Annotated in this window: 47 protein-coding genes, 2 tRNA genes and 1 pseudogene; 36 read left to right on the forward strand and 14 right to left on the reverse strand. The window is 66.1% G+C overall.

From position 1 onward, the window contains the following. Positions 1 to 679: 679 nt before the first annotated feature. From CF70_RS38315 to CF70_RS26265, 4 genes and pseudogenes are all read left to right on the forward strand, one after another. A pseudogene (locus tag CF70_RS38315) lies at positions 680 to 1,138 on the forward strand (GGDEF domain-containing protein); the annotation flags it as partial. A 183-nt stretch (positions 1,139 to 1,321) separates the two neighbouring features. Then, a complete protein-coding gene (locus CF70_RS38320) occupies positions 1,322 to 1,906 on the forward strand; it encodes a GGDEF domain-containing protein (protein ID WP_255350702.1) in 585 nt (194 codons plus the stop codon). A gap of 151 nt (positions 1,907 to 2,057) precedes the next feature. After that, complete coding sequence (cysK, locus tag CF70_RS26260; protein WP_035871788.1) at positions 2,058 to 2,975, forward strand: cysteine synthase A; 918 nt, start codon at positions 2,058 to 2,060, stop codon at positions 2,973 to 2,975. Between the two features lie 177 nt (positions 2,976 to 3,152). Continuing rightward, positions 3,153 to 3,353 (forward strand): hypothetical protein, encoded by a 201-nt coding sequence (locus tag CF70_RS26265; RefSeq protein WP_035871790.1) that lies wholly within the window; start codon positions 3,153 to 3,155, stop codon positions 3,351 to 3,353. Between the two features lie 72 nt (positions 3,354 to 3,425). Here CF70_RS26265 and CF70_RS26270 read toward each other — a convergent pair whose 3' ends face one another. Together CF70_RS26270 and CF70_RS26275 are read right to left on the reverse strand one after the other, a co-directional pair. Continuing rightward, the gene (locus CF70_RS26270; RefSeq protein WP_035871793.1) at positions 3,426 to 5,159 is read right to left on the reverse strand and encodes a hypothetical protein; all 1,734 of its coding nucleotides are present in this window, start codon (positions 5,157 to 5,159) and stop codon (positions 3,426 to 3,428) included. Beyond that, entirely contained in the window at positions 5,107 to 6,711 is a 1,605-nt protein-coding gene (locus CF70_RS26275) for a sel1 repeat family protein (RefSeq protein ID WP_035871796.1), read from the reverse strand. The genes CF70_RS26270 and CF70_RS26275 overlap by 53 nt, the downstream gene beginning before the upstream one ends. A gap of 428 nt (positions 6,712 to 7,139) precedes the next feature. Between CF70_RS26275 and CF70_RS26280 the strand changes: the two genes are divergently transcribed. Further along, a complete protein-coding gene (locus CF70_RS26280) occupies positions 7,140 to 8,249 on the forward strand; it encodes a porin (protein WP_035871801.1) in 1,110 nt (369 codons plus the stop codon). Positions 8,250 to 8,406: 157 nt separating this feature from the next. Here the strand turns inward: CF70_RS26280 and CF70_RS26285 are convergent, their stop codons facing one another. Further along, complete coding sequence (locus tag CF70_RS26285) at positions 8,407 to 9,036, reverse strand: response regulator (RefSeq protein ID WP_051649036.1); 630 nt, start codon at positions 9,034 to 9,036, stop codon at positions 8,407 to 8,409. 310 nt (positions 9,037 to 9,346) lie between these two features. On the opposite strand from CF70_RS26285, the gene CF70_RS36765 reads away from it, so the two are divergent. From CF70_RS36765 to CF70_RS26305, 5 genes are all read left to right on the forward strand, one after another. Next, positions 9,347 to 9,505 (forward strand): hypothetical protein, encoded by a 159-nt coding sequence (locus tag CF70_RS36765; protein WP_160172300.1) that lies wholly within the window; start codon positions 9,347 to 9,349, stop codon positions 9,503 to 9,505. A gap of 163 nt (positions 9,506 to 9,668) precedes the next feature. Next, positions 9,669 to 9,950, forward strand: a complete 282-nt coding sequence (locus CF70_RS26290) for a hypothetical protein (protein ID WP_035871805.1) — start codon at positions 9,669 to 9,671, stop codon at positions 9,948 to 9,950. Positions 9,951 to 10,262: 312 nt separating this feature from the next. Next, entirely contained in the window at positions 10,263 to 11,432 is a 1,170-nt protein-coding gene (pobA, locus tag CF70_RS26295) for a 4-hydroxybenzoate 3-monooxygenase (RefSeq protein WP_035871809.1), read from the forward strand. A gap of 71 nt (positions 11,433 to 11,503) precedes the next feature. Continuing rightward, a complete protein-coding gene (locus tag CF70_RS26300; RefSeq protein WP_051649038.1) occupies positions 11,504 to 12,925 on the forward strand; it encodes an MFS transporter in 1,422 nt (473 codons plus the stop codon). A gap of 365 nt (positions 12,926 to 13,290) precedes the next feature. Next, positions 13,291 to 14,124 carry a hypothetical protein gene (locus tag CF70_RS26305; RefSeq protein ID WP_035871811.1) on the forward strand — a complete coding sequence of 278 codons (834 nt, stop codon included), beginning with the start codon at positions 13,291 to 13,293 and terminating at the stop codon, positions 14,122 to 14,124. A gap of 174 nt (positions 14,125 to 14,298) precedes the next feature. Here the strand turns inward: CF70_RS26305 and CF70_RS26310 are convergent, their stop codons facing one another. Further along, on the reverse strand, positions 14,299 to 14,826 hold the full coding sequence (locus tag CF70_RS26310) for a metal-dependent hydrolase (RefSeq protein ID WP_035871813.1): 528 nt from the start codon (positions 14,824 to 14,826) through the stop codon (positions 14,299 to 14,301). A gap of 181 nt (positions 14,827 to 15,007) precedes the next feature. Between CF70_RS26310 and CF70_RS26315 the strand changes: the two genes are divergently transcribed. Next, positions 15,008 to 15,430, forward strand: a complete 423-nt coding sequence (locus CF70_RS26315; RefSeq protein ID WP_035871815.1) for a hypothetical protein — start codon at positions 15,008 to 15,010, stop codon at positions 15,428 to 15,430. 15 nt (positions 15,431 to 15,445) lie between these two features. Here CF70_RS26315 and CF70_RS26320 read toward each other — a convergent pair whose 3' ends face one another. Continuing rightward, positions 15,446 to 16,396 carry a DMT family transporter gene (locus CF70_RS26320; RefSeq protein WP_051649040.1) on the reverse strand — a complete coding sequence of 317 codons (951 nt, stop codon included), beginning with the start codon at positions 16,394 to 16,396 and terminating at the stop codon, positions 15,446 to 15,448. 194 nt (positions 16,397 to 16,590) lie between these two features. On the opposite strand from CF70_RS26320, the gene CF70_RS26325 reads away from it, so the two are divergent. Further along, positions 16,591 to 16,666 (forward strand) — tRNA-Glu (locus CF70_RS26325). Between the two features lie 77 nt (positions 16,667 to 16,743). After that, positions 16,744 to 16,820: transfer RNA gene (locus tag CF70_RS26330), tRNA-Asp, on the forward strand. A gap of 267 nt (positions 16,821 to 17,087) precedes the next feature. On the opposite strand, the gene CF70_RS26335 is transcribed toward CF70_RS26330, so the two are convergent. Further along, positions 17,088 to 18,632 carry a sensor histidine kinase gene (locus CF70_RS26335; protein WP_081862372.1) on the reverse strand — a complete coding sequence of 515 codons (1,545 nt, stop codon included), beginning with the start codon at positions 18,630 to 18,632 and terminating at the stop codon, positions 17,088 to 17,090. 226 nt (positions 18,633 to 18,858) lie between these two features. On the opposite strand from CF70_RS26335, the gene CF70_RS26340 reads away from it, so the two are divergent. From CF70_RS26340 to CF70_RS36770, 6 genes are all read left to right on the forward strand, one after another. Then, on the forward strand, positions 18,859 to 19,464 hold the full coding sequence (locus CF70_RS26340) for a response regulator transcription factor (protein ID WP_035871826.1): 606 nt from the start codon (positions 18,859 to 18,861) through the stop codon (positions 19,462 to 19,464). 688 nt (positions 19,465 to 20,152) lie between these two features. After that, a complete protein-coding gene (locus CF70_RS26345; RefSeq protein WP_035871831.1) occupies positions 20,153 to 20,863 on the forward strand; it encodes a DUF746 domain-containing protein in 711 nt (236 codons plus the stop codon). Positions 20,864 to 21,343: 480 nt separating this feature from the next. After that, on the forward strand, positions 21,344 to 22,741 hold the full coding sequence (locus CF70_RS26350; RefSeq protein WP_235185220.1) for a TolC family protein: 1,398 nt from the start codon (positions 21,344 to 21,346) through the stop codon (positions 22,739 to 22,741). A 21-nt stretch (positions 22,742 to 22,762) separates the two neighbouring features. Then, entirely contained in the window at positions 22,763 to 23,929 is a 1,167-nt protein-coding gene (locus CF70_RS26355) for an efflux RND transporter periplasmic adaptor subunit (RefSeq protein WP_035871835.1), read from the forward strand. A 1-nt stretch (position 23,930) separates the two neighbouring features. Continuing rightward, entirely contained in the window at positions 23,931 to 27,026 is a 3,096-nt protein-coding gene (locus tag CF70_RS26360; RefSeq protein ID WP_035871840.1) for an efflux RND transporter permease subunit, read from the forward strand. A gap of 60 nt (positions 27,027 to 27,086) precedes the next feature. Next, complete coding sequence (locus CF70_RS36770) at positions 27,087 to 27,260, forward strand: hypothetical protein (RefSeq protein WP_160172301.1); 174 nt, start codon at positions 27,087 to 27,089, stop codon at positions 27,258 to 27,260. A gap of 51 nt (positions 27,261 to 27,311) precedes the next feature. On the opposite strand, the gene CF70_RS26365 is transcribed toward CF70_RS36770, so the two are convergent. Next, positions 27,312 to 28,214 (reverse strand): LysR family transcriptional regulator, encoded by a 903-nt coding sequence (locus CF70_RS26365; RefSeq protein WP_035871843.1) that lies wholly within the window; start codon positions 28,212 to 28,214, stop codon positions 27,312 to 27,314. A gap of 155 nt (positions 28,215 to 28,369) precedes the next feature. On the opposite strand from CF70_RS26365, the gene CF70_RS26370 reads away from it, so the two are divergent. Both CF70_RS26370 and CF70_RS26380 read left to right on the forward strand, forming a co-directional pair. Next, positions 28,370 to 29,134, forward strand: coding sequence for an SDR family oxidoreductase (locus tag CF70_RS26370; protein WP_035871847.1), 765 nt, complete (start codon positions 28,370 to 28,372; stop codon positions 29,132 to 29,134). Between the two features lie 447 nt (positions 29,135 to 29,581). Further along, positions 29,582 to 30,442 (forward strand): DUF3047 domain-containing protein, encoded by an 861-nt coding sequence (locus CF70_RS26380; RefSeq protein WP_035871850.1) that lies wholly within the window; start codon positions 29,582 to 29,584, stop codon positions 30,440 to 30,442. Positions 30,443 to 30,511: 69 nt separating this feature from the next. Here the strand turns inward: CF70_RS26380 and CF70_RS26385 are convergent, their stop codons facing one another. The 6 genes from CF70_RS26385 to CF70_RS26405 all read right to left on the reverse strand — a co-directional run bounded on the left by CF70_RS26385 (position 30,512) and on the right by CF70_RS26405 (position 34,632). Then, positions 30,512 to 30,928 carry a type II toxin-antitoxin system VapC family toxin gene (locus CF70_RS26385; protein ID WP_035871928.1) on the reverse strand — a complete coding sequence of 139 codons (417 nt, stop codon included), beginning with the start codon at positions 30,926 to 30,928 and terminating at the stop codon, positions 30,512 to 30,514. Continuing rightward, positions 30,915 to 31,151 carry a FitA-like ribbon-helix-helix domain-containing protein gene (locus tag CF70_RS35330; RefSeq protein ID WP_081862371.1) on the reverse strand — a complete coding sequence of 79 codons (237 nt, stop codon included), beginning with the start codon at positions 31,149 to 31,151 and terminating at the stop codon, positions 30,915 to 30,917. The genes CF70_RS26385 and CF70_RS35330 overlap by 14 nt, the downstream gene beginning before the upstream one ends. A 148-nt stretch (positions 31,152 to 31,299) precedes the next feature. Further along, on the reverse strand, positions 31,300 to 32,085 hold the full coding sequence (gene pcaD / locus CF70_RS26390) for a 3-oxoadipate enol-lactonase (RefSeq protein WP_035871853.1): 786 nt from the start codon (positions 32,083 to 32,085) through the stop codon (positions 31,300 to 31,302). A 7-nt stretch (positions 32,086 to 32,092) separates the two neighbouring features. After that, complete coding sequence (locus CF70_RS26395) at positions 32,093 to 33,076, reverse strand: tripartite tricarboxylate transporter substrate binding protein (protein ID WP_035871856.1); 984 nt, start codon at positions 33,074 to 33,076, stop codon at positions 32,093 to 32,095. 94 nt (positions 33,077 to 33,170) lie between these two features. Continuing rightward, a complete protein-coding gene (catC, locus tag CF70_RS26400) occupies positions 33,171 to 33,449 on the reverse strand; it encodes a muconolactone Delta-isomerase (protein WP_035871859.1) in 279 nt (92 codons plus the stop codon). A 61-nt stretch (positions 33,450 to 33,510) separates the two neighbouring features. Beyond that, complete coding sequence (locus CF70_RS26405) at positions 33,511 to 34,632, reverse strand: muconate/chloromuconate family cycloisomerase (RefSeq protein WP_035871862.1); 1,122 nt, start codon at positions 34,630 to 34,632, stop codon at positions 33,511 to 33,513. Positions 34,633 to 34,749: 117 nt separating this feature from the next. Between CF70_RS26405 and CF70_RS26410 the strand changes: the two genes are divergently transcribed. Continuing rightward, positions 34,750 to 35,646, forward strand: a complete 897-nt coding sequence (locus CF70_RS26410; RefSeq protein ID WP_035871865.1) for a LysR family transcriptional regulator — start codon at positions 34,750 to 34,752, stop codon at positions 35,644 to 35,646. 174 nt (positions 35,647 to 35,820) lie between these two features. Then, a complete protein-coding gene (locus tag CF70_RS26415; protein ID WP_035871869.1) occupies positions 35,821 to 36,315 on the forward strand; it encodes a hypothetical protein in 495 nt (164 codons plus the stop codon). Between the two features lie 104 nt (positions 36,316 to 36,419). Here CF70_RS26415 and CF70_RS26420 read toward each other — a convergent pair whose 3' ends face one another. Beyond that, on the reverse strand, positions 36,420 to 37,124 hold the full coding sequence (locus tag CF70_RS26420) for a FadR/GntR family transcriptional regulator (RefSeq protein WP_035871874.1): 705 nt from the start codon (positions 37,122 to 37,124) through the stop codon (positions 36,420 to 36,422). A gap of 424 nt (positions 37,125 to 37,548) precedes the next feature. Here CF70_RS26420 and CF70_RS26425 point away from each other — a divergent pair, with 424 nt between their 5' ends. From CF70_RS26425 to CF70_RS26485, 13 genes are all read left to right on the forward strand, one after another. Continuing rightward, entirely contained in the window at positions 37,549 to 38,796 is a 1,248-nt protein-coding gene (locus CF70_RS26425; protein WP_035871876.1) for a branched-chain amino acid ABC transporter substrate-binding protein, read from the forward strand. A 135-nt stretch (positions 38,797 to 38,931) separates the two neighbouring features. After that, on the forward strand, positions 38,932 to 39,873 hold the full coding sequence (locus CF70_RS26430; protein ID WP_035871930.1) for a branched-chain amino acid ABC transporter permease: 942 nt from the start codon (positions 38,932 to 38,934) through the stop codon (positions 39,871 to 39,873). Positions 39,874 to 39,875: 2 nt separating this feature from the next. Further along, the gene (locus CF70_RS26435; protein WP_035871881.1) at positions 39,876 to 41,171 is read left to right on the forward strand and encodes a branched-chain amino acid ABC transporter permease; all 1,296 of its coding nucleotides are present in this window, start codon (positions 39,876 to 39,878) and stop codon (positions 41,169 to 41,171) included. Continuing rightward, positions 41,168 to 41,926 (forward strand): ABC transporter ATP-binding protein, encoded by a 759-nt coding sequence (locus CF70_RS26440; RefSeq protein ID WP_035871884.1) that lies wholly within the window; start codon positions 41,168 to 41,170, stop codon positions 41,924 to 41,926. Before CF70_RS26435 ends, CF70_RS26440 begins: the two co-directional genes overlap by 4 nt. Further along, positions 41,923 to 42,657, forward strand: coding sequence for an ABC transporter ATP-binding protein (locus CF70_RS26445; protein ID WP_035871888.1), 735 nt, complete (start codon positions 41,923 to 41,925; stop codon positions 42,655 to 42,657). Before CF70_RS26440 ends, CF70_RS26445 begins: the two co-directional genes overlap by 4 nt. Further along, complete coding sequence (locus tag CF70_RS26450) at positions 42,654 to 43,478, forward strand: SDR family NAD(P)-dependent oxidoreductase (protein ID WP_235185221.1); 825 nt, start codon at positions 42,654 to 42,656, stop codon at positions 43,476 to 43,478. The genes CF70_RS26445 and CF70_RS26450 overlap by 4 nt, the downstream gene beginning before the upstream one ends. 57 nt (positions 43,479 to 43,535) lie before the next feature. Next, complete coding sequence (locus CF70_RS26455; RefSeq protein WP_035871891.1) at positions 43,536 to 45,725, forward strand: alpha-ketoacid dehydrogenase subunit alpha/beta; 2,190 nt, start codon at positions 43,536 to 43,538, stop codon at positions 45,723 to 45,725. A gap of 58 nt (positions 45,726 to 45,783) precedes the next feature. Continuing rightward, positions 45,784 to 46,272 carry a VOC family protein gene (locus CF70_RS26460; RefSeq protein ID WP_035871893.1) on the forward strand — a complete coding sequence of 163 codons (489 nt, stop codon included), beginning with the start codon at positions 45,784 to 45,786 and terminating at the stop codon, positions 46,270 to 46,272. A gap of 1 nt (position 46,273) precedes the next feature. Next, entirely contained in the window at positions 46,274 to 47,506 is a 1,233-nt protein-coding gene (locus tag CF70_RS26465; protein ID WP_035871896.1) for a pyruvate dehydrogenase complex dihydrolipoamide acetyltransferase, read from the forward strand. A 10-nt stretch (positions 47,507 to 47,516) separates the two neighbouring features. After that, positions 47,517 to 48,917 carry a dihydrolipoyl dehydrogenase gene (gene lpdA / locus CF70_RS26470; RefSeq protein WP_035871902.1) on the forward strand — a complete coding sequence of 467 codons (1,401 nt, stop codon included), beginning with the start codon at positions 47,517 to 47,519 and terminating at the stop codon, positions 48,915 to 48,917. A gap of 14 nt (positions 48,918 to 48,931) precedes the next feature. Then, positions 48,932 to 49,672, forward strand: a complete 741-nt coding sequence (locus CF70_RS26475; RefSeq protein ID WP_035871909.1) for an SDR family NAD(P)-dependent oxidoreductase — start codon at positions 48,932 to 48,934, stop codon at positions 49,670 to 49,672. Between the two features lie 115 nt (positions 49,673 to 49,787). Next, positions 49,788 to 51,236, forward strand: a complete 1,449-nt coding sequence (gene gabD / locus CF70_RS26480; RefSeq protein ID WP_035871914.1) for an NADP-dependent succinate-semialdehyde dehydrogenase — start codon at positions 49,788 to 49,790, stop codon at positions 51,234 to 51,236. A 91-nt stretch (positions 51,237 to 51,327) separates the two neighbouring features. Beyond that, positions 51,328 to 52,164: a shikimate dehydrogenase family protein gene (locus CF70_RS26485; protein ID WP_035871917.1), complete on the forward strand. Its 837-nt coding sequence runs from the start codon at positions 51,328 to 51,330 to the stop codon at positions 52,162 to 52,164. Positions 52,165 to 52,318: the final 154 nt, after the last annotated feature.

Consider the following 52,318-nt stretch of genomic DNA (forward strand, 5'->3'; position numbering starts at 1 on the left):
GCCATGAATGGCGAGGTTTCTCGGAGCAAATTTGATGAAGCACTAGGGCAAATGCGGAAAGGTGCAACAGTTGCTTGATAGTGCCGGATTCCTGGCTCCGACCGCTTCGATTGGCGCACTGACGGAATCCGCCAGGCCTGGCCGCGCCCGGGTGTTGCCAACGGCAGCACGCCTACGCGGAGTCGCTGCGCCAGGGTGCCCACCGCGCCCGGTGAAGATTATTACAAAGTGGATATTTTTTGCATTGTTGGCATTATTGGCACTTTCTGCAAAGTAAAAATATCACAGTACGTGCCGGAAATTCGGCGCTGACGAGTCAGCGGTGACCAACAGCCACGCGTCGCGCCGCCATGGCCAGGGCCGTAATACAACGCATACCGCCCGTCCGGCGCAACCGCCAAGGGAATATTAGATCACGCGCCTCGGGGCCAATGTCAACAATTGTCACACGCGGTGAAAACAAGGCATTTGCGGCGCTTCGCTGTGTAGAATTTTTTCAAACAGAAGAACATGTTCACCTCGGCAAGACCACACCGGACATGCGCCGGCGGCATGCCGCATTCGGGAATGTCGCAACCCAGCCAGGGCGCACAGACGGGCTCCACGCAACACGCGCGAACCCACCTTCGAAGGCAAGCTCCGGCGCATCGACCGCGCGCCGAACTCGATGGGAATTCTCATGCAGTCAGATGAGGGCACTGCCGTGATGGCATTGCTTGTCCTGTTCACCGCCACGCAATGCATCCTCGCGGCCCTGATGATGGCCCTGCGCCAGAGCGCGGCCGGCCGCGCCTGGGGTGCGGGACAGGTGTTCGCCTGCGCCGCGGGCCTGCTGGTCATCGATGCCCGGGGCGGGCTGGCCTGGTTCCTGCTGCTGGCGCCGCTCTTTGGCGTGGCCGCCCAGCTGCTGATCCATCGCGGCGTGTTGCTGGCCGATGGCCACCAATCGGCGGACTCCCGCCCGCTCACTGCCGGTGCGCTCGCCATCGTCGCCGTGCTCGCTGCCGCCGCGCTGGGCAACGGCAGCCGCCTGGCCGAAATCACTGGCTACGCGGTGGCTGCCGTCACCGCCTGCTTCACGCTCGCTTACCTGTTGCAACGGCCGCAAGCACTGACCCGCCCCCGCCCCCCCCCGGGGNNGGTGCTGACGGCGTGCGGCCTGCAATGGCTGGCGCAGTGCTGCGGCCTGTATGCGGTACTCAAGGCGGGCGCCCCGGCGTCCAGCCTGGATGCCGGGGTCCTGTTCCAGCTGCGCCTGCTGCCTGCCTTCGTGGCAATCCTCGCCGGCCTGGCTGGCTTTACGCTGATGACCATGGAGGGAATGCTGGCCGAACAGGAAAAGCAGGCGCGCCTCGATCCGTTGACCGGGCTGTTGAACCGCGGCGCCATGGATGACGCCGCCCGGGTGCTGTCCGCCGAATTCACGCGCCACGGCCATCCGCTGAGCTGCCTGGTAATCGACATCGATCGCTTCAAGCGCATCAATGACAACAGCGGACACCGGGCGGGCGACCGCATCCTGCAACAGATCGGCAAGGTCCTGAAGGAAACGCACCGCGCCACGGACCTGGCGGGCCGTTATGGCGGGGAAGAATTCTGCGTGCTTTGCCCGCATACCACCGAAGCCGATGCCATCCTGCTGGCCAACCGCATCCTGCGAGGCATCCGCGCCATCGCCTTGCCGCACGAGCTTGGCGGATTCGCCAGTGCCAGCATCGGCGTGGCGCAGATCCGCGACGGCCAGGGCGGCGGGACGGCCACCTGGGACAAGCTCTTTGGCGGCGCCGACCGCGCGCTGTATGAGGCCAAGCGGCGCGGCCGCAGCCGCGTCGTCCTCGCCTCGGAACTGGAATCGCTGCCCGCGCGCGACCTCTGCCTGCCTGCGCACACCGAAGCCTGCCACTGAGCGCCGGGCAGCCGCGCGCCCGCCAGCGCTTGCCCGTGCCGATATGACGGGAAATTCGCATGGCCATCCACTGCCCGGCTAGAATCCCCCAGCGCATGCTAGTCCGGACGCACTCGCGAGTCCGGTTAGAAAACATCCCTGGAGATTCCGAATGAAGGTCGACAACATCCTGCAGACCATTGGCAATACGCCGCATATCCGCGTCCAGCGGCTCTTTGGCGATACGCATCAGGTCTGGATCAAGTCCGAGCGCTCCAACCCCGGAGGCTCCATCAAGGACCGGATCGCCCTGTCGATGGTCGAGGCAGCCGAGCAGTCCGGCCTGCTCAAGCCCGGCGGCACCATCATCGAGCCCACCTCGGGCAATACCGGGATCGGCCTGGCCATGGTGGCCGCGGTCAAAGGCTACAAGCTGGTGCTGGTGATGCCCGACAGCATGTCGGTGGAACGCCGCCGCCTGATGCTGGCCTATGGCGCCACCTTCGACCTGACCCCGCGCGAAAAAGGCATGAAGGGCGCGATCGCCCGTGCCGAGGAACTGGTGGCAGCCACGCCCGGCGCATGGATGCCGCAGCAATTCGAGAATCCCGCCAATATCGAAGCACATGTCCGGGCCACGGCGCTGGAGATCCTGGCGGACTTCCCGCAGGGCATCGACGCCCTGATTACCGGCGTGGGCACGGGCGGCCATATCACCGGCTGCGCCCGCGTACTGAAACAGAAGTGGCCCGCGCTGAAGGTATTCGCGGTCGAGCCTGTGGCCTCGCCGGTCATCTCCGGCGGCGCGCCCGCACCGCACCCGATCCAGGGCATCGGCGCCGGCTTCATTCCCAGGAACCTGGATACCGAACTGCTGGACGGCGTCATCCAGGTCGACGCCGAGCCGGCACGCGAGATGGCGCGCCGCGCCGCACGCGAAGAGGGCATGCTGGTGGGTATCTCGTCCGGCGCCACCCTTGCCGGCATTGCCCAGAAACTGCCCGACCTGCCGGCCGGTGCCACCGTGCTGGGCTTCAATTACGACACCGGCGAGCGCTATCTCACTGTGGAAGGCTTCCTGCCAGCATAAGGCCGCGTGCCGCCGCGGGATTCTCTTCAGGCAGCGCGGCCCGCGGTGAACCATACTGGAGATTGACAGGTGCCGGCGCAAGAGCGCGCCGGCTGCCGATTTTGCCGATCTGGCGCACCACCGGTCCCGCTGCCCCGCACGGCGGGGCCAAGTAAAGCGTTGACACAAGGAGTTGAGATGAGCATCCCAAGTTATGAAGTCGCACGACTGGCATCCCTGGCGGTGCGTCTTGCGCTATCGTCCGGCCTGTCGCATGAAGAGATGCAGGCTGCGCTCAGCCTCGCGGCCACCATGATCGAGCAGGACGAAGGCGCCACGCCCGAAAGCACGGCAGCGACAACGGTGCCGCACGTCAAAGTGACACGCACGATCCATTGAAGCCATCTGGCCGGGGCCCTTGCCCTGCCCCGCCACGCACCCACCGGCATGCAACCCCTGAGCCGCCTGGCCTCAGTTCAGCAGCCCCGCCCAATACAGTTCCGCCGCGGCCAGCACGGTCCGCATCTGCGTCGTATGCGCCAGTCGGAAGGCGTCGCCATAGATGGTCTGGTCCGGGAACTCGGTGACCAGGGTGAAGGGCACGGTTGAACGATGATCCTCGACGATCATGCAGGGAATCCCGTTAAGCACCGGGAATGGCACCTCGCCGGCGTGGCTGCCCCAGATGGCGAGTTGCCGGGCGTTGAATCCGGCCAGTTCCGGCGAGGCCGCGAGTTGCGCAGTCAGCGCCTGCATGAATGCCGTGCCATCGCGCCCCGCGTGATGGCGCAGGATCAGGAAGAAACCCTTGGGAATGGTCCAGGTCTCGAAGCCCGGCGGCACATAGCCGGTAAGCGGGCGCGTCCATTCGTGGGCGGGATAGCCATGCAGGCTCATGTGCAGCCCCGCGCCGGTACGCTCGATCGCCTCCAGCCGCGCCGCCTTCTCCCCGAACGGCGGCGCCGTGCGTGCCTCGAGGTCGTCGCCCAATGCCGTGTAGCGCGCGGCATGCGACATATGGCGGGGGTTGTCCTCGCGCAAATGCACATGCAAGGCCGCGCCGTCGGGATTTTCCAGTGCGATCAGGGCGAAGTGTGCATGCGGGTGTTGCTTCAGCGCGTGTGCCGCGCGCAGCGCACCCACCACGCCAGAGGTTTCGTTGGCATGCTGGCCACCGGAAATCACCAGCCCCGGCAGCGAGCCTTCGATGTGGGTGGCGTGGACCACGCGCCCCTGCGTGGACAGGGCGCTGAAGCGCTTGCCGCCGAGCGCTTGCATCTCGACGGCGGCTTCGTCCGGTGTCAGCGGCCGGGAGAGCCCGGCGAGCGCGTCGGCGGAAAGCGCCGTCCCGGCAGCGTCGGCGGCCACTGCGCGCGGATGCGGCAGCAATTCCACGCGCACCCGTGTAGCGCCATCGGCGCCATCCGTGCCGCGCACATCGGGCACGATCTGGCCGGGTTGCAAGGTACGATCGCCGCGCGGCAAGCCGGCGCGATCCTGGAAGAACTCCAGGATGGAGAAATACAGGTCTTCGTGCAGGGCTTCGCGCGTACTGATGCACTCGTCCTGACAGGACAGCCGGCGCTCGATGCCGCCTGTGCCGATGCCAATGCGCAGGACTTCGAAATAGGGCGCCTGCACCCCCCAGCCATGGCTGCGGATCGCATTCATGGCGGCGGCGAATGCCAGTTCGAACTCGGTGGCCAGCGGCCCGTCCTCCAGGCAGGTGTCACCCTGCCACACACGCAGCCACCCGCACGGCGCGCCCGACGCCGCTAGCGGCACGAATACGCGATGGGCAACGCCGCCATCGAGCTGGACGGCATAGTGCCCCGGGTCGTCGCCCTCGTCCAGGCGCAGCCTGCCCCCAGGCAGCATGCCGGCGAGCGGATAGGCTTCCAGCCGGAAACGCTGTGCCGTTGCCGTCGTGGCGGCAGGCAGGCGCACGGCGATGTCGCGCACGCCTGCAAGTGGGCCGCGATCGAGTTCCAGGCCCAGTTCATCCAGGAAGAAATGCAGCAGCGGCTTGTAGGCGCTGCGGATGACCGCCGCCACACCCGCTGCGGCCAGGCGATGCTCTGCGGCGCGGCGCGCGGCGGCATCCTCGAACACCCAGGCTTCCACGCGCGTGCCGGGCAGGGAGGCAAGGCGCTCAGTCAGGCCATCCAGAGTGCGTGAAATGGAGGTATCGAGCAGGATCGTCATGGCTGATCTCGGCGCCGCGCGCGGCGGACTGGGTATCGGATCCGGCATTATAGGCAGGCTGCCGATCCTGCGTGCGGCCGCGCCCAGGTCCGTTGGCTGCCGCGCCGGGCAACACCTTCCGCAGCCTAGGCCGGGCCAGTTCCAGCAGCAGGTCGAGGCGAGCCAGGCGATCGTCTTCACCGCCTTCATCACCCTCTCCGCCCTCTCCGCCAGCCTTCGGTCCGCCCCTGAACAGCGTGCAGGCCTCGGCAAGTACGCGCTGCTGCAGCGCGCTGTCCAGCAGGATCAGTCGCGGCCTGGCGCGAGAGCAGGCGACAGACACGTCGACGGCGAGGCAGTGCCCGTGCCGGGCCTGCAGCGGATCCAGCCACATCATCTCGTTGCGCTCCAGCCCGAATGCATGCGCCAGCCGTACCCGCATGCCCATGAGCCGCAGGGGGCCGCTCAGGGACATGCACATGACGTAGCGCGCCGCCTGGTCCCACTGGCGCTGCGAGGCGGGGCGTGCGGGCTCGATCAGGCGGCGCAGCATGTCATCGGCCTGGGTCACGCCATTGCGTGCGCTCAGCCATAGCCAGGCACTGGCTTCCAGCCGGCTGGCCAGGTCGACGCCGCGCCTGCGCCACAAGCGCCGGCCTAACTGGTATTGGGCCTCGGCATGGCCAAGCGCCGCGGCCTTGCCAAGCGCCTCGTCTGCAAGCCCCACGCTGTAACGCGTGAAGTGGCGGTTGCGGTAGAGGCAGGCCAGCGCATAGCTTGCTTCGGCATGTCCCTGCGCCGCGGCACGCGACAACCAGCGCTGGGCCTCGGTATGGCTGGCCTTGCCAATGCGCTCACCGGCGTCGAGCGTGCGGGCCTGGCGATCCATCTGGCCATGCCAGAGCCCCAGCCGGAACTGGGCGTCGGCCGAACCGGTACGCGCCGCGCGTTCGAGCAGCTGGCGCCCGAACCGGATCACGTCGGGATGCCTGTCGGCATGGTCAAGCAGCGCCTCGGCCTGCGCCAGCAAACCAGGCGGGTCGGCCGCTTCGGTGCCGCCAGCGGCTGGCCCGGCTCCGCCGGCCGGTGGGACCGCCGCGAGCCGCGCCAGCCGCGCCAGTTCGTCCGCATGCGTTGGCTGGGCAGGCTGCGCTCGCAGCCATGCCAACAGCCTGAAAGCCGCCTCGGCATGCCCCTCGTCGGCAAGTTCGCGCAACCATGCCAGCGCCAGCGCGCGATCGGATTGCGGCCGGGCGTCCGGAGCCAGCGCCCATTGCGCGTAGCGCCAGCGTGCCACGCTCGAACCGGCCCGGCCGCCCTCCGCGTAGCAGGCCAGCACCAGATCGGCCTGCAATGAGCGGCGCGCCACGTCCAGCGCGATGTCTTCCCAGATCATCCGCCGCACGCAGGCCGCTCCGCCCTGCTCCGCACGCGCCAGCCAGAACAAAGCGCTCTGCTGGTTCGCGGCGGCACCGTCATGCCCGTAGAGATAGGCCTTGCCAAGCCCGATCTGCGCGGCGACATCGCCACATCGGGCCCGCTGCATGGCGGCGAGGAAAGAGCGAGACGCCATGGCGCGGCAAACCTCCTGCAAGGTTGAGTTGGGTTGGATCGAGCCAGGTAACAGGCCAGGGAGAAAGAGACCACCGCTCGGCGCGTTGCTGTTCTCGCGGAATGGCATGGCGAATGGATGGATGTGGCTCCGGCTGATGTTATGGCAATCGCCTATTCACAACATCTTTATATTCAAACTAAAAAAATCCAATAAATTGAAAAAACAAATTTACAACCGAATTAAATTATGATTATTTTTTATTAAAAATCATTTACATCAACATAAATTCAAAGCAAGTCTTTGATTTAAAAGAAGAAATAATTAGTCAAAAACAAGTTTCCTAATTACAACACCACCCGAACACCCGCTTCTTATCCCCGCGCATCGCCTCACATAATTCCTGTCGAACGGTGGACGTTCCCCGATTAACTCATCAAGGAAAACCCATGAAAATCAAGCTGTTCGCAGTAGCCGCAGCCACCCTCTTCGCCGCCAGCGCCCAGGCGCAATCGAGCGTGACGCTGTATGGCGTGGCAGACGTCGGCATCGAGTACCTTTCCAATGCCAACGGCGCCACCAAGGCAAATAACACCAATAGCCGCGTGGCCATGCAGTCGGGCAATATGTCCGGCTCGCGCTGGGGCCTGCGCGGCGTGGAAGACCTGGGCGGCGGGTTGAAGGCGCTGTTCCAGCTGGAAAGCGGCTTCTCCGTCGACGACGGCACCGGCAGCAAGGATGGTTTGTTCAACCGGGCTGCAACGGTTGGCCTGCAAGGCGAGTTCGGCACGCTGACCCTGGGCCGCCAGAGTACGCCGATGTATGACTTCGGCCTGCGCTATGACCCGATGTCCATCTCGGCGCGCTACTCGGTTACCTCGCTCGACGCCGGCTTCATGAGCCGCGCCAACAACTCGGTGAAGTACGTGGGCAATTTCAACGGCCTCACCGCCGCCGCCATGTACAGCTTTGCCTACGATGGCAAGGAAACCGCCGGCCAGGGCGGCAAGAACCGCGAGTACGGCGCCAGCCTGGCCTACGCCAGCGGCCCGTTCGATGTGGGTGTCATGTATGAGCAGCGCAATACCGGGGAAATCAACGCGCGCAGCGCCTCGATCGCCGGTGGATATGCCTTCGGCCCGGCCAAGGCCTTCCTCGGCTATCGCTATGCGCGCGGCGGCAACTGGATGGTGCAAAACAGCATGGGCGAAACCACCACCACCACGGCCAAGGTAAGCTCCAACCTGATGTGGGCCGGCATGGCTTACAACGTGACGCCGGCCCTGAAGCTCACCGGCGCCGCCTACTATGAAGACGCACGCCGCGTCTCGGCCGATCCGTGGCTGTTCGTCGTGTCGAGCGACTATGCACTGTCCAAGCGCACGGATATCTACCTGAACCTGGCCTACGCCCGCAACCGTGGTGAATCCGAACTGGGCCTGAACGGTAACAATGGCCCGCTGACCGGCGTTGCCGCCGCCACCAATACGACGGCCGACGCCAACCCCGGCAACAGGAACCAGTTCGGCGCCGTGGCCGGCATTCGCCACATCTTCTGATGGTGGCCGTCCCGCAGTAAGCCTGAAAGAGTGCTGATGGCCGGCCGGCACCCGTTGCGCGGGTCGGCCATGAAACAGGAGCGCGCATGCCGGCAAGGCATGCGCGCTCCTGTTTCGTGATGCCCTCGCACATCAACGCTTCCGCCAATCGCCCAGATCAGCTGGCTTGCGGCAAGCGCGGCGTGGCGTCGCCGGGCCGTGCCAGCTTCCTGGCAACCCGGTGCTTGAAGGTAGCCACGGTCTTTGGCGAAATCCCCAGCCGCGTCGCTATTTCCAGGTTGTCATACCCATCAGACAGCAACTGGTGCACGCGCGACTCGCGCGGTGTGAGCCGCGTGGCATTGGCCGTGGTTTCACCATCGTTGCCCGCGTTGCAGATGGCTTCGGGAAAGACGGCATAACCCTGCTGCACCATGTCGAGTGCCGCCGCCAGCAGGTGAAAGGGATGCGACTTGCTCACGTAGGCGCTCGCGCCAGCCCAGCGCGCCAGTTGCGCATCGCGTTCGGGATCGCCGCCCGACAGCACCACGATCCGGGTCGGCGGCTCTATCGCGCAGACGCGGCGCACCACTTCCAGCCCGTCCAGGCCCGGCAGGTTGATATCGACCACAGCCAGCGCCGGGCGCAATTGCCGTAGCACGCGCAGCCCCTCCACCCCGTCCGCCGCGACGGCCACCAGCGCGTAGCGGCCGTGCCTGTGCAAGTTGGCGCGGATCGACTCGAGGATAAACGGATGGTCGTCCACAGCCACCACGGATAACCGCTCTTCCACTTCGACTTGGTCCATATCAATCCCTGTTAGCTAGCGTGCGATTTTGGCTAAGACTCTGCCTAACAGGCTCTAGGAATTTTCTGCTATGAGGCGTGAATTATCTCAATGCATCGACGAAACCAAGCGAACTCTCAAGGTAACCGGGATGAGCCATGGCGAGGCTGGTGCACTTTTGTCCCGTGCACATTTCCTTACAACCCGGACACACACCCGCGTCACAGGGGCGCTAAGCTGCCCCCTTGTGCAAGTCGTGTCTTGCCTAGCCAAGGAAAGTAAGCATGAGCCGCTCCCGTCCGAAGTTACTGCCACTGCCCGCCACGCTGTCATGCGCCACCAGCATCACGTCACGCATATCGAACGTGGCGCCCGCGCGGCAGTCCCGGTGAAGTGGTCGACCATCGCGCTGGTGGTGCTTGGCTGGCTTGGCGCCTGCACCGGCATCGGATGGTTGCTGATGGCGTGGTCCGGCCTGGCCGGGCAGTGAGTTTCCGCAGCCCGGAAACATGCCTCGCGCCACCGGCCCATCCCCCCTCCGGTCCCAAGGGCCATCATCAACGCGCCATTTGGTAACGGCGTATTTCAGCCGCACCACGGAATCCCGCTGCGCCCCAATCCAAACCGCCCCATTCCCAAGGCAAGGAGAGACCATGTACGATCGCGCCGCCCTGCCGCGACAGATCCACCGCGCCATCACCGCCGGCGTCACGCAAGACGCGCCCGCGCCGCGCGCCAAACCCGCGTGCCACGCCGGCGCCAAGCGGGCAACCGCCGATCTCCTGATGTCCGATATCGGTCCGCTGAAACTGTGCCGGCATTGCGGCGAGCACTGGCCCGCCGACGGCGAGTTCTTCGCGCGCGATGCGCGGCGCCAGGATGGCCTTGAACACGTCTGCAAGGCTTGCCGCAAAGAGCAGCGACTGGTTCGCTGACGGCCCCCGGCCTGAAGCGTGCAGCAAGCGCCACCATCGACGCTCGCATGTATGGAATGTGAAGGCTATCGCGCCATGACGACGTGCCTAGCGTACTCCCCCGCGCAGGAACCGATCTCACAATCCCGGCTTATTTCAGGCAAACAACCTAGGGTTATCCCTCGTTTCCGCAGGACATTCCACCTGGCGTGGCGACAAACCTGGATGTTCGTTTTGTCCTGTTGATGGTTCGTTCCGTCTATTCCCTCCCGTGCCCGGCGCCGCTATTGTTGCGTTCAACAACAATCTGCTTACCGCACCAGGAGACACGCGATGCGTACACAAGTCGCCATCATCGGCGCCGGCCCCTCGGGCCTGCTGCTGGGGCAATTGCTCGCCAAGGCCGGCATCGATGCGGTCATCATCGAACAGCGCAGCCCCGACTACATCCTCGGCCGTATCCGCGCCGGCATCCTTGAAAGCGTGACCGCCGATGCGCTCGAACGCGCCGGCGTGGCGCAGCGCCTGCATCACGACGGCCTGGTTCACCACGGCATCGAACTGTCTTACGGCGGCGCGCGCCACCGCATCGACTTCCAGGCACTGATCGGCCGTTCCGTGACCGTCTACGGACAGACCGAGGTCACCCGCGACCTAATGGCCGCGCGCGAAGCCGGCAACGCCGTCACCATCTATGACGCCGAAGACGTGAGCGTGCACGATTTCGATACGGCCACGCCCATCGTGCGCTATCGCAAGGACGGCCAACTGCAGGAACTGCGCTGCGATTTCATTGCAGGCTGCGACGGCTTTCATGGCGTCACGCGGCGCAGCGTGCCGGCGCCGTCCAAGCGCATCTTCGAGCGGGTCTATCCCTTCGGCTGGCTCGGCGTGCTCACCGATACGCCGCCGGTAGCGGATGAACTGATCTATGCCAGCCACGAGCGCGGCTTCGCGCTATGCAGCATGCGCTCGCTCACGCGCAGCCGCTATTACGTCCAGGTGGCCGCTGACGAACGGGTCGAGGACTGGTCCGACCAACGTTTCTGGGACGAACTGCGCAGCCGGCTGGACGCGCCCGCCGCCGAAGCGCTGGCGACCGGCGCGAGCATCGAGAAGAGCATCGCGCCGCTGCGCAGTTTCGTGTGCGAACCGATGCGCTTCGGCAACCTGTTCCTGGCTGGCGACGCCGCGCATATCGTGCCGCCCACCGGCGCCAAGGGCCTGAACCTGGCCGCCAGCGATGTGCTTTACCTGGCCGACGGCCTGATCGCACGCTACCTGCACGGCGATGCCAGCGAGCTTGACGCTTACTCGCAGAAATGCCTGCGCCGGGTATGGAAGGCGGAGCGTTTCTCATGGTGGATGACATCGCTGTTGCACCGCTTCCCCGATGCCGACGACTTCGCGCTGCGCATCCAGCAAGCCGAACTGGACTACCTGACCGGCTCGCACGCCGCGCAGGTGTCACTGGCCGAGAACTACGTCGGCCTGCCTTACTGAAGCCTCGCGCCAGGCCTTCAGTAATACCGAGAATCCGCCGCCAACGAGCGGCCTAGCAGGAGACCCGCATCATGACGCCCCCGAACAGCGGCCAGCCGGCCGCCACCCACGACCCTGCGCGCCTGCCGGGCGCCAGCATCGACGTCCAGCAGTTCATCGACAACCAGCCGTTCTCGCGCTTCCAGTGGATCATCCTGATCCTGTGCTTCCTGATTGTCGCCGCCGACGGCTTTGATACCGCGGCGATCGGCTTCATCGCGCCGGTGCTGGCCAAGGAATGGGGCGTCAGCCGCGCCCATCTCGGGCCGGTGATGAGCGCCGCCCTCTTCGGCCTGGCCGCGGGCGCCCTGGTGGCCGGGCCGCTGGCCGACCGCCTTGGCCGCAAGAGCGTGCTGGTGGGCTCGGTGCTGTGCTTCGGCGGCTGGAGCGTGGTCTCGGCCTTCTCGACTTCGCTCGAAGCGCTCACGGCGCTACGCTTCCTGACCGGCCTCGGCCTCGGCGCGGCCATGCCCAACGCGGTCACGCTGATGTCGGAGTACGCGCCCACGCGACGCCGCTCACTGGCGGTCAACGCCATGTTCTGCGGCTTCACGCTGGGCTCATCGGCCGGGGGCTTTGCCGCGGCCTGGCTGATTCCCCACTACGGCTGGCATTCCGTGCTGCTGGTTGGCGGCATCGCGCCGCTGGCGCTGGCCGTGCTGCTGGTCTTCTGCCTGCCGGAATCGGTGCGGTTCATGGTGGCGCGCAAGGCGCCGGCCGCACGCATCGCCGCCGCGCTGTCGAGAATCCGCCCCGGTGCGCTGCGCGGCGACGAACGCTTCCATGTCCAGGAGGCCGCACCCGCGGATGCCGCGCCCTCGGCAATGTCCTCGCTGCGCGCCATCCTGATGCCGCGGTTTCTCTCCGGCACCGTGCTGCTATGGACCACGTACTTCATGGGCTTGCTGATCTTCTACCTGTTGACGAGCTGGCTGCCGACGCTGTTCGCCGACGCCGGCTACCCGATCGAGAAGGCCGCGCTCATCACCGCGCTGTTCCCGCTGGGCGGTGGCATCGGTACCCTGACGGTAGGCTGGCTGATGGATCGCGGCCATCCCTGGCGCATTGTCGCCGGCACCTATGCGCTGACGGGCGCGCTGGTCTATGCGGTAGGCCACGGTGCCGGCGATCTCTTCCTGCTGGGCGTGCTGGTGTTCGCCGCGGGTACCTGCATGAACGGCGCGCAATCTTCCATGCCCACGCTGGCCGCCGGCTTCTATCCCACGCAATGCCGGGCCACCGGCGTGGCCTGGATGCTCGGCATCGGCCGCTTTGGCGGCATCGTCGGCGCGCTGCTGGGCGCGCAGATCCTGGGCCTGGGATGGAGCTTTGGGAAGATCTTCGGCCTGCTCTCGCTGCCGGCCTTCGTCGCTACCGCCGCGCTGCTGATCGCCTCGGCGCGGCCGGGGACAGCGGCGCGCCAGGCCGTTGGCCTGCACGACGCCGCGCATTGACGACACGCGCATCGCCGGCGAGATGTGGGCACGCAGCGTGCGCAAGCACGATCAGGGCCGCATTTTTCGCCGGGGCGCGACCTGATGGATACCTGAATGCCGAGGCGGCATGGCCCGGCGCACCACCCGGTCGTGCATGCCTGCAATCCACCGATTGCCCGCATCACCGCATCGCGTCCATCCATCATCAGGATGAGCACAACGGCGCGATTGGTTCGCTGTCCCACACAGCATGTGTGTCCGCAGGCAGGAAACAGCACCGCCCGCTTTGCCTGCGGCACCGCCGCGGCCTAACATGCAAGGAAAGCCAGGCCCGGTTACAGGGCCGATGTACCAGAGAGAAATCGTGGTAAGGCGGGGACACCTTGGCGAATTACCTGGAAGAGTACTGCGCACGGATCAGGCGCGGGTCGGCGACGGCTGTCATCGACAAACCAGTGCTGGTTGATCGCGACGGCATCTACACGATGTCCTACGTGCCATTCGAACACAGTCATGCGAACGCGCGGCTGGTGTTGGTGAGCACCACACCGGGACACACGCACGTCAGGCTGGCGGCCGAACTGACCGAGAGCCTGATGCAACGGCATGCGCCCGGACGCACCATCCAGCGCGAAAACAAGCGCCAGGTGGAGCTGGGGGGGCGGCTGGTGCGGCCCAACCTGATTCGCATGCTGGATCATTTCCGCATCGCGCAGCTGATCGGCCTGCCCGGCGCGGCGGCGCTCTGGGACAAAGGCTTCGAGCAGTTGCAGCCGTTGGCATTGCTGCCGTATGCCACCACCCGGCGCGGCCTCGCCTTCGATGGCGACCTGGAGGAACTGATGGCCGTGCCGATGCTGCGCATGGTGTTCGAGGCAATCTTCCTCGGCGCGCTTGCGCATACCCATGACGAGGCACTCTTCGTCGCGCTGGGGCGCACGGCGTGGGCCGCGCTGGGCCATGCGGCCGATCGCGGCCTGCTGCAGCGGTGGCAGTTGCTGGGCATGATGCCCGTGCCCGCCCGCGCGGGCAGCATGGTGAAGTATTTTTTGCGGGAGGTCGCCGCCGGCGAACTTTCGCCGCGAGATCCCGTGCGCCACCGCACCGCCTGGCTCGACGCCGCGCATGCCGAACTGATGGCTGCAGTGCGCAGGCAAGACCGGCGAGACTCGGAGTCGGGCCTGCCGGGTATTGCGGACGCCTGCCTGGAGGCATGACGCCGCGGCGCCGCTCCTCTCCCACTGCGGGTTAATATGCCGAAGACAGCACCCCACATCGGTGGGGTTCATCTGGCACATTTGGCCGCCGATAGCCTTCAGTGAGGGAATTGCCTCCCTCACCATTCCCGATCGGCGGCCCCTTGTGGCCGCCTCTTTTTTTTGCGCGCACCCTCAAACCCGCAGATGCCAGGCCCGCAGGTAGTGCAGCAGGTCCAGGCCATGCGTCCCGTGGAACCACACATGGCGCGACAGAGCCAGCGCGCCGATCCACGAGGCGGCCACCACCATCAGGTCGCAGCGGCCACTCTTCCACCAGTTCAGCGAGTGCCGTCCCAGGATCCACGGCACGCCAAGCGGATTCGGCCAGTCGGCCAGCAAGTGCATCAGGCCGCCGCAGGCAAAGCCAAACGCCGGCGCAGCCAGCCAGTGCAAGCCCAGCGAGCGATGCGCCACCGCCAGCAAGGCCAGCCAGGCGATGCCCCAATGCGTCCAGGTGCGATGAGTAATCCACAAGCGGCGGGATTTTGACCACCAGGCCACCTCCAGCCAGTCGGGCGCACCGCCGCCGGCCACGCCCGCCAGGAAGGCAAGCGCTGCGGCGAAATGGAAGGTGCCGCCGGCGCCTGTCTTGGTCACCACCGCGGCGGCAATCAGGCCGGCCGCCCATCCGGTGGCATGGTGTGCTTTGCTGGAAGCCATTGTCGTGCGCTCTGCGGTCGTCGTGAAATCGAGGGCCGCAATGGTGGCAGATCGGGCTGCAAAAGGACAGCGTTGAAGGGCCGCATCGTCATGGCCGTGGGCCGGCCTTGCGTGCAACCGCGACGCACACTAAGTTGGAAGCAGCCTGCGGCTACCCTGCCGCTGTACCCTGGGAACGGTCATGAGACGGCACATTGCCCGGCAAGCCCGCGTCATCCTGCCGGCGATCACGCTGCTGGCGGTAGCCCTGTGGCTGGCGCCGGCAGTCCACAGCCAGCCGGCGGAAACCGGCCCCCTCACCGTTGGCGGTTCGCTGGTGGTGGAAGGTCCGCTCACCGTGCATGGCTCGCTTACCGTGGACGGCAGCATCCTTGCGCACGGCCCGCTGAGCGCGGCGTGGTTCGCCACCCTGCCGCCAACCTATGCGCCGCCGCCGGGGGCTGGCCGGCAAAAGGTCTTTCATGGCCCGCTCACCGTGCACGGGCCGCTGGTGGTGCAAGGCAACGTACAGGTCAACGGGCCCGTGAACATCGACGGGCCGCTAAGCGCGGGCGGCAGCATCGACGCAGATGGCCCCATGCGCGAGCGGCGGCGCGGCCGCTGAGGCACGCAGTAGGGCTCAGGCGGAGCGGGGCAACGCCGGCGCACGCGGGGCCATCATGGCGAGCGCCGCGCCGCCGACGATCAGCGCCGCCGCGCACGCCAGGGTCCACGTCAGCATGGCAAATCCGAACCACACCAGCAGCAGCGTAGCCACCAGGGGCGTGCCATAGGAAAGTACCCCCAGCAGGGCCAGGCGGCCATGTTTGGTGCCGTGGTCCCATGCCACGAAGGCGATGCCGGTGGGCCCCGCGCCAAGCAGCAGCACCGCCAGCCATTCGCCGGCATCCGGCATCACCGTGGTTTCCAGCGCGAAGTGGCACAAGGCACCGCACAAGGCCACCGCGCCGCACACGCTCACCATCGTGGTGCTAGGCACCTCGCCATGGCGCCGGTTGGCCACCGAGTATCCCGACCAGATCAGCGCACACGACAGCGCCGCCAGGTAACCCAGCACCACGCCGGCCTGCCCGCCCGCCGACGAGGCCGACGGCGACCCCTGGGGGGCGCCGCCGACGATCAGCAAGGTGCCCAGGAAGCCCAGCACCGCGGCGGCGACCTGCCGCCTGCCCAGGCTGCCGCCGGGGGCCAGCGCGGAGAACAGCACCATCAGCAGCGGCCAGAGATAGGCGAGCAGGCCGGCCTCGGCTGGCGGGATCACCGCGAAGGCGTAAAAGTACAGCGCGTGATAGAGAAAGATGGCGCCGAAGGCGAGCAGCCATGCCCGGCCCCGGCTGCCCGGTTGCCGGCCGGCTGGCGCGGCACGCGTCGGCAGCACCAGCCATGGCAGGCCCATCAGGAACGCCACGCCGAAGCTCAGTGCCAGCAACTCGAATGGCGGCAGGCGGCGGGCCTGGGCAGTCAGCAGCGGCAGCGTTGCCCACAGCAACAGGGCGAAGGCGCCGATCGCAGTCGGGCTGATCATGCGCCCGCCCGGGGCGGGGCTGGCAGGCTGGGAGCGGGTCGGCATCGCAGTGGCATCCTGGTTCGGCGCGGGGACATGCCCCGCATGCCCTGCATCCTGGCAGTGGCTTTGCCGCCAGTCTTGGCAAAAACGGCTGTTCCGGCGCGGCGCGGCCTATCCCCCTTCCCATATTCGCCAAAGGGCGTTACAATCGCGCCCCTCGCGACACGAAATTCACATGACGTAGCGAGCAAGTCTAAGTCCCCTTCGTCTAGAGGCCTAGGACATCACCCTTTCACGGTGAGTACAGGGGTTCGAATCCCCTAGGGGACGCCAGTTTAGAGAGCACGCCATACAGGCGGTCTCTTACAAGCGCGTCGGAAATCGTTCAGAGCGGTTTCCACAGCCACTGCGGAGTGGTAGTTCAGTTGGTTAGAATACCGGCCTGTCACGCCGGGGGTCGCGGGTTCGAGTCCCGTCCACTCCGCCAGCATTGCCTGCATACCGCGCGAAGATTGCGCCGCCAGGAAAAAATATAGCCCGCCATCAAGGTGGGCTATTTTTTTGCCTGTAGGCCTGTAGTCATCCCGGCAGCCTCCCGGCATGCTAGCGCTACATCCTCGATGTTCATCGCCACGTCGGCCGCGCGTCGGCCGCGACCGCGCTCGGCGTGATCCCCATGCTCCAGGTTCGCCCAGGTGTCGGTCCCCGCCTCGAAAGCAGCGCGGCCATGGCAGCGACGGAATATGCGCCACCTTCAGCCCGCCGCGGCGCGCGGCAGGCGGACCGCGAAGCACGAGCCCTGCCCTTCCTTGCTGGTCACCACGACCTTGCCACCGTGCAGGTCGACCGCCAGCTTGACCAGGTACAGGCCAACGCCCGCGCCTGCCGTGCCGGCGACGTTGCCGCCGCGCACAAAACGCTCGAAGATCTGGTCGCGGTCCTTGTCGGGAATGCCCATGCCGCGATCGGACACGGAGACGCTGATCGCCTCCGTGTCCGCGGATAGCCGCACTGCAACCGGGACGCCCGCCGGCGAGTACTTGATCGCGTTGCCGATCAGGTTGCTGATTGCCTGGAACAGCAGCTTGGCGTCGCCGTGGAAAATCTCGCCCACGCCGGGTTCGATGGTTTCCTCGATCACGGCGGCGGGAGAGCTCTCCCGGTGCATCTCGCACACCTCGTGCACCAGCATTGCCAACGAAAAATCAACGCCCTGCAGCGTGGCAAGGCGCCCGCCATCGAGCAACTGCGAGGAGTCGAGCAAGTGGTCGATGAGATTGGCCATGCGTCGCACGGCCACGCGGATGCGCCCGCAGCGCTCGGCGAGAACGTCGGCGGAGGGCGCATCCTTCATGCGCATGAGCCGCTGCGCGTGGCCATCGATCACGTTAAGCGGCGTGCGGAACTCATGCGAAGCCATGGAGACGAAATTGCGCTGCAGCACCGCCAGGCGCCGCTCGTTCTCCAGCGTGTCCCGCAGCATCGTGGTCTGCGCGGCCAGCGCCGCCTTGCTGCGCTCCAGCTCGATCGTATTGTCCCGGAAGCGCACCACCGCGCGGGCAATCTCGCCAATCTCGTCCTTGCGCCCGGCACCGGGGATATCGACGTGCGGATCGTTGTCGGTGATGCGGTGCATGCGCTCGACAAGCGCCGCGATGGGATTGGATACCGCCCGCACCAGATAGGCCACGGCCGCGATCACCAGGAAGCCCGACACCAGGATGGCGCCGGCGATCAGCCGGCGGGCCTCGTGATAGGCATCGGCTTCACGCGCGGTGGCCTGCGCGGCGCCGACGACATTGCGCTCCGTCAGCACGCCCAGCGTGCCGTTGGCCTGCTCGAAAGCGCGGCGCGACTCGCCGCGGTAGAGCGCCACGGCTTGCGTCGTGTCCTTCTGGTGGGCCAGCGACACCACGCGGTCGACCAGTTGACGGTAAGCGGACCACTGCGCCATGAACTGCTGGTAGAGCGCCAGCTCCGCCGGCTCATGCTCGATCTTGCCGTAGCGGGTCTCGACCTCCTTGATCACATCGTCCAGCTTGCCGATCTGCTCTTCGGCCGCGCGCAGGTCGGCGCGCGAAGTCGCGATCAGCGCATCGCCTTCGAAGGCGCGGTAGTCGGAAATATAATTATTGAGGTCGCCCAGGATGCGGTTGCTCTGCAGCCAGCGGCCGCTGATCTGCGCGGACACGCTATGAAAGTTGCTCAGCCGGTTGATGCCGAACAGCCCCACGCCCACCACCAGGAGCAGGAACAGCACGAAGACGAGCGAAAGCCGCACGCGGATCGGCCTGAGCATCGGCACCGAATCAGGCAGCCCGACCAGGCGCCGCCCCAAACCGCGGCGCACCCGCCGGCTGGCGGGCGCCGGGCGGATTGAGGGGTTCNCCGGCTGGCGGGCGCCGGGCGAATTGAGTGATTCATAAGATTTTTATCCTGAATTTCGCTACGCTGTGCGCGGGGCGTGCCGCGCGTCCCGACGGCCTGCCGGAAGTCCCTCCCCGCCGGCGCTACCAAGGACCACCATGAACGAAGCCCGCCGGAAGATCCTCTGCATCGAGGACGACGCCGAAACGGCCGCGCTGATTGCCGAAGAACTGATCGAACGGGGCTTTGCCGTCAGCACCGCGCACGACGGCCAGCAAGGCCTTGCCGCCATCCTGCGGGACACGCCGGATCTCGTCCTTTGCGACGTGAGTATGCCAGTGATGACGGGCTTCGAACTGCTCGAAAAGATCACTTCGGTGGCGCCGCGCTTCGCCGACATGCCCTTTGTGTTCCTCACGGCGCTGGCCCAGCGCGAAGCCGAACTCAAGGGCCGCAGGCTCGGGGCCGACGACTATGTGACCAAGCCGGTCGATTTCGACATCCTGACGAGCATCGTCGAAGCCCGCCTTGCCAGGGTAGCGCGCACGCGGCCGGGCTTGCCGGCCGTGCAGCTCAGCGACCGGGAGGTGGAGACACTCGTGTGGTCCGCGCGCGGCAAGACCTCGGGAGAGATCGCCACCATCCTCGGCCTGTCCAAACGCACGGTGGACTTCCATATCGACAATGCGCGCCAGAAGCTGGGCGTCGCCACCCGCATCGAAGCTGTCGTCAAGGCCGCGTCCGCCGGCATCATCAAGCCGTAGCGCGCCCGCGCCGGCTGCGCTACGGCCTGCCGGGCGGACGCCGCCCGAGCCGCTTCCCCCCCGTCGCTCCATGCTTGATGCCGGCAGCCGCACCGCGGGCCGCTGGAGTCCGCGTCAACGCGATCCGCGAGGACTTCGTCAGGCAAGCCATTAGTTGCCCTGACACACGTGGAAACGCCACAACGTGCAGACGACGTCGCGCAAGCTCAAAGCTGGAGCGTTGCGGATATCCGATCGATGACTCGGCTCTGCGCGCCCTTTCGCCATACCAGACTAGCCATATCACCCGCTTTGGTGACCATAAGCCCATAAGCCGGACTTGCACGGCCCATCTCACCAAAGGCCTCAAAAACCACATTCTCCTTGCATATCAAAAGGTTACGTTAATTTTTACGAGACCTTCACGAGGCCTGCCGCCCCTCTACTGTGATCAATCACAGTAGAGGGGCGGCAGGCATTCCACCTAGAATCGGCGCTATTCCATCGCTCCCCGACCGGGGGCCACGGGATTAAGAGCCCTGGGACGCCACGACGCCCCCAACAATGCACCACCGCTGCACGACCCGATGCCGCGAGGTGCGGGCATCCTTGAATCAGCTGGTAGCGCCCACTGCGCTGCCGCGCATCGGAGCAGGCGGCGCACCAGTCCCGGCCCCCTTCCGGGACCGGTCCAGCTCGCGTCTACGCTATGAGCAGATCGCAACAGCAACAGCCAACACCGCCCGAGCGGGATATCCCGCCAGCGGGCCGGGCCGGCCGCGTGCCCCCCCAGCGGCCCCTGCGCCCCTTTGCGGACGAGTTGCGGCGGGCGACCACGTTGATCCATGTCCGTGCGAGCGGCGCCCCAGACACCGGTGATGCCGGGCTGGCCGCATACCTGCTGTTCGCATGGCGCACGTTGCATAGCGCGAGCCACGTGCCGCCGCATTGCCCGCGTTGCGGCGCGCACAAGACGGTCTACGACGGCACCGATGAGGGCAGCGTGCCCTTCTTCCATTGTGGAGGCTGCCGCCAGCGCTTCACCCGGCTGACGGGCACGCCCATGGCGCGGCTCAGGCTGGAGGACAAAGCGGAGACGTTCTTTCAACTGGCCTCGCAACAGGTGTCGGTCGCCGAAGCGGCGCGCCGGCTGGCGATCAAAAGCGAGACCGTCAGGCATTGGTCGGTACAGACGCGCCTGTGGCTACTGGAACTGGATCCGCAAGGCGAGTGGGAGCATCGCGTGCAACTCGGCGTGCGTTACGCGGTCATGCCGGCAATTGCCCGTGGCGAACCCGCGCCCGCAACGCGCGAATGCAGGTGCTCCGTCGCATCTGACGATAGCGAGGCGCTAGCCGAAATGGAGAACGCTCCTTTGTTGATACGGGTATGCGCCCTCTGCGAGCAGGCCGCGCATTAGCATGGAGTAATCCACCCCAAGGAAAACCAGAATCTTTACTCTCGCGAATATCAATCCAGCTTGCCTTGTGATGCAAAATATTTAATTAATTTATATTTTATTATCATCACATAAAAACACGGACAACCATTGCTATCGCACGCTGAGCACGCAGCGCTTCGCGTAAGGTTCCGTCACGCAATCCTCCTGTATCTCACCGTTTTCGGCATGGTTTCGCGCGCCCTTGCGCGCTACCACGGCCTTTGCATGGGACATCGCCCCAAGAAATTTCAATAGCCATTCCTCAAACAAATTTGGAATCGGACTAGCAAATTTCAAGAAAATGATACGGGTAATTACCTAAATTTCCGAAAGCTATTTGCAATGTTTTGGAAGGGCGATTGAAAGATTTCCCCGTCATAACTACAGCAAGTAGCGATGGGAGTGTTCATGATTAAAAAACCAACTAACAGAAAAGTTGGAGCAGCCGTCATTCTGGTCTTGGCGGCTCGGGTCGCCTGCGGTGTCGAACTGAGCGGAGATACCGACCCGGTACCGCTGGTACCGCCGGCAAAGAAGGCTCCTGGTGCCGGCAACGCGCCAGCCAGCGGGTGGGACCAGCCAGCTTCAACGCCGCGCGCGACCGGCGCCGCCACGACGCCGCCGGCACCGCTGCGTGCCGAAGAAAAAACCAAGGGCCTGGTCGGGCCGGGCTTCTCCCTGTGGGAGCTCTCGGAAGAGCTGCGCGCGAGCAACCCGCAACTGATCCAGGCGCGCTCGCTCTATATGGCGGCCAAGGCCACGGTGCCGCAGATCGCCGCACCCAACAATCCGCAGGTGGGCTTCATCTGGGGCGCCCTGCCCAAGAACAGCCCGCTGGCACTGGCGCAAGCCCAGAACTTCAGCTACACGCTCACGCAGTCCTTCCCGTTTCCGGGCAAGAAGTCGCTGGCGGCCGATATCGCCAACACGCAGGCGGAGTCCATCGACGCGCAGCGCGACGCACTGTACCTGCAGCTCTACGCGCAGCTGAGCACGACTTACTTCCAGGCGCTGGCGCAGAAAGCGCAGCTCGATGTGCTGCGCCTCAACCTCAAGCGGCTGGAGCAGGTCAAGCAGGTGGCGCGCATCCGCTACGCCAACAATGCGGCGGGCTATGTCGACTACCTGAACGCCCAGGTGGCGCAAAGCAGCGCGCAGAACGATACCTTTGGCCTGGAGCGCCAGTATGACAACGCGCTCAAGACCATCAACACGCTGATCGGCAAGAATGCCGAGTTCCCGCTCGAATTGCGCCCGGATGCCAGCGCGGTACACCTGCCGCCCACGCCTTTGCCCGAACTGGAGGACATGGCGTTGCGCGAGCATCCCAATATCCGGGCATCGCGTTTCCAGGTGGAGGCGGCCGAGAAGGGTGTGCGCCTGGCCCGCAAGGCCTACCTGCCGGATTTCCAGATCATCGCCACCTTCAACGGCAACAACCCGCCACTGGGCTTCCAGCCGGCCAGCTACGGCATCGAGTTCGACGTGATCATTCCGCTGTTCTTCTTCACCAAGGAGAAGTATGGCGTGAACGAGGCAGTGGCCAACAAGGTAGCGTCCGACGCCAACGAGCAATCTGTGCGCCAGCAGACGCTGCTGGCCGTGGATACCGCGCACAACAACCTGCGCCAGTCGGTGAACCAGGCCGAGTTCCTGCGCCAGCGCCAACTGCCGGAAGCCATGACGGCCTACAAGATGGCCTTCACCAATTACGCCAACAACAATGCCGCCTTCACCGACCTGCTCACCGCCAGCTCCGCGCTCAAGAATGCGGAACTCGCTGTGACACAGGCCGAGTCCGAAGCCCGCCAGGCTTACTACACGCTCGCCGCCGCGGTGGGCCGGGACAAATTCTGATGGCCGCGAGGCCTTGAACCTATGAACAAGAATCTATTGATCGGCGCCGGCTTCGTGGTGGTCCTCGCCGGTGGTATCTGGGGTGGAAAGTACTGGGCCCAAGTGCAGCAGGCCGAACAGCCTGGCAAGGCTGTCGAGTCGATGCCCGCTGCGGCGCCCTACGCCAAGGCGGAGGCAGCGAAGCCGCGCCCCGTGCCATCGATGCTGAAGCTGCCCGAGGGCGGCTTCGACCCGAAGGCGGTCAAGTCCGCCGCGTTCAGCGTGCAAACCGTGACGGTCGATACGCCCACGCCCGGCAAGCTCGCCTATAACGTGCAGCAGGCCAAGCTGGCATCGGCACGCGTGGCCGGCCGCGTCGAGCGCATCCTGGTATTCGAAGGGGCCGTGGTCCGTGCCGGCCAGCCGCTCGCCGAACTGTACTCGCCCGAGTACATCTCGGCGCAGAACGAATTCCTGCTCTCGCATAACGCCTTTCACACGCTCAACAACAGCGACCTGAAGGAACTGGTGGATGACGCCAAGCTGACGATGCAGTCGGCCGAGAACAAGCTGCGCGTGCTGGGCGCGACCACCGAGGACATTGCCCGCATCCGCGAGCGCGGCGTCGCCTCCGATACGCTGACCATCCGCGCGCCGATCAGCGGCACCATAGTCAAGCGCGACATGGACCCGGGCTCCTATCTCAATGTCGGTGATTCTCTGATGAGCATCATCGACACGCGCTCGATCTGGTTCACCGGCAATCTCTACGAGGACGATATCAAGAAGGTACACCTGGGCCAGATCATCGAGATTGAAACCCCGGCCTATCCCGGGCGGCACTACCGCGGGCGTGTCAGCTTTATCGCGCCCAATGTCGACGCCGACACCCATACGCTGCAGGTGCGCTGCGATGTGCCCAACCCGGACGGCACGCTCAAGCCCGAGATGTATGCCACTGCGCGCATCGTTACCGGCAGTGCGCAAGCGCTGGTGGTGCCGCAATCGGCCATCGTCAAGGACCAGGGCAAGCTCTACCTGATGCTCCAGCCTGACGACAGGCATATCGAGCGCGTGGCCGTGCAGGGCACACCGCGCAGCGACGGCACCTTCCAGGTCACCGGCGGCGTGCCGGCGGGCGCGTCCGTGCGCGTGGTGACGCAGGGCGGCATGCTGCTCAACGAAATGCTGCTCAAGCAGGAGGCCTGAGATGGTCTTCTCACCCATCAGAAGCATCCTCAAGCGGCGCCTGGTCATCGTCTTCCTGGCCCTTGGCCTGCTGGCGGCCGGCGTGCTGAGCTTCCTGCGGCTGCCGCTGCAGGCGTATCCCGGCGTGGCGCCGGTTACGGTGCAGGCCATTACGCAGTGGCCCGGCCGCAGCACGGTCGAGGTCGAGCAGCAAATCACGATCCCCGTGGAGAACGCGCTGGCCAGCGTGCCCGACGTGCAGTCCTTCCGCTCGGTCTCGCTGTTCGGGCTGTCGGTGGTGACCGTCAAGTTCAAGGAGGGCGTGGACAACTTCAAGGCGCGCCAGAACTTCGTCACCTACCTGTCGCAGGCCAACCTGCCGCCTGGCGTGCAACCCAACCTGTCGCCGGACGGCGACGCCACCGGCGAGATCCTGCGCTACCGGATCGAGGCCAACGGTGTTGACGTGACCACGCTGAAGACCTACCAGGACTACAGCGTCTACAAGGAGATCAAGCACGTTCCCGGCGTGGCCGACATCACCGCCTTCGGCGGCATGGTCAAGCAGTACCAGATCGTGCCAACGCCCCAGAAGCTGCAGGCCTACGGGCTCTCGCTCAAGCAGGTGGTGGATGCGGTGTCCAACGCCAACGCCAATACCGGCGGCGGCCTGATGAAGTCCGGCGAGCAGCAGTTCGTGGTGCGCGGCGTGGGCCTGCTGCAAACCCTCGACGATATCCGCAACGTCACCGTCTCCGTGTCCAATGGCGTGCCGGTGCGTGTGCGCGATATCGCCGAGGTCCGGGTGGGCAACACGCCACGCCTGGGGATGGTGCAGTTCGACCAGCATGACGATATCGTCGAAGGCATCGTGCTGATGAAGCGCGACGAGAACGCCACCGAGGTACTGGCGCGGGTGCGCGACAAGATCGCCGAGATCAACCAGAACGTGCTGCCGAAGGACGTCCAGGTCAAGACCTTCTACGACCGGCAGAACCTGCTCGACATCACCATGGGGACCGTCGAGCACGCGCTGTTCGTCGGCATCTCGCTGGTGCTGATCGTGCTGTTCATCTTCCTCGGCAGCTTCCGCGCCGCCGCGGTGGTGGCGGCGGTGATCCCGCTGGCCTTGTGCGTGTCCTTCATCAATATGGACCACTTCAAGGTACCGGCCAACCTGATCTCGCTAGGGGCAATCGACTTCGGGCTGATCGTGGATGCCGCGGTGATCGTGATGGAAAACATCATGCGCCACCTGGAGGAAGGCGAGACCAATGTCGAGGACGGCATCATCAGGGCCACCAGCGAAGTCCAGCGCGCCATGATCTTCTCCACCGGCATCATCATCGTGGCCTACTCGCCCTTGTTCTTCATGGGCGGGGTGGAGGGCATCATCTTCAAGCCGATGGCCTTCACCATGGGCTTCGCGCTGCTGGCGTCGATCGTGCTCGCGTTGACCTTCGTGCCGGCGGTGACATCCTTCGTGTTCCGCGGCTCGCTGCGGCCGCACTCGCCGAAATTTATCGCGGTAATCCTGCGCGGCTACAAACCCCTGCTGCGCAAGCTGCTGAAGAAGCCCGGCCTGGTGTTCCTGGCCGCCTTTATCGGCCTGGCCGGCACGCTGTACAGCTCGCGCTATCTCGGCACCGAGTTCCTGCCCACGCTGGAGGAAAACAACCTGTGGCTGCGCATCACGCTGCCCAACACCGTTGATCTCGACTACTCGGCATCCATCGCGCGCGACCTGCGCGCCTTCTTCCGCGAGCAGCCGGAGGTGAAAACCGTGTCGGTACAGATCGGGCGCCCCGACGACGGCACCGATTCCACCGGTGTGTTCAACCAGGAATATGCACTCTACTTCAAGCCGCCGGGCGACTGGCCCAAAGGCGCCACCAAGCAGCAGGTGGTGGAACGGCTGAGCCAGCACCTGAATCGCATCCCGGGCATCGAGTACAACTTCTCGCAGTACATCCAGGACAACGTGAACGAGGCGCTGTCCGGGGTCAAGGGCGAGAACTCGGTGAAGATCTACGGTTCCGACCTGGTGATGCTGCAGGACAAGGCCAAGGAAGTCGAATCGATCCTGAGGAAAGTGCCGGGGCTGGCCGACGTCGGCATCTTCAAGGAACTGGGCCAGCCCACGCTGAACATCACGGTCGACCGCGAGAAGAGTGCGCGCTTCGGCATGAACGTCAGCGACATCCAGTCCGCCGTGCAGTTCGCGATCGGCGGCGATGCGGTGACCAACATCCTGGAAGGCGAGAAGACCTTCGGGCTGTCGGTGCGGCTCAACGACCAGGCACGCAACAACCCGGACGTGATCGGGCGCCTGCTGGTGGATACGCCTGACGGACAACGCATTCCGCTGTCGATGGTGGCCAAGGTGGAAGCCACGGATGGTCCGTTCTTCGTCTACCGTGAAACCGGCAAGCGCTATATCGCCATCAAGTTCGGCGTGCGCGGGCGCGACCTGGGCAGCGCGGTGGCCGAGGCACAGGACAAGGTCGGCAAGGCGGTGACGCTGCCGGCGGGCTACAGCATCTTCTGGGACGGCCAGTTCAACCAGATGAAGATCGCGCAGAAGAAGCTGGCGGTAATCGTGCCGCTGACCATCCTGGTGATCTTCCTCCTGCTGTACAGCACCTTCGGCAACTTCAAGGACGCGCTGATGGTGGTGCTGAACGTGCCGTTCGCGGCCATCGGCGGCCTGCTGTCGCTGCATATCGCCGGAGAGACGCTATCGATCTCGGCGGGTATCGGCTTCCTGTCGCTGTTCGGCATCGCCATCCAGGACGGGGTGATCCTGATCTCCTACGTCAACCGGCTGGCGCAGTCCGAGGATTTGCATGAAGCCGTGGTCGAGGGCGCCGCGCTGCGCCTGCGGCCGGTGGTGATGACGGCCATGCTGGCGGGTCTGGGCCTGCTGCCCGCGGCGCTGTCGCACGGCATCGGCTCGGAAGCGCAACGCCCGCTGGCCCTGGTGATCGTGGGCGGCATGGTGACCACCACCCTGCTCACTCTGCTGGTATTGCCGGTGGTGTTCTCGTGGGTGAACCGCCATCGCGCGCACAAGGGTGGCCCCGATTCGGCCTCGCTGACGCCGGCCGAAGGCGTTTGAACCTGAACCAACCAGTGGCCGGTACGCACGGGCGGGCCGGCCACGCAACGGGAGTCAATCATGAGCATGCGAAAGAAGACATCGGCGACGCTGCTGGCCGTCCTGCTTTGCACCGGTGTCGGGGTAGCCGGCGCCGCGCCGCAAAAAACGTCGGCAGGCAGCAAGCAGTCGTCGGCACAGTCCGCCAAGCAGGCTAACCGGAACTCGGTGCTGCCATCCAACGTGCGGAAATAGCCGGCTTCCCCGCTTCAGGCGCCGACCGGCACTCCGGGAATCAGCCCCGGGTTACCGTCCCCCCGTCCCCGCCACCTCGAACACTTCACGCAACCATTGCACAAAAACCCGCACGCGCGACGAGAGCTGGCGGTTTTGCGAATACAGCACCGAGACCGGCATCGGCGGCGGCGGCACGTCCGCCAGCACGACCTGCAGGCGGCCGTCCTTCAGTTCGGCTGCCACGCGATAGCGCGGCACCTGGACCAGCCCGAGCCCGGCCACCGAGGCGCCGGTGTAGAGGTCGGCGCCGGTGACCGAGACCGTGGCCGCCAGCTGGATCGCCGTCACGCGGCCGTCCACGGTGAACTCCATCGGCACTGCCTTGCCTGTCCCGCCGGAGATGTAGTTGACCGCGCGATGCACCGACAACGCGTCCAGGCCCTTCGGCTCGCCATGCTTCGCCAGGTAGGCCGGGCTGGCCACGGTGACCTGCTCCAATAGGGCGACACGCCGGCCCACCATCGACGAATCCTGCAGGTTTCCTGCACGCAGCACGCAATCGACCCCTTCGCGCACCAGGTCGACCAGGCGGTCGTCCTCGCCGATGTGGACTTCCAGGTCGGGATATTGCGCCAGGAAATCCGGCAGCGCGGGCACGACGAAATGGCGCGCGAGCGTCCCTTGCAGGTTCACGCGCAGGAGGCCTTTGGGCGCGGCATTCCTGAACGAGCCTTCCGCTTCTTCCAGGTCGGCTATCAGTCGCACGCAGCGGCGGTAATGCGCCTCGCCATCGTGGGTCAGCCGTACCGTGCGCGTGGTGCGCTCCAAGAGCCGCGCACCGAGCCGCTGCTCCATGCGCTTGATCAGGTTGGTGATGGTGGCGCGCGGGATCCGCAGGTCCTCGGAGGCCTGGGTAAAGCTCTGGCGCTCGGCGATGCGCACGAAGGCCTGCATTTCCTGGAATCGGTCCATTGCGCTTCTCCGGGTGATCGCGTGGCCGACAGGCAACCCGGCTCGCCCCATTGTTAAACCAAATGGAGTAATGATATCAATTTACGGCTAATTATCTATCCATCCGAATGACCCATGATTCGTTTCACCAACCCACCACCCGAAACGAAACGATCATGGGCAACGCCAACAGCACCGACAGCACCAACAGCACCACCAATGTCGCCATCGTGACCGGCGCTTCCCGCGGCATTGGCGCAGCCATTGCCCAGCGTCTCGCCCGGGACGGTTTCGCGGTCGCGGTCAACTATGCGGCCGGCGCGGCGCAGGCCGAGGCCCTCGTGGCCGAGTTGAAGGCGGCAGGCGCAACCGCCATCGCGGTACGGGCCGATGTGTCCAGGGCCGACGATGTGCGCCGCATGTTCGAGATCACCGAGCAGCAACTGGGCAAGGTCGACGTGCTGGTGAACAACGCCGGCGTGCTCAAGACCGTGCCGCTGGCCGACACCAGCGACGCGCTCTACGACCAGGCCTTCGACATCAATGTGCGCGGCACCTTCAACACCTTGCGCGAAGCCGCCGCGCGGCTCAACGATGGCGGGCGCATCGTCAACTTCTCCAGCACCGCGCTGGCGCTGAACATGCCTGGCTACGCCGTCTACAACGCCACCAAGGCCGCCGTCGAAGCGTTCACGCAAGTGTTCGCCAAGGAATTGCGCGGCCGCGGCATCACGGTGAACGCGGTGGCTCCCGGCCCGATCGCCACCTCGCTGTTCCTCGACGGCAAGACCGAGGAGCAGATCCAGGCGTTCGCCAGGATGCCCCCGCTGCAGCGCCTGGGCCAACCGGAGGACATCGCCTCCGTGGTGGCCTTCCTCGCTAGTCCCGACGCCGGCTGGGTCAACGGCCAGATCCTGCGCGCCAACGGCGGCTTAGCCTGAACCCGATCCGTCGCGCAGCGCCATCGGACATAAGCGGGCGCAAGGAGACACAAGCCGACACAACGCAAGGTTCGCCGCGCTGCTGCCGGCTCTGCTCGCATCCTGCGAAGCCCGCCCGTCCGGCCATGCCAACCCCGGCAAGTAGTTCGGCGCGCGCCAGGCCTCCGGCACCTGCCGCCTGGTCGCGCAAGAACATAGCTATGTGATGCAGATCGCGCGGGCAGATTTCGACGCGATGCTGGCCCAGGGCTTTGCCTCCGGCGAGCATCTGGACGCCGGCTACCGCTACTACGGCGACATATTCGGGAACATGCCGGCAAGCACGGCCGACAGCAGGGAAGCACGGCGTCCGCAGGCCGCGCGCCCTAGCCTGCCAATCCCGCGTTGCGCCACACGCGGCACGCGCAAATGCGCCGGCCGCTGCCTACAATGAAAACAAGAAGAATAATGACGGCGACCACCGGGCAATCCATCATGACCTTCCATCTGGCTTCGAAGCCATTCCCCGCAGCGTCGGCAGGCCAGGCATTGCCCGGCGCGCGCATGCGGGCTGGCCTGCTGGCGTGCGGCCTGTTGCTGGTGCCTGCCGCGCCTGCCCGGGCGCAGGTATCCGCGGCACCTGCCACATCCGCGCCAGCGGCACCCACGGCTCCCGGCGCCGCCTTCTCCGCCGGTACGCCCGGCGGCCCGCTACCGGCCGGCTGGAAGAACCTGCCGGTCGCGCATGGCAAGACGCTGACCCGTTACAGCCTCGTAACAGACAACAGCGCCACGGTGCTGCAGGCCGATGCCGCCGCCTCCGCCTCCGCGCTGATGCACAAGGGCAACGTCGACCTGGGAGAAACGCCGCAGCTGACCTGGCGCTGGAAAATAGAACGGCCGATCGACGATGCCGACAACAGCGTCGCATCGAAAGAGGACGCGCCTGCGCGCCTGGTATTCATGTTCGAAGGAGACAAGAGCAAGCTGCCGCTGGGCGAGCGTGCCGCCATCCAGCTTGCCAAGACGCTGGCGGGCGAGGAACTGCCCTATGCCACGCTGATGTACGTCTGGTCCAATACCGCGCCGGTCGGCTCGGTCATCGACAATCCCCACACCTCGCGGGTCAAGATGATCGTGGTCTCGGGCGGTGCCGACGGCGTCGGCAAGTGGCTGGCGCTGAGCCGCAACGTGGCGCAGGACTACGAGCATGCCTTCCACGAGAAGCCGGGCAAGGTGGCCGCCTATGGATTGCTGACCGATACGGACAACACCGGGGCAAGCGCGCACGCCTGGTATGGGGATATTCGGTTCGGGCCGGCGAAGTAGCCGTGCGGACGCGATCCGGTTCCGGGGCTCCGCAACGGAAATCCGAGGCGTCTTGTCCTTGCTTCCCGATCACTCGAAGGGGTTCAAAAGACGTACCCCTGTACCAGCAAAATCCTCAACGTTGCGGGTCACTACGGTGAGGTCGTGAATGAGCGCTGTGGCCGCGATCAACTTGTCCAGTGCATGCTCCGGATGTGGGGCACGAAGCCGTCCCCATGTCTGGCCGATTTCCTCGTCTACCGATAGTATGTGCTGCGCGAACTCGCACAGCACCGATTCGAGCCAGGTGGCAAGGATCGCTGCTTGCGCGTGGTCTCCGCGATGCCGGATCAATTCGACACCACGCCGCAATTCGCCGACTGTCACCACCGACAGATACAAGTCGGTCTCTTGCCTCACCGCCTGTCGAAAGAAAGCGCGAACGCCCTTGTTGGCACGTTCGCGCTTCCTCACCTCGCTGATGACATTGGTATCAATCAAATACACGTGCACCCCCAACCGGCTCATCAACGCGTTCGAAATCGGCGTCCTCACCAACGTTGGGCATGCCAGCCAAGACCTCAGCAAAAGTCTTGCGCTTCGTCGTACGCAGAGCCTGCGCAAGAATCTCGCGATGCTCAGCCTCCGCACTCCGACCATGTGCAGCAGCCTGCTCCCGCAGCCTTTGTACCAGCGACTCGTCAATCCCGCGAACCAAAAGATTTGCCATGATCACCTCCTCGGATACCAGGCTAAAAAGATAGCATTGATATCATCGAAATGCAATCATTGATAGCACCTCAATGGTACGCGTCAGGTCGGTGCCCGGCGTGGGTGCGCTTTAGCGAGGCACGCACAGTGCGAGCCTGTCCTCCACATCAATCCGCCAGGAACCCACACACCGCCTCGGCAAATTCCCGCGGCTGCTCCCAGTTGGACAAATGGGCCCCGTCCAGCTCCACATAGCGCGCACCGGCGATCCCCTCGGCTACCTCGCGGCCTTGCGCCGGCGTGGTCGCCAGGTCGTGCGTGCCGGCGATCACCAGCACCGGGCTGGCGATGCGCGATAGCAGCGGGCGCAGGTCGGCATCGCGCACGGCGGCACAGTTGGCCGTATAGCCTTCAGGCGACGCATCCAGCAACATCTGCCGCACCGGGGCAATGCGCTCTGCGTTGCCGGCCAGCCAGCCGGCGCTGAACCAGCGCGCCAGCACGGCATCGACGATGGCGGCCATGCCTTGGGCGCGTACCGTCTGGATACGGGTGTCCCAGCCGCTGGCCGGCCCGATCAGGGCGGCGGTGTTGGCCAGCACGAAGCGCCCGAAGCGCTCCGGGTGGCTGGCCGCCAGCCACATGCCGGTCATGCCGCCCATCGACAGCCCGCAAAAGTGGGCGCGTCCGATGCCGGCGTGATCCATGATGGCCAGCACGTCCTGCCCGAGTTCAGCAAACCCGAACGGCTCGGCCGGGGCCGGCAGGCCGGAGCCGCCGTGGCCGCGCGTGTCGTAGCGCAGCACGCGGAAGCGGGACAACAGGCTGTCCATCTGCGGCGCCCACATCTGCAGGTCGGTGCCGAGCGAGTTGGACATGACCAGAACGGGCGCGTCCGGCGCCCCCTCGATCTGGTAGTGCAGCGCGATGCCTTGGTTGAATGCGGTGGTCATGACGATCTCAGTCTGCGCGGATGCCGCGTTCGCGGATCAGCTTGCCCCATTTGTCGGTTTCAGCGGCGAGATGCTTGCCCAGTTGCGCGGGCGTGCTGCCGATCGGCTCGGCGCCGATGCCGGCCAGGCGGGTACGCACCGACGGCTTGGCCAGCGCGTCCACCATCGCCTGGTTCAGCCGCGCGACCACGGCGGGCGGCGTATTGGCCGGCACAAAGGCCGCGAACCACGGCGACAGGTCATAGCCCTTCACGCCGGCTTCAGCCAGGGTCGGCACGTTCGGCAGCGTCGACGAGCGCTTGGCGGTGGTCACGGCGATCGGCGTGAGCTTGCCGGAATCGATATGCGGCTTGGCCGAGGTGATGCTGTCGAACATGTAGTCGACCTGGCCGCCCAGCAGGTCCGTCATGGCCGGGCCGCTGCCCTTGTAAGGCACATGCAGCATCTTGACCCCGGTCAGCGAGGTAAACAACTCGCCGGCAAGGTGGATCGAGGTGCCGTTGCCGGCCGAGGCATAGGTGTACTTGTCCGGCGTGGCGCGCGCGGCTGCGATCAGGCCGGGCACCGTGGCGGGCAGCTTCTTGGCCTTGCTGGTGACCAGTACATTGGGCACCACCGCCAGCAGCGACACTGGCGCGAAGTCCTTCACCGGGTCATAGTTCAGCCGGCCGTACAGGGCGGGGTTCACCGCCATGCCGTTGGCCACGATGATCAGCGTGTAGCCATCCGCGGGCGAACGCGCCACCAGCTCGGCGCCGATATTGCCGCCTGCGCCGGGGCGGTTTTCCACAACGATGGCCTGGCCCATCGACTTCGACATTTCCTCGCCCAGCGTGCGGGCGATATTGTCCATGGCACCACCGGCGGGGAATGGCACGACCCAGCGGATCGGGTGATCGGGATAGGCGTCGGCGTGTGCGGACGGCAACACGGCCAGGGTGGCCAGCGCGCAGGCGCAGGCGGCCCAGGCGCGCAGGAAAGGCAAGCGCATCAGAGTCTCCTCCAGTTGGATTCGGAGTTGGAGTTCGAGTTGGAGTTGGATCGCGGCCGTCGCGGGCCGCGGCGGTATTTCCTGGTTAATTGATTTACTTGATCGACGACGGGTGCCGCGCCAGCGGCGTGACATGGATCTCCATGTACGGGAACAGCGGCAGGCCGGACAGCATTGTGTGCAGCTCGTCGTTGGACTCGGCATCGAAGATGCTGTAGTTGGCGTACTCGCCCACCACACGCCAGATATGCGGCCATTTGCCCTGGCGCTGCAGGTCCTGCGAGTACGCCTTCTCGCGCGCCTTGATCTCGTCCGCCTGCGTGGCAGGCATGTCGGCCGGAATCCTTACGTCCATTCTCACCAGAAACAGCATGCTTTTATTCCTTGGGTCTGTGTTTGCTTATGGGTGGCTCATGGGTGGCGGCAGATGCGCCTCAGGCGGCACGGCGGTAATGCGCCAGCTTGTCCTCGTCCAGCGTCAGGCCCAGCCCCGGCCCCACCGGCAGGTGCAAGGCAAAGTCACGGTACTCGGGACGCGCCGTCACCACATCATCCTTGAGCAGCAGCGGGCCGAACAGTTCGGTGCCCCAGGCCAGCCGCGGCAGCGTTGAAAAACCGTGGGCGGCGGCGATGGTGCCCACGCTGCCCTCCAGCATGGTGCCGCCATACAGCGCGATGCCGGCGGCGTCGCCCACCGCCGCGGTGCGCAGCATCTCGAAGATGCCGCCCGACTTGGAGATCTTCAGCGCGAACACGTCCGCGCCGGCGATGCGCGCCAGTTCCATCGCGTCCTCGGGGCCGCACACGGACTCGTCGGCCATCACCGGCACCACGAAGCGCGCCGCCAGCCGCGCCAGCGCGCCGCGCTGCTCGCGCGGCACAGGCTGCTCGACCAGGTCGATGCCGGCGGCTTCCAGCATGGCGATGCCGGTGGCGGCGTCGGCCTCGTTCCAGGCCTGGTTGACATCCACCGTAACGCGGGCACGGTCGCCCAGCGCGCGCTTGATGGCCGACACATGGGCCACGTCGTCGCGCACGGAGCGGCGGCCGATCTTGAGCTTGAAGGTGTTGTGGCGGCGGGCCTCGAGCAGCGACTCGGCCTCTTCGATGTCGCGGCCGGTATCGCCGCTGGCCAGGGTCCACAGGCAGGCCAGGTTCGGCCGCACCGCGCCGCCCAGCAGTTCGGACAGCGGCAGCCCCAGGCGCTTGCCCTGCGCGTCGAGCAGCGCGGACTCCAGCGCCGACTTGGCAAAGCGGTTGCCGCGCGCCACCGCGGCCAGGCGTTGCATGGCCGCGTGGATATTGGACGCATCGAGGCCGGCCAGCGCGGGCGCCAGGTAGGTATCGATCGTCAGCTTGATGCCCTCGGGACTTTCGTCGCCGTAGCTCAGGCCGCCGATGGTGGTGGCTTCGCCAATGCCCTCGACGCCGTCGCTGCAACGCAGCCGCACGATCACCAGGGTCTGGCGCTGCATGGTGGTCATGGCGAGCTGGTGCGCCCGGATGGTGGGCAGGTCGACCAGGATGGCTTCGACGGAGGTGACGGTTGCTTTCATGCTGTATGTCTGCCAAGTATGGAATACGCTGGGATGAAGTATGTGGCTTGACATCCAGGGTGTCCAAGACCGAGTATGTCCCGATCAATACCTTTAAAGTATGGAGGGGCAGGCGCCATGGAGCTTCGTCACCTGCGCTATTTCCAGGCTGTCGCGGCCGAACTCAACTTCACCCGTGCCGCTGAACGCCTGCATATCGCCCAGCCGCCGCTGTCGCGCCAGATCCGCCAGCTGGAGGACGAAATCGGCACGGAGCTGCTGGACCGCACCGCGCGCGCGGTGCGGCTGACCGAGGCCGGACGCTTCCTGCTGGAGCAGTCGCTGCAGCTGAACCAGCGTATCGACGAGATCGTGGAAGGCACGCGGCGCATTGGCCGCAACGAGAAGCGCTGGTTCGGCATCGGGTTCGTGCCGTCGGTGCTGTATGGTTTCCTGCCAGAGCTGATCCGCCAGGTGCGCGGCTCCGACACCGCGCTTGAGGTCGGCCTGTCCGAGCTGACCACGGTGCAGCAGATGGAAGCGCTCAAGGCCGGCCGCATCGATATCGGCTTTGGCCGCATCGTGCTGGACGACCCGGCCATTACCCGCACGGTGGTGATGGCCGAGCCGCTGATGGCCGCCGTGCCCAGCGGCCACGCCGCGCTGAAGGGTCCGCCCATGACGCCGGCGCAACTGGCGGCGCACCCCTTCGTGCTCTATCCGGCACGGCCCCGGCCCAGTTACGCCGACCATGTGCTGGCACTGTTCCGCACCCAGGGCCTGCAACCGCGCGTGGTCCAGGAGGCCAACGAACTGCAGACCGCCATCGGCCTCGTGGCCGCCGGGCTCGGGATCTGCCTGGTGCCGGCATCGGTCCAGCGCCTGCATCGCGACGACGTGGCCTACGTGCCGATCGATGCCCCCGGCTTTACTTCTCCGGTGATGATGAGCTATCGCAGCGACGACCGCTCCGCACTGCTGGCCGAAGTCGTGAAGCGGGTGGGCGAGTTGGCGCGCACGCCGCCACAGGACTGATTTCCACCCCGGCGGCGCGACAAATAACGTCCGGCACCCCACAAACGGGTGATGCGGGCGGCGCGATCGGTTTGTACAGTGCACGCACAAAAAAGAGACGGGGATATCGTGCCACCGATGCACTCAGGGTCAATATCGAGCCATGCCGCCGGGCCACGGCCGGGCGGGCTGTTCATGGCTCTTCTTCAAGCCTGCGGCGACACGCTGCGCAAAGCCTGGGGCGGCACGCAGGGTGAGGTAGCGCTCACCGCGCGCGAGCCGGCCACCGCGCCGCACAGCGCTCGCGGCCAGCCACGAACCGGTGCCTTGTGCCTCCGGCTCAGCTACGCGGATACGCCGCTGACGCCCGGCGCCACCCGCGTCACCGCCACCGCCGCTGTGCTGCAATGCGACGGCACCGACATCACCGCCAGCGTCGCGCCGTCCGCATGGACCTGGCGCCAGGCTTCCGGCCTGTCGATGCGTGCCGGCTACGGCGCCGTGTCGGTCGATACCGAGGGCCAGGTACGGTCGGTGGGCGTGTGTCCGCAAGGCCGCAGCTTGTCGCTCTCCGGCACCAGCCGCTCAGCCTGCCAAGATATGGCCTCGGGGGTGGAAGTCAGCGTGCTGCTCGGCAATGGCGAGCGCCTGGTCCAGCATTTCCAGCCGGGGTTGGCCGGGCTTGAGTAAGGATTTAAGGATTTAAGGATTTAAGGACTCAAGGACGTAAAGACGGAAGGGCCGGGCAGCGCGGCGCGGCGCGGCGCAAAAAACGTGAGCGCTCCGCCGCGGAATCAGCCCTTCAGGTACATGTTCAGCCGCTTGGCCGCGTTGCGCAGGTGGGTCTCAGCCGCCTCCGCCGCCCGCTCCGGATCGCCCGCCGCGATCGCGTCGTAGATGGTCTTGTGCTCGTCCTGCACGGCCTCGACCATGTCCGCGTGATGGCTCTTGGTATTGCTCCTCGCCTGCCGGATCACGCGCCGCGCGCCATGCTCCAGGTGTTCGCTCAGCGCCTGGAAATGCGGGTTGTGGGTGGCCTCCACAATGGCCTGGTGAAAGGCGAAGTCCTCTTCGTCCCCCAGCCGGTCGTTGGCGATCTCGTACTCCATGCCGATCAGCGCCCGCCGGATCCGCTTGAGATCTTCCGGCGTGCGGCGCATGGCCGCGAACCGGGTAGCCGCCACTTCAATCGTCACCAGCAGTTCCATCACCATCGCCAGCGAGTCTTTCTCGTCGATGGCCACATCCTGCATGCGAAACGCCTGCCGCTGGCTGCGCTCGGTCACGAACACGCCGCTGCCCGCCTTGGGCGCAACCAGACCCTCCGACTTGAGCTGCGACAGCGCTTCACGGACCACCGCGCGGCTGACCGAAAACTGCTCGCATAGCACGCGCTCGCTGGGCAGCCGGTCGCCCACGGCGAACTCGCCGGTCTGGATCGCCTGGATCAGCCACCTTGCGATCTCGTCCGGCAGGTGTTTTGGCTCGGGATGGAACATGGTTCCCTCCGGGCGCTGGGTGGACGGCGGCGCCGCGGCACCGGGCGTGGTCTTGTTCACTACTGGCTCCCTGGCGCCAGCCGGCATCTGGCTGGCGCTCGATCTTGAATTGGTCTTACAGGTCAATGTAGCACGACTCAACGCGTCTGAAACGTGCGGAATGTACCAGCACCAGACCGTAGCAGCGCCTGTTATGTGCCACAAAGCCAATCCCCGCAAGGGAAGTTGACCCGCGCTCCGATGCGTGGATAGCCGTCCGATCCGGTCCTCAGTAGAAACCCTCATGGCGGGCATGTCGCCGTTGACGGCTGTCATCCATCTCCTTATAGTAAACCTGTCAGACCACTTTAACCACAGGTCAGACCACTATGACGGGCCAGTTTCAGCGCCCGCCAGATGATCCCAACAAAGCTAGGAGACACCCATGAGCGGTAGCCGCATTCCCCGTCCTTTGTTCGCAGCCGCGGCATTCTCGGTGCTGGCTGGCACGGCATCGGCGGCGCCGGTAAAGATTGCGCTGGTCGAGACACTGTCCGGCCCGCAGGCATCGACCGGCCTGATGTTCCGCGCGGCGGCGCGCTATGCGATCGACAAGATCAATGCCACCGGCGGCTGGAATGGCGAGCCGCTCCAACTGGTGGAGTACGACAACCAGGGCGGCCCGGCGGGCGCGGCGGACAAGCTGAAGGCGGCCGTGGCCGATGGCGCCCAGATCGTCATGCAGGGTTCGTCGTCGGCCGTGTCCGGCCAGATCACCGAGGACGTGCGCAAGTTCAACCTGCGCAATCCGGGCAAGGAAATCCTGTTCATGAATGTCGGCGGCGAGGCCATGGAGCTGACCGGCGAGAAGTGCCACTTCTACCATTTCAAGTTCGCCACCAACGCGCAGATCCGCGTCAAGGCGCTGGTCGGCGCGATGAAGCCGCTCAACGCCCTCGGCACCCGTGTCTATTCGATCGACCAGAACTACTCCTGGGGCATCGATATGGAAAAGGCCACCGGCGACTACGCCAGCGCGGGCGGTTACACGGTCGTGGAAAGGACCCTGCACGACGTCAACAAGGTCCAGGACTTCTCGCCGTACGTGGCCAAGATCGCCGCCGCCAAGGCGGACAGCGTGATCACCGGCAACTGGTCGAACGACCTGCTGCTGCTGATGAAGGCCAGCAAGGCGGCCGGCCTGAAGACGCGCTTCGCTACGGTGTTCCTCGACCAGCCGGGCAATATCGGCAACGCCGCCGATGTGGCGCTCGGCCACTATGTCGCCCACCCCTTTAACGCCGAAGCGGGCGGCGCGGAGAGTGAGCGCTTCGCTAACGACTTCAAGGCCAGGCAGGGCCATATGCCGGCCTACATCGAGCCGCAGACGGTATTCGCGGTGGAGATGCTGGGCGAGGCACTGAAGACGGTGAAGCCGGAAGGCGGCAAGCTCAACACCAGCACGCTGGCCAGGGCGCTCGAAAACGCCAGGATCAAGACCCCGATGGGCGAGATGAGCATGCGCGCCGCCGATCACCAGGTGCTGCTGCCGATGGTGGTGTCCGTCGTCGCCAAGGACGCGAAGTTCAAGGTCGACGGCACCGACATGGGTTTCAAGCCGGTCAAGACGTTCTCCGCCACCGAAGCCGCCACGCCGGCCCAGGCCAGCTGCAAGATGCCGCGCGCCGTCTGACTCCCCCTGCCATTGCCATTGCCATAGCAAGACCTGCCAGCTCAGCGCCGCCCGGCGCGGCGCTGGCAAGCGCGGCCGTTCACTCCGGCGGCCGCGCGCCATATGGCCGCACAGGCTCGTTCCAAGGAAGCCTTCATGGAATACCTCATCGTCTCACTGCTTAACGGCGCCATCTACGGCTTGCTGCTGTTCATGGTGTCGGCAGGCCTGAACCTCATCTTCGGCATGATGGGCGTGCTCAACTTTGCCCATGCGTCGTTCTACATGCTGGGCGCTTACTTTGCCTACACGCTGCAGGGCGCAATCGGCTTCTGGCCGGCCATCGTGGTTTCGCCGATCCTGGTCGGTCTGGTCGGGGTGGCGGTGGAGCGCTTCTTCCTGCGCCGCGTCCATCACCACGGCCACGCGCACGAGCTGCTGCTGACCTTCGGCCTGTCTTTCATCATTGCCGAGCTGATCAAGCTGTTCTTCGGCAACTTCCCGGTGGATTACCGCATCCCGGCATCGCTGGACTTCGCGGCCTTCCAGCTGGGGGTTTCCTCCTATCCCTTCTACCGCGTGTTCATGGGCGGTATCGCCGTGGCCATGTTCGCCGTGATCTACCTCCTGCTCACTTACACCCGGGTCGGCATCGTGGTGCGCTCCGCCATCTACAAGCCGCGCATGGCCGAGGCGCTGGGCCACAACGTGCCGCTGGTCTTCATGGGCGTGTTCGGCATCGGCGCGGCGCTGGCCGGCCTGGCCGGCGCGGTGGCGGGCGCGTTCTACACCACCAACCCGAACATGGCGCTCGAACTCGGCGTGATGGTCTTCGTGGTGGTGGTGGTGGGCGGCCTTGGCTCGCTGGAGGGCGCCATGCTCGCCTCGCTGCTGATCGGCCTGATCACGGCGTTCTCGGTCGGCATCGACCGCAGCCTCGCCGACCTGCTGGCCCTGTTCGGCGCGGGCGCCTGGGCCGGGGAAGCGGGCGGGCTGCTGACCTTGAAGCTGTCCAGCCTGGCCGGGACCATCCCGTTCGCGCTGATGCTGCTGATTTTGCTGGTCCGCCCGTCGGGGCTGATGGGCGAGAAGGAGTAACCATGACCAATGTCTCCAACACGCAGAAGACCCTGCTGCTGCTCGGCACAGGCGCACTGCTGGCGCTGCCGCTGGTGCTGTCGCAATCGCTGGTCAACGCATCGATCCAGATGCTGATCGCCGTGCTGTTCGCCGCCTCGTTCAACCTGCTGAGCGGCCAGGGCGGCATGCTGTCATTCGGCCATGCGGCCTACTTCGGCATCGGCTCCTTCGCCACCGTGCATGCGATGAACGCCTTCGGCGGCAACGGCCTGCTGCCCACGCCGCTGCTGCCGCTGGCAGGCGGCGCCCTGGGCCTCGTCGCCGGCCTGGCCGCCGGCTGGTTCGCCACCAAGCGCACCGGTGTCTACTTCGCCATGATCACGCTGGCGCTGGCCGAACTGCTGCACTCGCTGGCGCCGCACCTGAAGGGCTGGTTCGGCGGCGAGGCGGGCCTGTCCACCATGCGCATGCCGGCATGGGGCCTTACCTTCGGCGACAGCAACCAGGTCTACTACCTGACGTTGTTCTGGGTGCTGCTGTCGCTGGCGCTGCTGTACCTGTTCACCCTGACCCCGGTGGGCCGCCTGACGCTGGGCCTGCGCGAGAACGCCAACCGCCTGCGTTTCCTCGGCTACGACACGCACCGCCTCGGCGTGCTGGTGTTCGCTGTCTCGGCCATGTTCGCCGGCATCGCGGGCGCGCTGCAGGCGCTCAACATGGAAGCGGCCAACTACGTGGTGTTCGAGTCCTCGGCCTCCGCGGCGGTGGTGCTCAACAGCTATATCGGCGGCGTGAAGCTCTTTCTCGGCCCGGCGCTGGGCGCGGCGGTGATGACCTTTTTCGGCTATGCGGTCTCCGACCTGACGCGCTCATGGCTGCTGTACCAGGGCATCGTGTTCGTGCTGGTGATGATGTTCATGCCGACGGGCCTGGCCGGGCTGATCAAGTCCTTCGCCACGCACGGCAAGGCCTATGGTCCGCGCCCGTTGCTGCCGATCGCGCTGGTCTTCATCATCGGCACGTTGCTGCTCACGGGCGGCACCGTGTTCACGGTGGAGATGCTGCAGCGCTTCTTCTCGCAAGACTACCGCTCCATGGCCGCCCTGAATGGCGGCGGCTGGCCCGCGATCCCGCTGTTCGGCCGCGAGTGGGATCCCGTCTCGCCGCTGACCTGGCTGGTGCCCGCGGCGCTGCTGGCGGCCGGCATCGCGACAGTACGCCTGGCCAACGGCCGCTGGCTGCGCCTGAAGGACGCCGCCCCCGCCGCCGAAGCCGTTGCCCACGCCGCCACCAACGTCCGGAGGAACCCGGCATGAACACGCAAGCGATTCTCTCCCTGCGCGGGCTGCGCAAATCTTTTGGCGACGTCGACATCATCCGCGGCGTGGACCTCGATCTCGTCAGCGGCGAACGGCACGCGCTGATCGGCCCGAACGGCGCGGGCAAGTCCACGCTGTTCCACCTGATCTCCGGCCGCCTGCCGCTGACCAAAGGCGAGATCGTGCTCAACGGCGAGCCCATCCAGGGCCTGACGCCGCAGCAAATCAACCATCGCGGCCTGGCGCGCTCGTTCCAGATCACCAATATCTTCGCCGGCCTGACCGTCTTCGAGAACCTGCGCCTCGCCGTGATGCGGCGCCACGGCCTGCAATACACGCTGTGGAAGTTCGCCCACAAGGTGCGCGCCGTGCGCGACGAGACCCAGCACCTGCTCGAACAGGTGCGGCTGGCCGAACGCGCGCAGGCCATCGCCGGCGAGCTGTCGTATTCGGAGCAGCGCTCGCTGGAGATCGCCATGACGCTGGCCTCGGACCCGAAGGTCATCATGCTCGACGAGCCGATGGCGGGCATGTCGCAGGAAGAGACCGACTATACCGCCGGCCTGATCCGCGAGATCGCGCACGGCCGCACGCTGATGATCGTGGAGCACGACATGGACGTGGTGTTCTCGCTGAGCGACCGCATCAGCGTGCTGGTCTACGGCGAGATCGTCGCCACCGGCACGCCCGACGAGATCCGCAACAACGCACGCGTCAAGGAAGCCTATCTGGGCGAGGAGGTCACGGTATGAGCGCGCAGTCCGTACAAAGCGCCGATCCGCTGCTGAGCGTGCAAGGGCTGCACGCGCACTACGGCAAGAGCCACATCCTGCACGGCGTGGATTTCCACGTGGGGAAAGCCGAGGTGGTGAGCCTGCTGGGCCGCAACGGCTCGGGCCGCTCCACCACGCTGAAAGCCATCATGGGCCTGGTCCCGCCGAGCGCGGGCCACGTCAGGCTGCGCGGCCGCGATCTCGCCGGTGCGCAATCCTACGCGATCTGCCGGCGCGGCATTGCCTACGTGCCGGAGGAGCGCGAGGTCTTCGCCAACCTCACGGTGGAAGAAAACCTGCGCATGGGCGAACAGCGCGCCACCGAAGGCGCGCCGAAATGGACCTTCGAGCAGATGTTCGACTACTTCCCGCGCCTGAAGGAACGCCGCAATACCAAGGCCGGCAGCCTCTCCGGCGGCGAGCAGCAGATGCTGACCATGTGCCGCTCGCTGCTGGGCAACCCGCTGGTGATCCTGATCGACGAGCCGACCGAAGGCCTCGCGCCCAAGATCGTGGCGGTGGTCGGCGAGGCCATCCAGGACATTCACCGCCGGGGCGTATCGGTGGTGCTGGTGGAGCAGAAGCTCGCCATCGCGCTGAAGGTATCGAGCCGTGTCTGCGTGATGGGCCACGGGCGCATCGTCTTCGAGGGCACGCCCGGACAACTCACTTCCAATACCCAACTTCTGAAGGACTGGTTAGCCGTATGAGCACTTCCCTGCCAATTGGATACCCGAACGCGCAACCCTTCGCGCGCGCCAGCTACCCCGGCCTGGCCGGCAAGGTCGTGCTCAACACCGGCGGCGCCAGCGGCATCGGCCGCGCGATGGCGCACGGCTTTGCCCGGCACGGCGCGCGGCTGATGCTGCTGGACCTGGACGCGGAAGGACTCGCCAGCGCCAGGGCGGAACTGGAAGCGGCCTACCCGGAAGCGCAGGTCGAAGTCGTGCAGGCTTCGATCACCGATCCCGAGGCCGTGGAGCAAGCCTGCGCCGCTACCGAGGCCCGCTTCGGCCGCATCGACATCCTGCTCAATAACGCCGGCATCTCGATGAACAAGCCCTCGCTGGAACTCACGCCGGACGACTGGCGCCGCGCCATCGATATCGACCTCTCCGGCGTGTTCTTCTGCACGCAGGCAGCGGCACGCCGCATGGTGCGCCAGGGCGGCGGCTCCATCCTCAGCACGGCATCGATGTGGGGCCTGGCCTCCTCGGCCCGGCGCCTGGCCTACTGCGCCGCCAAGGCGGGCGTGGTCTCGCTGACCAAGTCGCTGGCGGCGGAATGGGCTGAGTACAACATCCGCGTCAACGCGGTCTGCCCGGGCTACACCAGCACCGCGCTGATGGAAACGCTGCTGGCCAGCAAGGCCATCGACGGCGAAGCCTTGCTGGCGCGCACGCCGCTGCGGCGCTTCGGCGCGCCGGATGAGATGGCGGAAGTCGCGCTCTTCCTGGCATCGGACTCGGCCGCGTTCATCACCGGCCATGCGCTGGTCTCCGACGGCGGCTGGACCGCCGACGGCTTCTGAGCGCGCTGTTCCCAACACGATTGAAAACACCATCGACCGGTAATCAAGGATCCTCGAATGTCTGAACGTAGCGCCCTGCGCCCCGCCGCCGAATGGGTGGAACTGCGCACCACCGATGAAGACTGGGCCAAGGCCGACCCCGCCCTGCTCGGCACGCTGCTGAGCCACCTGCACCTGATCCGCGGCTTCGAGGAAGCCGTGCTCGAACTCGCCGCCGAAGGCCTGGTCCACGGGCCCGCGCACTCCAGTATCGGGCAGGAAGGCGGCGCCGCCGGCTCGATCGTGCCGCTGACCGGCGCCGACCAGATCAACGGCTCGCACCGCGGACACCATCAATTCATCTCCAAGGCGCTGGGCTACCTCGCGCCCAACGGCATCGACCCGCGCGCGCCGCTGCCGGCGGATGTGCAAACGCTGCTGCAACGCACGCTCGCGGAAATCCTCGGGCTGGCGCAAGGCTACTGCAAGGGCCGTGGCGGTTCGATGCACTTGCAGTGGGCCGAAGCCGGCGCGCTGGGCACCAATGCCATCGTTGGCGGCGGCGTGCCGATGGCCGCGGGCGCGGCGTGGTCGCACCGGCATGCGGGCACCGACGCCGTGGCCATCACCTACTTCGGCGATGGCGCGGTCAATATCGGCTCCGTGCTGGAGACCATGAACCTGGCGGCCGCGTGGAAGCTGCCGCTGTGCTTCTTTATCGAGAACAACCGCTACGCCGTCTCCACCACGGTGGAGGAGTCCACCGCCGAACCGCGCCTGTCCGCGCGCGGCATGGGCTTCAATATCCCGAGTTGGAAAGTCGACGGCATGGACCCGCTGGCGGTCTACCTCGCCACGCAGGAAGCCCTGGCACACATGCGCGCCGGCAAGGGCCCCACGGTCATCGAGGCCGATCTCTACCGCTTCTTCCACCAGAACGGCCCCTTCCCCGGCAGCGCCTTCGGCTACCGCACCAAGGAAGAAGAACAGCAATGGCGCGCGCGCGATCCGCTCGAACTGATGGCGCGCCGCATGCAGGAACGCGGCCTGATCAGCGCCGGCGAGATCGCCGCGCTGCGCGAACGCATCAAGCAAGGCATGCGCGATGCCATGGCGGCACTGACCGAGGCCGATCCTTCCGGCAAGCCTGGCAAGCGCCGCATCCGTCCCGAACTGTGGCCGAGCCCGGATTTCCGTGACGTGGGCGTCCGTGGCGACCTGAGCGAGCTGGAAGGCCTGCGCTGCGAGGACGAAGCCGGCTTCCCGGGCAAGCTGGACAAGCGCAAGTTCATCGACGTGGTGGCGGACGTCATGCACCGCCGCATGGAGACCGACCCGTCGGTGGTGGTGATGGGCGAGGACGTGCACCGCCTCAAGGGCGGCACCAACGGCGCCACGCGCGGCCTGCGCGACAGCTTCCCGGACCGCGTGCTGGGCACGCCGATCAGCGAGAACGCGTTCGTGGGCCTCGGCGGCGGGCTGGCGCTGGATGGCCGCTACAAGCCCGTGGTTGAGTTCATGTACCCGGACTTCATGTGGGTGGCCGCCGACCAGGTCTTCAACCAGATCGGCAAGGCGCGCCATATGTTCGGCGGCGAAAGCGACGTGCCGCTGGTGCTGCGCACCAAGGTGGCGATGGGCACGGGTTACGGCTCGCAGCATTCGATGGACCCGGCCGGCATCTTCGCCACCAACCCGGGCTGGCGCATCGTGGCGCCTTCCACGCCGTTCGACTACGTGGGCCTGATGAACACGGCGCTGGCGTGCAAGGACCCTGTGCTGGTGATCGAGCACGTGGACCTGTACAACGCATCGGGCGTGGGGCCGGTCGACGACTTCGACTACCACCTGCCGGTGGGCAAGGCGGCGGTGCGCCGCAACGGCAGCGACGTCACCGTCATCACCTACCTGTCGATGGTCGGCCATTCGCTCGAAGCGGTGGAGCAGACCGGCATCGACGCCGAAGTGATCGACCTGCGCTGGCTGGACCGCGCCAGCCTGGACTGGGACACCATCGGGCAGAGCATCAGGAAGACCAACAATGTGCTGATCGCGGAGCAAGGCGCGCGCGGCACTTCCTACGGCGGCTGGCTGGCCGACGAGATCCAGCGCCGCTACTTCGACTGGCTGGACCAGCCGGTGCAGCGCGTGACCGGGGCGGAAGCCGCGCCGAGCATTTCCAAGGTGCTGGAGCGTGCCGCTGCCGCCCGCACCGAGGAAGTGGTGGAAGGCCTGCGGCAAGTGATGCGCGACAAAGGCGCGGCGTGAGCCCGGTGCCTGCCCGCCAAGCCAATTGAACGAATCCAAGGAAATCCAAGGAATTCCAATGACCCTGAACATGATTGCTCCCCTGGAGGTCGGCATCGCCGTGCGCGACCTGCCGCGCATGCGCCGCTTCTATGAGCAGGTGCTGGGCTTCACCTTCGTGAGCGAAGTTGCCGTACCCGCGGCCAATGCCGCGCAGGCGGCGATGCATGCCGGCGGCTACACCGCCGTGCGCCTGCAGACGAACCATGGCGAGCGCATCAAGCTGCTGGCCCCGGTGCAAGCGCCGGCAGCCGAGCCCGCTCCCCAATACATCCTCGACAAGGCCAACGCCGCCTACCTCACGTTTATCGTGGACGACATCCAGGCCGCGGTCGACAGGCTGATCGCCGCCGGCGTGGCGTTCCTGACCGGCCCGCAGCGCATTGAAGTGCGCCCCGGCACTTACCTCGCGTTCTGCCGCGACCCTGAAGGCAATGTGCTCGAGATCGTGCAGTACGCGGATATCGCGGCCTATCGCCCCGACCTGCAACCGCCGAGGAATGCCTGACATGGCCACCCTGCTACGCATGCCCGAGGTGGCGGCCAATGCCACCCAGGCCACGCTGCAAGCGTGGACCAAGAACGAAGGCGATACGATTGCCGTGGGCGACTGCATCGCCGAGATCGAAACCGACAAGGCCGTGGTCGAACTCAATGCCGACTCGGCCGGCGTGCTTGGCCGCCGCCTAGTCGCGGCGGGCCAGGACGTGGAAGTGGGCGCGCCGATCGGCGTGCTGCTGGTCAATGGCGAAACCAGCGTGGATATCGATGCGCTGATCGCGGCGGCGGGTGGTGGCGCGCAAGCGCCCGAAGCCGTGGCCGCATCCGCTGGCGAAGCCGTTGCGCCTTCCAGGGCTGCCGCGCCGCAAGCCGCGCGCATCTTCGCCAGCCCCCTTGCCCGCCGCCTGGCTGCCCAACGCGGACTGGACCTCGCGGCATTGCGCGGCAGTGGTCCCAATGGCCGCATCGTCAAGCGCGATATCGAGCAGGCCGCCGCTGTCCCGGCCCCCGCCAGCGCGCCTGCCGCCGCGCGCCCGGCCGCACCGCAGGCCCAGATCAGCGAAGCGTTCACCGAAGTCCCGCACAGCAATATGCGCCGCACCATTGCGCGCCGCCTGAGCGAGAGCAAGTCCACCATCCCGCATTTCTACCTCACGGCGGATTGCCGGATGGAGCGGCTGCTGGCGCTGCGCGCGGAGATCAATGCCAATGCGCCGCGCAAGATCTCGGTCAACGACTTCATCGTGCGCGCCGTGGCGGTCGCCTTGCGCGAGGTCCCGGAGGCCAACGTCAGCTGGACCGACGCGGCCATGCGGCATTACCACCAGGCCGATATCGCCGTGGCGGTATCCACCGGCGCCGGCCTGATCACGCCCATCGTGCGCGCGGCAGACACGAAGCCGCTGTCGCTGATCAGCACCGAGATCGCCGACCTGGCGACGCGCGCGCGCGCTTCGCAACTGCGGCCCGAGGAGTACCAGGGCGGCAGCTTCAGCGTTAGCAACCTGGGCATGTTCGGCGTGTCCGGGTTCTCCGCCATCATCAATCCGCCACAGGCCGCCATCCTCGCGGTGGGCGCCACACAGGCGGTGCCGGTGGTGGAAGACGGCGAACTGAAGGTCGGGCAGGTCATGCGCTGCACGCTGTCGGTGGACCACCGCGCCATCGACGGCGCGCTGGCCGCGAAGTGGCTGGCCGCGTTCCAGCGCCTGCTTGAAAACCCCTTGTCGATGCTGATCTGAGGACCATGACGTGGCGAATTCCTCATTTGACCTGATCGTCGTCGGCGGCGGCCCCGGCGGCTATGTGGCGGCGATCCGCGCCGCCCAGCTCGGCATGAAAACCGCGCTGGTCGAGAAAGAGCACCTGGGCGGCGTCTGCCTGAACTGGGGCTGCATTCCCACCAAGGCGCTCCTGCGCTCCGCCGATGTGCTGCGGCTGGTCAGGGACGCGGCATCCTTCGGCGTGCGCGCGGCCGCGCCTACCGCCGACCTGCCAGCCATGGTGGCCCGCTCCCGCGCGGTTGCCGCGCAGCTCAACAAGGGCGTGGTCCACCTGATGAAGAAGAATGGCGTGACCGTGCTCAACGGCCACGGACGGCTGGCGGGCAAGGGCAAGCTGGAAGTCACCGCGCCGGATGGCAAGACGAGTACCGTGTCGTCCGCCCACATCCTGCTTGCCACCGGCGCGCGCGCGCGCCAGCTGCCCGCGCTGCCGGCGGACGGCCAGACGGTCTGGACCTATCGCGAGGCGCTGGCGCCGCCCGTGGTGCCTAAGCGCATGCTGATCGTCGGCGCCGGTGCCATCGGCATCGAGTTCGCCAGCTTCTATCACGCGGTGGGCGTCGAGGTGACGGTGATCGAGATGGCGGACCGCATCCTGCCGGTGGAGGATGCCGACATCTCCGCGCAGGTGGCGAACAGCCTGAGCCGGGAAGGCATCGTGCTGCATACGGCCGCCAGCATCGGGAGCGCGGAACGCAAGGCGTCCGGCTGGTCCGTCACGCTGCAAGGCGGCAAGTCCGCCGGCGCGAAGATCGAGGCCGATGTCGTACTGGTGGCGGCGGGCATCGTCGGCAACGTTGAAGACCTCGGGCTGGAGAAGACCGCCGTCAGGGTCGAGAAGACGCATATCGTGACCGATGCGTTCTGCCGCACGGCAGAGCCCGGCGTGTATGCCATCGGCGACGTGGCGGGGCCGCCCTGGCTGGCGCACAAGGCCAGCCACGAAGGCGTGATCTGCGTGGAACAGATCGCCGGGCTGCACCCGCATGCGCTCGATGCCACGCGCATCCCGGCCTGCACTTACAGCCATCCGCAAGTGGCCAGCGTCGGGCTGACCGAGGCACAGGCCAGGGAACGGGGCCATCCGATCAAGGTCGGCAAGTTTCCTTTCGTCGGCAACGGCAAGGCCATTGCCATGGGCAGCACCGCGGGCCTGGTGAAAGTCATATTCGACGCAGGCAGCGGCGAACTGCTCGGCGCCCATATGGTGGGCGACGAGGTCACCGAGATGATCCAGGGCTACGCCATCGCGCAGACGCTGGAGACCACCGAAGCCGACCTGATGGCTGCCATCCTGCCGCACCCGACCATGTCGGAGGCCATGCACGAAGCCGTGCTCGCGGCCTACGGGCGCGCACTGCATATCTGAACACGAGAGACAACATGTACAACTTCGATCAACGCACGCTGCTGCTGACCGGCGCCAACGGCGGCATCGGCCGTGAGACGGCCAAACTGTTCCTGGCGCACGGCGCCAACCTGGTACTGACGGATCTGGACGAAGCCGGCGTCGCCGGATTTGCCCGCGAACTGGACCCGAGCGGCGAGCGCATCGCCACGCTGCGCATGGACGCCGCCAGCCCCGACGATTGCGAGCGCGCCGTAGCGCTGGCGCAGGACCGCTTCGGCGGCATCGACTTCCTGGTGCCGTCGGCCGGCTTGTACCAGGCCCAGCCAGTGGCCGAGATGAGCGACGCGCAATGGCGGCAGACGCTGTCGATCAACCTCGATGGCGTGTTCTATCTTGTGCGCCGCGCCATTCCCGCGCTGCGCGAGAACAGCGCCATCGTCAACCTGACGTCGGTGGCGGCGCACCGGGGCGCTTACTACAATGCGCACTATTCGGCCTCCAAGGGTGGCCTGCTCAGCCTCACCCGCAGCCTGGCGCGGGAGCTCGGGCCGCGCACCCGCGTCAATGCGGTATCGCCGGGCGTGATCGAAACCCCCATGACCACCGAGCTGATCCAGAAACGCGGTGCCGATTCCGTCGAGCAGACACCGCTCAAGCGCCTCGGCCATCCGCGCGAGATCGCCACCGCCATCGGCTTCCTGTGCAGCGACGCGGCCAGCTTTGTCACCGGCGAGGTGCTGCACGTCAATGGCGGGCTGTATATCGCGGGTTGAATCGCGGCTTGATCATCCGTCCGGCGGCCAAACAAGATCGCCGGATCCTGCTAACCTGCCGTCAGCGGCGCTGCGCCGAATCCCCCCAACATCGCTACGGAACCGGAACCAGACCATGTTGCAACTCCAAGACCCCTCCCTGCTGCGCCAGCAGTGCTATGTCGACGGCCGCTGGATCGATGCAGAGCGTCATATCGACGTGACCAACCCCGCCACCGGCGAGCGCGTCGGCCAGGTGCCCCTGCTGGGCGCCGGCGAGACACGCCAGGCCATCGAGGCCGCCAACCGCGCCCTGCCGGCCTGGCGCGCGCGTACCGCCAAGGAACGCTCCGCGCTGCTGCGCAAGTGGTTCGAACTGCTGCTGGCGAACCAGGACGACCTGGCCCGCATCATGACCGCCGAGCAAGGCAAGCCCTTTGCCGAAGCGCGCGGCGAGATCGGCTACGCCGCCTCCTTCATCGAGTGGTTCGCCGAGGAAGGCAAACGCGTCTACGGCGAGACCATTCCGGCGCCGGTCAGCAACCAGCGCATCGTCGTCACCAAGGAACCGGTGGGCGTGTGCGCGGCCATCACGCCGTGGAATTTCCCCGCGGCCATGATCACGCGCAAGGCTGGCCCCGCGCTGGCGGCGGGATGCACGATGGTGGTCAAGCCCGCCTCGCAAACCCCGCTGACCGCGCTGGCGATGGTGGTGCTGGCGGAACGCGCCGGCATCCCCGCGGGCGTGCTGTCAGTCGTCACCGGCTCGGCTTCCGCCATCGGCGGCGAACTCAGCAGCAACCCGCTGGTGCGCAAGCTCACCTTTACCGGCTCGACGGAAGTCGGCCGTACGCTGATGGCGCAGACGGCGTCCACCATCAAGAAGGTCTCGATGGAACTGGGCGGCAACGCGCCCTTTATCGTGTTCGAGGATGCCGACCTGGATGCCGCCGTGGAAGGCGCCATCGTGTCCAAGTACCGCAACGCGGGACAGACCTGCGTCTGCGCCAACCGCCTCTATGTGCACAGCAAGGTCTATGACGCCTTCGCCGAAAAGCTGGTCGCCGCGGTGCGCGCGCTGAAGGTAGGCAACGGCATGGAAGACGGCGTGCGCATCGGCCCGCTGATCGACGGAAAGGCCGTGACCAAGGTCGAGGAACATATCACCGACGCGATCTCCAAGGGTGCGCGCGTGCTGCAAGGCGGCAAGCGTCACGCGCTCGGGCAATCGTTCTTCGAGCCTACCGTGCTGGCCGACGTGAAGCCCGGCATGCTGGTAGCGCGTGAAGAAACCTTCGGCCCGCTCGCGCCGCTGTTCCGCTTCGAGACCGAGGACGAAGTGGTCGCCATGGCCAACGACACGGAATTCGGCCTGGCGAGCTATTTCTACGCACGCGATCTCGGCCGCGTGTGGCGCGTTTCCGAGCGTCTGGAGTACGGCATGGTCGGCGTCAACACCGGCCTGATCTCGAACGAGGTGGCGCCCTTCGGCGGCGTCAAGCAATCGGGCGTGGGCCGCGAAGGCTCGCATTACGGTATCGAGGACTACCTGGTCATCAAGTACACCTGCATGGCCGGCATCTGAGCCATCGCCATGCCCGCGGGACGGAGCGCATCCGTCCCGCCTCCCGCTTCATTCCCGCTTCTCCCTCTCCCTCGTTACCCAGAATCCCGCAATGCAGATCGATGGCAATACCCAGCTTGTCGGCATCATCGCCGCCCCCATCGCGCACGTGCGCACGCCGCAACTCTTCAATGCCTCGGTCGCCCGCCAGGGCCTGAATGCCGTCTGCGTGCCCTTCCATGTCGATGCGGCGCAATTACAGGCATTCCTCGCCGGCGCGCCGGCCGCGCAAAACCTGCAAGGCCTGGTCGTCACCATCCCGCACAAGGAAAACGTGGTCGCCGCCTGTGGCGAACTGACCGACACCGCCCGCCTGGTCGGCTCCGTCAACGCCATGCGCTTCGACCGCGAGAAAGGCCACTGGACCGGCGGCAATTTCGATGGCGACGGCTTCGTTGCCGGCCTGCGCGAACGCGGCCACAGCCTGTCCGGCAAGCGCGTACTGCAGCTTGGCGCCGGCGGCGCCGGCAAATCGATGGCCTACGCCATCGCCCGCGAGAACCCCGCCGAACTGGTCATCTACAACCGCTCCGCCGACAAGGCCGAAGAACTGGCCGCGAGCCTGGGGAAAGCGCTGCCATCCGTCCCGATCCGCAGCGGCGACAACAACCCCTCCGGCTTCGACGTAATCGTCAACGCCACGGCCCTCGGCCTGCGCGACACGGACCCCACGCCAGTACCCGTGCAACAGCTAAGCGCAGGCACGCTGGTGTGCGAGGCGGTGGTGCGCGATGGCGATACGCCCCTGCTCAAAGCCGCGCGCGAACTAGGTTGCACGGTGCACCACGGGCAGTGGATGCTGTACGGCCAGATCGTGGAAATCTCACGCTTCCTCGGCGTACCGCTGGCACCGGAGTTTGTCGAACGGATCCTGGGGCCGGCGGACTGAGGGCTGCAACCTTCGAAATACCCAGATAGAACGCGCATGGAGGCGTAGCGAACGCCCGCCCTCTCCCCCGGCTGTTCTCCTGGTTTGATGTTTTTTGCTTCGGCTTCGGCTTGGGCTGCTTAGATTCAAAAGCAACTTCAAAAGCTTAAAGTCA

It is taken from the genome of Cupriavidus sp. SK-3, assembly GCF_000611145.1.
Classification (GTDB): Bacteria; Pseudomonadota; Gammaproteobacteria; order Burkholderiales; family Burkholderiaceae; genus Cupriavidus.

Coding starts and splice junctions, on each gene's coding strand:
- CF70_RS26435 (WP_035871881.1), top strand. CDS start 39,876: ATGACCAATGTCTCCAACACGCAGAAGACCCTGCTGCTGCTCGGCACA.
- CF70_RS26485 (WP_035871917.1), top strand. CDS start 51,328: ATGCAGATCGATGGCAATACCCAGCTTGTCGGCATCATCGCCGCCCCC.
- CF70_RS26265 (WP_035871790.1), top strand. CDS start 3,153: ATGAGCATCCCAAGTTATGAAGTCGCACGACTGGCATCCCTGGCGGTG.
- CF70_RS26335 (WP_081862372.1), bottom strand. CDS start 18,632: ATGCTCAGGCCGATCCGCGTGCGGCTTTCGCTCGTCTTCGTGCTGTTC.
- CF70_RS26290 (WP_035871805.1), top strand. CDS start 9,669: ATGTACGATCGCGCCGCCCTGCCGCGACAGATCCACCGCGCCATCACC.
- CF70_RS26380 (WP_035871850.1), top strand. CDS start 29,582: ATGACGGCGACCACCGGGCAATCCATCATGACCTTCCATCTGGCTTCG.
- CF70_RS26270 (WP_035871793.1), bottom strand. CDS start 5,159: ATGACGATCCTGCTCGATACCTCCATTTCACGCACTCTGGATGGCCTG.
- CF70_RS26445 (WP_035871888.1), top strand. CDS start 41,923: ATGAGCGCGCAGTCCGTACAAAGCGCCGATCCGCTGCTGAGCGTGCAA.
- CF70_RS26310 (WP_035871813.1), bottom strand. CDS start 14,826: ATGGCTTCCAGCAAAGCACACCATGCCACCGGATGGGCGGCCGGCCTG.
- pobA (WP_035871809.1), top strand. CDS start 10,263: ATGCGTACACAAGTCGCCATCATCGGCGCCGGCCCCTCGGGCCTGCTG.
- CF70_RS26340 (WP_035871826.1), top strand. CDS start 18,859: ATGAACGAAGCCCGCCGGAAGATCCTCTGCATCGAGGACGACGCCGAA.
- CF70_RS26365 (WP_035871843.1), bottom strand. CDS start 28,214: ATGGACCGATTCCAGGAAATGCAGGCCTTCGTGCGCATCGCCGAGCGC.
- CF70_RS26395 (WP_035871856.1), bottom strand. CDS start 33,076: ATGCGCTTGCCTTTCCTGCGCGCCTGGGCCGCCTGCGCCTGCGCGCTG.
- CF70_RS26300 (WP_051649038.1), top strand. CDS start 11,504: ATGACGCCCCCGAACAGCGGCCAGCCGGCCGCCACCCACGACCCTGCG.
- CF70_RS26275 (WP_035871796.1), bottom strand. CDS start 6,711: ATGGCGTCTCGCTCTTTCCTCGCCGCCATGCAGCGGGCCCGATGTGGC.
- CF70_RS26285 (WP_051649036.1), bottom strand. CDS start 9,036: ATGGACCAAGTCGAAGTGGAAGAGCGGTTATCCGTGGTGGCTGTGGAC.
- pcaD (WP_035871853.1), bottom strand. CDS start 32,085: ATGACCACCGCATTCAACCAAGGCATCGCGCTGCACTACCAGATCGAG.
- CF70_RS26410 (WP_035871865.1), top strand. CDS start 34,750: ATGGAGCTTCGTCACCTGCGCTATTTCCAGGCTGTCGCGGCCGAACTC.
- catC (WP_035871859.1), bottom strand. CDS start 33,449: ATGCTGTTTCTGGTGAGAATGGACGTAAGGATTCCGGCCGACATGCCT.
- CF70_RS26475 (WP_035871909.1), top strand. CDS start 48,932: ATGTACAACTTCGATCAACGCACGCTGCTGCTGACCGGCGCCAACGGC.
- CF70_RS26370 (WP_035871847.1), top strand. CDS start 28,370: ATGGGCAACGCCAACAGCACCGACAGCACCAACAGCACCACCAATGTC.
- CF70_RS26360 (WP_035871840.1), top strand. CDS start 23,931: ATGGTCTTCTCACCCATCAGAAGCATCCTCAAGCGGCGCCTGGTCATC.
- CF70_RS26420 (WP_035871874.1), bottom strand. CDS start 37,124: ATGTTCCATCCCGAGCCAAAACACCTGCCGGACGAGATCGCAAGGTGG.
- CF70_RS26425 (WP_035871876.1), top strand. CDS start 37,549: ATGAGCGGTAGCCGCATTCCCCGTCCTTTGTTCGCAGCCGCGGCATTC.
- CF70_RS26460 (WP_035871893.1), top strand. CDS start 45,784: ATGACCCTGAACATGATTGCTCCCCTGGAGGTCGGCATCGCCGTGCGC.
- cysK (WP_035871788.1), top strand. CDS start 2,058: ATGAAGGTCGACAACATCCTGCAGACCATTGGCAATACGCCGCATATC.
- CF70_RS26345 (WP_035871831.1), top strand. CDS start 20,153: ATGAGCAGATCGCAACAGCAACAGCCAACACCGCCCGAGCGGGATATC.
- CF70_RS26415 (WP_035871869.1), top strand. CDS start 35,821: ATGGCTCTTCTTCAAGCCTGCGGCGACACGCTGCGCAAAGCCTGGGGC.
- CF70_RS26430 (WP_035871930.1), top strand. CDS start 38,932: ATGGAATACCTCATCGTCTCACTGCTTAACGGCGCCATCTACGGCTTG.
- CF70_RS38320 (WP_255350702.1), top strand. CDS start 1,322: ATGCTGGCCGAACAGGAAAAGCAGGCGCGCCTCGATCCGTTGACCGGG.
- CF70_RS26440 (WP_035871884.1), top strand. CDS start 41,168: ATGAACACGCAAGCGATTCTCTCCCTGCGCGGGCTGCGCAAATCTTTT.
- CF70_RS26450 (WP_235185221.1), top strand. CDS start 42,654: ATGAGCACTTCCCTGCCAATTGGATACCCGAACGCGCAACCCTTCGCG.
- CF70_RS36765 (WP_160172300.1), top strand. CDS start 9,347: ATGCGCCACCAGCATCACGTCACGCATATCGAACGTGGCGCCCGCGCG.
- CF70_RS26465 (WP_035871896.1), top strand. CDS start 46,274: ATGGCCACCCTGCTACGCATGCCCGAGGTGGCGGCCAATGCCACCCAG.
- CF70_RS26405 (WP_035871862.1), bottom strand. CDS start 34,632: ATGAAAGCAACCGTCACCTCCGTCGAAGCCATCCTGGTCGACCTGCCC.
- CF70_RS26455 (WP_035871891.1), top strand. CDS start 43,536: ATGTCTGAACGTAGCGCCCTGCGCCCCGCCGCCGAATGGGTGGAACTG.
- CF70_RS26315 (WP_035871815.1), top strand. CDS start 15,008: ATGAGACGGCACATTGCCCGGCAAGCCCGCGTCATCCTGCCGGCGATC.
- CF70_RS26355 (WP_035871835.1), top strand. CDS start 22,763: ATGAACAAGAATCTATTGATCGGCGCCGGCTTCGTGGTGGTCCTCGCC.
- CF70_RS35330 (WP_081862371.1), bottom strand. CDS start 31,151: ATGGCAAATCTTTTGGTTCGCGGGATTGACGAGTCGCTGGTACAAAGG.
- CF70_RS26320 (WP_051649040.1), bottom strand. CDS start 16,396: ATGCCGACCCGCTCCCAGCCTGCCAGCCCCGCCCCGGGCGGGCGCATG.
- gabD (WP_035871914.1), top strand. CDS start 49,788: ATGTTGCAACTCCAAGACCCCTCCCTGCTGCGCCAGCAGTGCTATGTC.
- CF70_RS26280 (WP_035871801.1), top strand. CDS start 7,140: ATGAAAATCAAGCTGTTCGCAGTAGCCGCAGCCACCCTCTTCGCCGCC.
- CF70_RS36770 (WP_160172301.1), top strand. CDS start 27,087: ATGAGCATGCGAAAGAAGACATCGGCGACGCTGCTGGCCGTCCTGCTT.